Origin of the sequence: Nesterenkonia ebinurensis (assembly GCF_008711175.1) — a bacterium.
GTDB classification, from domain to species: Bacteria; Actinomycetota; Actinomycetes; order Actinomycetales; family Micrococcaceae; genus Nesterenkonia; species Nesterenkonia ebinurensis.
Genome location: NZ_VWNF01000048.1, coordinates 57,311 through 114,981 on the forward strand (window position 1 = coordinate 57,311; position 57,671 = coordinate 114,981).

At 63.7% G+C, this 57,671-nt stretch carries 54 protein-coding genes and 1 pseudogene (2 of these 55 running past the window's edge); 12 read left to right on the forward strand and 43 right to left on the reverse strand.

From position 1 onward, the window contains the following. The 4 genes from qcrB to ctaE all read right to left on the reverse strand — a co-directional run. On the reverse strand, nucleotides 1-1,059 hold the 5' portion of the coding sequence (gene qcrB, locus F0311_RS15675; protein ID WP_150462891.1) for a cytochrome bc1 complex cytochrome b subunit. It extends 663 nt beyond the left edge of the window; the window shows 1,059 of its 1,722 coding nt (coding positions 1-1,059); its start codon is at nucleotides 1,057-1,059; its stop codon lies beyond the left edge, outside the window. Next, nucleotides 1,056-2,150: a cytochrome bc1 complex Rieske iron-sulfur subunit gene (gene qcrA / locus F0311_RS15680; RefSeq protein ID WP_150462892.1), complete on the reverse strand. Its 1,095-nt coding sequence runs from the start codon at nucleotides 2,148-2,150 to the stop codon at nucleotides 1,056-1,058. Before qcrA ends, qcrB begins: the two co-directional genes overlap by 4 nt. A gap of 59 nt (nucleotides 2,151-2,209) precedes the next feature. Next, entirely contained in the window at nucleotides 2,210-3,007 is a 798-nt protein-coding gene (gene qcrC, locus F0311_RS15685) for a cytochrome bc1 complex diheme cytochrome c subunit (protein ID WP_150462893.1), read from the reverse strand. A gap of 64 nt (nucleotides 3,008-3,071) precedes the next feature. After that, nucleotides 3,072-3,719, reverse strand: a complete 648-nt coding sequence (gene ctaE / locus F0311_RS15690) for an aa3-type cytochrome oxidase subunit III (protein WP_223881420.1) — start codon at nucleotides 3,717-3,719, stop codon at nucleotides 3,072-3,074. A 204-nt stretch (nucleotides 3,720-3,923) separates the two neighbouring features. On the opposite strand from ctaE, the gene trpD reads away from it, so the two are divergent. Further along, a complete protein-coding gene (gene trpD, locus F0311_RS15695; RefSeq protein WP_150462894.1) occupies nucleotides 3,924-4,970 on the forward strand; it encodes an anthranilate phosphoribosyltransferase in 1,047 nt (348 codons plus the stop codon). Nucleotides 4,971-5,030: 60 nt separating this feature from the next. Here the strand turns inward: trpD and def are convergent, their stop codons facing one another. From def to F0311_RS15720, 5 genes are all read right to left on the reverse strand, one after another. Beyond that, complete coding sequence (def, locus tag F0311_RS15700; RefSeq protein ID WP_150462895.1) at nucleotides 5,031-5,609, reverse strand: peptide deformylase; 579 nt, start codon at nucleotides 5,607-5,609, stop codon at nucleotides 5,031-5,033. 69 nt (nucleotides 5,610-5,678) lie between these two features. Beyond that, nucleotides 5,679-6,080 (reverse strand): aa3-type cytochrome oxidase subunit IV, encoded by a 402-nt coding sequence (ctaF, locus tag F0311_RS15705; protein WP_191089976.1) that lies wholly within the window; start codon nucleotides 6,078-6,080, stop codon nucleotides 5,679-5,681. A gap of 2 nt (nucleotides 6,081-6,082) precedes the next feature. Beyond that, nucleotides 6,083-7,807, reverse strand: coding sequence for an aa3-type cytochrome oxidase subunit I (ctaD, locus tag F0311_RS15710; protein WP_150462897.1), 1,725 nt, complete (start codon nucleotides 7,805-7,807; stop codon nucleotides 6,083-6,085). Nucleotides 7,808-7,809: 2 nt separating this feature from the next. Further along, a complete protein-coding gene (gene ctaC, locus F0311_RS15715) occupies nucleotides 7,810-8,724 on the reverse strand; it encodes an aa3-type cytochrome oxidase subunit II (RefSeq protein ID WP_223881421.1) in 915 nt (304 codons plus the stop codon). 348 nt (nucleotides 8,725-9,072) lie between these two features. After that, the gene (locus tag F0311_RS15720) at nucleotides 9,073-9,468 is read right to left on the reverse strand and encodes a HesB/IscA family protein (RefSeq protein ID WP_150462898.1); all 396 of its coding nucleotides are present in this window, start codon (nucleotides 9,466-9,468) and stop codon (nucleotides 9,073-9,075) included. 115 nt (nucleotides 9,469-9,583) lie between these two features. On the opposite strand from F0311_RS15720, the gene F0311_RS15725 reads away from it, so the two are divergent. Next, nucleotides 9,584-10,207, forward strand: coding sequence for a DUF3043 domain-containing protein (locus F0311_RS15725; RefSeq protein ID WP_150462899.1), 624 nt, complete (start codon nucleotides 9,584-9,586; stop codon nucleotides 10,205-10,207). A 33-nt stretch (nucleotides 10,208-10,240) separates the two neighbouring features. On the opposite strand, the gene F0311_RS15730 is transcribed toward F0311_RS15725, so the two are convergent. Then, nucleotides 10,241-11,341, reverse strand: a complete 1,101-nt coding sequence (locus tag F0311_RS15730) for a quinone-dependent dihydroorotate dehydrogenase (RefSeq protein WP_150462900.1) — start codon at nucleotides 11,339-11,341, stop codon at nucleotides 10,241-10,243. Nucleotides 11,342-11,386: 45 nt separating this feature from the next. Between F0311_RS15730 and F0311_RS15735 the strand changes: the two genes are divergently transcribed. Further along, nucleotides 11,387-12,421 (forward strand): alpha/beta hydrolase, encoded by a 1,035-nt coding sequence (locus F0311_RS15735; protein ID WP_150462901.1) that lies wholly within the window; start codon nucleotides 11,387-11,389, stop codon nucleotides 12,419-12,421. Between the two features lie 73 nt (nucleotides 12,422-12,494). Here the strand turns inward: F0311_RS15735 and F0311_RS15740 are convergent, their stop codons facing one another. The 10 genes from F0311_RS15740 to hrcA all read right to left on the reverse strand — a co-directional run bounded on the left by F0311_RS15740 (nucleotide 12,495) and on the right by hrcA (nucleotide 23,398). Beyond that, nucleotides 12,495-13,325, reverse strand: a complete 831-nt coding sequence (locus tag F0311_RS15740; RefSeq protein ID WP_150462902.1) for an isoprenyl transferase — start codon at nucleotides 13,323-13,325, stop codon at nucleotides 12,495-12,497. Then, nucleotides 13,322-14,161, reverse strand: a complete 840-nt coding sequence (recO, locus tag F0311_RS15745) for a DNA repair protein RecO (RefSeq protein ID WP_150462903.1) — start codon at nucleotides 14,159-14,161, stop codon at nucleotides 13,322-13,324. Before recO ends, F0311_RS15740 begins: the two co-directional genes overlap by 4 nt. Before the next feature lie 26 nt (nucleotides 14,162-14,187). Continuing rightward, nucleotides 14,188-15,933, reverse strand: coding sequence for a 2-isopropylmalate synthase (leuA, locus tag F0311_RS15750; RefSeq protein WP_150462904.1), 1,746 nt, complete (start codon nucleotides 15,931-15,933; stop codon nucleotides 14,188-14,190). Between the two features lie 346 nt (nucleotides 15,934-16,279). Beyond that, a complete protein-coding gene (era, locus tag F0311_RS15755) occupies nucleotides 16,280-17,239 on the reverse strand; it encodes a GTPase Era (protein WP_150462905.1) in 960 nt (319 codons plus the stop codon). Continuing rightward, nucleotides 17,223-18,668 carry a hemolysin family protein gene (locus tag F0311_RS15760; RefSeq protein WP_150462906.1) on the reverse strand — a complete coding sequence of 482 codons (1,446 nt, stop codon included), beginning with the start codon at nucleotides 18,666-18,668 and terminating at the stop codon, nucleotides 17,223-17,225. Before F0311_RS15760 ends, era begins: the two co-directional genes overlap by 17 nt. Then, nucleotides 18,665-19,192: an rRNA maturation RNase YbeY gene (ybeY, locus tag F0311_RS15765; RefSeq protein ID WP_150462907.1), complete on the reverse strand. Its 528-nt coding sequence runs from the start codon at nucleotides 19,190-19,192 to the stop codon at nucleotides 18,665-18,667. The genes F0311_RS15760 and ybeY overlap by 4 nt, the downstream gene beginning before the upstream one ends. Further along, nucleotides 19,189-20,223: a PhoH family protein gene (locus F0311_RS15770; RefSeq protein ID WP_449580831.1), complete on the reverse strand. Its 1,035-nt coding sequence runs from the start codon at nucleotides 20,221-20,223 to the stop codon at nucleotides 19,189-19,191. The genes ybeY and F0311_RS15770 overlap by 4 nt, the downstream gene beginning before the upstream one ends. Before the next feature lie 146 nt (nucleotides 20,224-20,369). Continuing rightward, nucleotides 20,370-21,215: a 16S rRNA (uracil(1498)-N(3))-methyltransferase gene (locus F0311_RS15775; protein WP_150462908.1), complete on the reverse strand. Its 846-nt coding sequence runs from the start codon at nucleotides 21,213-21,215 to the stop codon at nucleotides 20,370-20,372. Between the two features lie 13 nt (nucleotides 21,216-21,228). Next, entirely contained in the window at nucleotides 21,229-22,353 is a 1,125-nt protein-coding gene (gene dnaJ / locus F0311_RS15780) for a molecular chaperone DnaJ (RefSeq protein WP_150462909.1), read from the reverse strand. Nucleotides 22,354-22,366: 13 nt separating this feature from the next. Next, a complete protein-coding gene (gene hrcA, locus F0311_RS15785) occupies nucleotides 22,367-23,398 on the reverse strand; it encodes a heat-inducible transcriptional repressor HrcA (RefSeq protein WP_223881422.1) in 1,032 nt (343 codons plus the stop codon). A 119-nt stretch (nucleotides 23,399-23,517) separates the two neighbouring features. On the opposite strand from hrcA, the gene F0311_RS15790 reads away from it, so the two are divergent. Together F0311_RS15790 and F0311_RS15795 are read left to right on the forward strand one after the other, a co-directional pair. Then, the gene (locus F0311_RS15790) at nucleotides 23,518-24,393 is read left to right on the forward strand and encodes a DUF3097 family protein (protein ID WP_150462910.1); all 876 of its coding nucleotides are present in this window, start codon (nucleotides 23,518-23,520) and stop codon (nucleotides 24,391-24,393) included. Nucleotides 24,394-24,484: 91 nt separating this feature from the next. Further along, nucleotides 24,485-24,898 (forward strand): DUF4870 domain-containing protein, encoded by a 414-nt coding sequence (locus F0311_RS15795; RefSeq protein WP_150462911.1) that lies wholly within the window; start codon nucleotides 24,485-24,487, stop codon nucleotides 24,896-24,898. A gap of 266 nt (nucleotides 24,899-25,164) precedes the next feature. On the opposite strand, the gene hemW is transcribed toward F0311_RS15795, so the two are convergent. The 8 genes from hemW to F0311_RS15835 form a co-directional block, all read right to left on the reverse strand. After that, complete coding sequence (gene hemW / locus F0311_RS15800) at nucleotides 25,165-26,448, reverse strand: radical SAM family heme chaperone HemW (RefSeq protein WP_150462912.1); 1,284 nt, start codon at nucleotides 26,446-26,448, stop codon at nucleotides 25,165-25,167. A 91-nt stretch (nucleotides 26,449-26,539) separates the two neighbouring features. Continuing rightward, a complete protein-coding gene (lepA, locus tag F0311_RS15805) occupies nucleotides 26,540-28,399 on the reverse strand; it encodes a translation elongation factor 4 (RefSeq protein ID WP_150463012.1) in 1,860 nt (619 codons plus the stop codon). 123 nt (nucleotides 28,400-28,522) lie between these two features. After that, on the reverse strand, nucleotides 28,523-28,783 hold the full coding sequence (gene rpsT / locus F0311_RS15810) for a 30S ribosomal protein S20 (RefSeq protein ID WP_150462913.1): 261 nt from the start codon (nucleotides 28,781-28,783) through the stop codon (nucleotides 28,523-28,525). Between the two features lie 216 nt (nucleotides 28,784-28,999). Further along, on the reverse strand, nucleotides 29,000-29,998 hold the full coding sequence (gene holA, locus F0311_RS15815; RefSeq protein WP_150462914.1) for a DNA polymerase III subunit delta: 999 nt from the start codon (nucleotides 29,996-29,998) through the stop codon (nucleotides 29,000-29,002). 10 nt (nucleotides 29,999-30,008) lie between these two features. After that, the gene (locus F0311_RS15820; protein WP_150462915.1) at nucleotides 30,009-30,476 is read right to left on the reverse strand and encodes a hypothetical protein; all 468 of its coding nucleotides are present in this window, start codon (nucleotides 30,474-30,476) and stop codon (nucleotides 30,009-30,011) included. Nucleotides 30,477-31,662: 1,186 nt separating this feature from the next. Beyond that, nucleotides 31,663-31,902, reverse strand: coding sequence for a transcriptional regulator (locus F0311_RS15825; protein WP_191089977.1), 240 nt, complete (start codon nucleotides 31,900-31,902; stop codon nucleotides 31,663-31,665). Between the two features lie 62 nt (nucleotides 31,903-31,964). Further along, entirely contained in the window at nucleotides 31,965-32,465 is a 501-nt protein-coding gene (locus F0311_RS15830) for a redoxin domain-containing protein (protein WP_223881423.1), read from the reverse strand. Between the two features lie 5 nt (nucleotides 32,466-32,470). After that, complete coding sequence (locus F0311_RS15835; RefSeq protein ID WP_223881424.1) at nucleotides 32,471-32,908, reverse strand: DUF3052 family protein; 438 nt, start codon at nucleotides 32,906-32,908, stop codon at nucleotides 32,471-32,473. Nucleotides 32,909-33,044: 136 nt separating this feature from the next. Here F0311_RS15835 and aceE point away from each other — a divergent pair, with 136 nt between their 5' ends. Continuing rightward, the gene (gene aceE, locus F0311_RS15840; protein WP_150462919.1) at nucleotides 33,045-35,771 is read left to right on the forward strand and encodes a pyruvate dehydrogenase (acetyl-transferring), homodimeric type; all 2,727 of its coding nucleotides are present in this window, start codon (nucleotides 33,045-33,047) and stop codon (nucleotides 35,769-35,771) included. 579 nt (nucleotides 35,772-36,350) lie between these two features. On the opposite strand, the gene F0311_RS15845 is transcribed toward aceE, so the two are convergent. The 12 genes and pseudogenes from F0311_RS15845 to F0311_RS18195 all read right to left on the reverse strand — a co-directional run bounded on the left by F0311_RS15845 (nucleotide 36,351) and on the right by F0311_RS18195 (nucleotide 49,197). Next, nucleotides 36,351-36,746, reverse strand: coding sequence for a VOC family protein (locus F0311_RS15845; RefSeq protein WP_150462920.1), 396 nt, complete (start codon nucleotides 36,744-36,746; stop codon nucleotides 36,351-36,353). Nucleotides 36,747-37,001: 255 nt separating this feature from the next. After that, nucleotides 37,002-37,325 (reverse strand): annotated as a pseudogene (locus F0311_RS15850) (ISL3 family transposase); the annotation flags it as partial. A 361-nt stretch (nucleotides 37,326-37,686) separates the two neighbouring features. Then, nucleotides 37,687-38,931, reverse strand: coding sequence for a beta-ketoacyl-ACP synthase II (fabF, locus tag F0311_RS15855; protein WP_150462921.1), 1,245 nt, complete (start codon nucleotides 38,929-38,931; stop codon nucleotides 37,687-37,689). 49 nt (nucleotides 38,932-38,980) lie between these two features. After that, a complete protein-coding gene (locus F0311_RS15860) occupies nucleotides 38,981-39,226 on the reverse strand; it encodes an acyl carrier protein (protein WP_150462922.1) in 246 nt (81 codons plus the stop codon). Nucleotides 39,227-39,283: 57 nt separating this feature from the next. Then, a complete protein-coding gene (locus F0311_RS15865) occupies nucleotides 39,284-40,336 on the reverse strand; it encodes a beta-ketoacyl-ACP synthase III (RefSeq protein ID WP_150462923.1) in 1,053 nt (350 codons plus the stop codon). A 16-nt stretch (nucleotides 40,337-40,352) separates the two neighbouring features. Further along, nucleotides 40,353-41,288: an ACP S-malonyltransferase gene (locus F0311_RS15870; protein ID WP_150462924.1), complete on the reverse strand. Its 936-nt coding sequence runs from the start codon at nucleotides 41,286-41,288 to the stop codon at nucleotides 40,353-40,355. Between the two features lie 147 nt (nucleotides 41,289-41,435). Then, nucleotides 41,436-42,611 carry a PucR family transcriptional regulator gene (locus tag F0311_RS15875; RefSeq protein ID WP_150462925.1) on the reverse strand — a complete coding sequence of 392 codons (1,176 nt, stop codon included), beginning with the start codon at nucleotides 42,609-42,611 and terminating at the stop codon, nucleotides 41,436-41,438. Between the two features lie 58 nt (nucleotides 42,612-42,669). Beyond that, on the reverse strand, nucleotides 42,670-43,173 hold the full coding sequence (locus tag F0311_RS15880) for a DUF3145 domain-containing protein (RefSeq protein WP_150462926.1): 504 nt from the start codon (nucleotides 43,171-43,173) through the stop codon (nucleotides 42,670-42,672). 186 nt (nucleotides 43,174-43,359) lie between these two features. Continuing rightward, the gene (locus tag F0311_RS15885; RefSeq protein ID WP_150462927.1) at nucleotides 43,360-44,286 is read right to left on the reverse strand and encodes a tyrosine-type recombinase/integrase; all 927 of its coding nucleotides are present in this window, start codon (nucleotides 44,284-44,286) and stop codon (nucleotides 43,360-43,362) included. A 57-nt stretch (nucleotides 44,287-44,343) separates the two neighbouring features. Next, a complete protein-coding gene (locus tag F0311_RS15890) occupies nucleotides 44,344-45,657 on the reverse strand; it encodes a DNA-processing protein DprA (RefSeq protein ID WP_223881425.1) in 1,314 nt (437 codons plus the stop codon). 5 nt (nucleotides 45,658-45,662) lie between these two features. Beyond that, nucleotides 45,663-46,295: an ATP-binding protein gene (locus tag F0311_RS18190; RefSeq protein ID WP_191089978.1), complete on the reverse strand. Its 633-nt coding sequence runs from the start codon at nucleotides 46,293-46,295 to the stop codon at nucleotides 45,663-45,665. 226 nt (nucleotides 46,296-46,521) lie between these two features. Next, on the reverse strand, nucleotides 46,522-49,197 hold the full coding sequence (locus F0311_RS18195) for an NACHT domain-containing protein (protein WP_191089979.1): 2,676 nt from the start codon (nucleotides 49,195-49,197) through the stop codon (nucleotides 46,522-46,524). A 1,278-nt stretch (nucleotides 49,198-50,475) separates the two neighbouring features. Between F0311_RS18195 and F0311_RS15905 the strand changes: the two genes are divergently transcribed. Then, entirely contained in the window at nucleotides 50,476-50,886 is a 411-nt protein-coding gene (locus F0311_RS15905) for a hypothetical protein (protein WP_150462930.1), read from the forward strand. A gap of 389 nt (nucleotides 50,887-51,275) precedes the next feature. On the opposite strand, the gene F0311_RS15910 is transcribed toward F0311_RS15905, so the two are convergent. Continuing rightward, the gene (locus F0311_RS15910) at nucleotides 51,276-52,016 is read right to left on the reverse strand and encodes a hypothetical protein (protein WP_150462931.1); all 741 of its coding nucleotides are present in this window, start codon (nucleotides 52,014-52,016) and stop codon (nucleotides 51,276-51,278) included. A 670-nt stretch (nucleotides 52,017-52,686) separates the two neighbouring features. Here F0311_RS15910 and F0311_RS15915 point away from each other — a divergent pair. Both F0311_RS15915 and F0311_RS15920 read left to right on the forward strand, forming a co-directional pair. Next, nucleotides 52,687-53,004, forward strand: coding sequence for a hypothetical protein (locus F0311_RS15915; protein ID WP_150462932.1), 318 nt, complete (start codon nucleotides 52,687-52,689; stop codon nucleotides 53,002-53,004). Between the two features lie 50 nt (nucleotides 53,005-53,054). Then, nucleotides 53,055-54,107: an ImmA/IrrE family metallo-endopeptidase gene (locus F0311_RS15920; RefSeq protein WP_191089980.1), complete on the forward strand. Its 1,053-nt coding sequence runs from the start codon at nucleotides 53,055-53,057 to the stop codon at nucleotides 54,105-54,107. Here the strand turns inward: F0311_RS15920 and F0311_RS15925 are convergent. Together F0311_RS15925 and F0311_RS15930 are read right to left on the reverse strand one after the other, a co-directional pair. Continuing rightward, nucleotides 54,079-55,005, reverse strand: coding sequence for an alpha-glutamyl/putrescinyl thymine pyrophosphorylase clade 3 protein (locus F0311_RS15925; RefSeq protein ID WP_150462934.1), 927 nt, complete (start codon nucleotides 55,003-55,005; stop codon nucleotides 54,079-54,081). The genes F0311_RS15920 and F0311_RS15925 overlap by 29 nt on opposite strands. Then, nucleotides 55,002-55,964 (reverse strand): thymidylate synthase, encoded by a 963-nt coding sequence (locus tag F0311_RS15930; protein ID WP_191089981.1) that lies wholly within the window; start codon nucleotides 55,962-55,964, stop codon nucleotides 55,002-55,004. Before F0311_RS15930 ends, F0311_RS15925 begins: the two co-directional genes overlap by 4 nt. 454 nt (nucleotides 55,965-56,418) lie before the next feature. Here F0311_RS15930 and F0311_RS15935 point away from each other — a divergent pair, with 454 nt between their 5' ends. The 3 genes from F0311_RS15935 to F0311_RS15945 all read left to right on the forward strand — a co-directional run. Next, nucleotides 56,419-56,928, forward strand: a complete 510-nt coding sequence (locus F0311_RS15935) for a DUF6998 domain-containing protein (RefSeq protein ID WP_150462936.1) — start codon at nucleotides 56,419-56,421, stop codon at nucleotides 56,926-56,928. A 179-nt stretch (nucleotides 56,929-57,107) separates the two neighbouring features. Then, nucleotides 57,108-57,473 carry an SOS response-associated peptidase gene (locus F0311_RS15940; protein ID WP_150462937.1) on the forward strand — a complete coding sequence of 122 codons (366 nt, stop codon included), beginning with the start codon at nucleotides 57,108-57,110 and terminating at the stop codon, nucleotides 57,471-57,473. Between the two features lie 90 nt (nucleotides 57,474-57,563). Beyond that, nucleotides 57,564-57,671 carry the 5' end (the start) of a DUF6504 family protein gene (locus F0311_RS15945; protein WP_150462938.1) on the forward strand. It continues 195 nt past the right edge of the window, so 108 of the gene's 303 nt are visible here — the first part of the coding sequence; it begins with the start codon at nucleotides 57,564-57,566; the stop codon falls past the right edge of the window.

Genomic DNA, 57,671 nt, shown 5'->3' on the forward strand with positions numbered 1-57,671 from the left:
GGCTACGGAGTTACCACCCCACGGGGTGGGGATGTTGAACTCCAGTGGGATCGGGCCCAGGTAACCGGGCATCAGGCGCAGCACACCTTCGAAGGGGCCAATGTACCAGTCGGGCTGGGCACCGGCCTGCACTGGTGAGGGATCGTAGGGCCCGTAATTCCACAGTGCGTTGATCTGGAAAGTCCCGGCGATCAGGCACAGAATGCCCAGCACGATGAAGAAGAACCCGCCGGCCTTGGCCGCATACACCGGACCGATCGGGTAGCCGACCACGTTGCGCTCCGTGCGACCCGGCCCCGGGTACTGGGTGTGCTTATGGGTGACCACCATGAACAGGTGGACCGCGATCAGGATCAGGATCAGCGCCGGGATGATGAAGATGTGCAGGGTGTACAGCCTGGGAATGACCTCATTGCCGGGGAACTCACCGCCGAAGAGGAAGAAGCTGATGTAGGTGCCCACCACCGGGATGGCTTTGAGCATACCGTCGATAATGCGCAGCCCGTTTCCGGAGAGCACCTCATCAGGCAGCGAGTAGCCGGTGAAGCCGGCGCCGAGGCCCAGGATCAGCAAGGCAGAGCCGACCACCCAGTTCAACTCGCGCGGTTTGCGGAAGGCGCCGGTAAAGAACACACGCAGCATGTGCACGCTCATCGCCAGCACGAACAGCAGAGCAGCCCAGTGGTGCAGCTGGCGCATGAAGAGTCCGCCACGCACGTCAAAGCTGAGCTCCAGGGCAGTGGCATAGGCCATGGACATCTCCAGGCCCTGCAGCGGGGCATAGGAGCCGGAGTAGCGGGTGGTGGACATGGAGGGATCGAACCAGAAGGTCAAAAACGCCCCGGAGAGCACGGTGATGATGAAGCTGTAGAGCGCCACCTCACCGAACATGAAGGTCCAGTGGTCCGGGAAGACTTTGCGCCCGAACTCACGAACCATGCCGGTGCCCCCTACGCGGGTGTCCACATAGTTGGTGATCCGGCCGGTGCGGGTCTTCGGCTGGTACTGGTCAACCTCGAGGTACTGGACCTCGGTGTACTTCTCTTTGGAGGCACTCATGCTGGGTAGTCACCTTCCGGATCGGTATGGCCGCGCTCCCAGTAGGTGGGGCCCACAGGTTCGGTGAAGTCGCTGGTAGCGATCAGGAAGCCTTCCTCATCCACTGAGATCGGCAACTGCGGCAGCGGCCGCCCGGCCGGGCCGAACACCACTTTGAAATTCTCCGCAGCATCGAAGGTGGACTGGTGGCAGGGGCAGAGCAGGTGGTGGGTGTGCCGCTCGTAGAGCGCCACTGGGCAGCCCACGTGAGTGCAGACCTTAGAGCAGGCGATGATGCCTTGGTGGGTCCAGTCCTCGCGGCCCGAGATCTGTTCGCCGAAGTCATCGGGGTGCATGCGCATCAGCAGCACCACAGACTTGGCCTTCTCAGCCAGCCGGGTACCGTGACCGGGAATCTCGCGGAGAGTCTCTGGGATCACGTGCATCGCGGAGCCGATGGTGAGGTCGGAGGCCCGGATGGGGGTGCCCACCGGGTCGCGGACCAGGCGGACACCCTCGCCCCACAGGGAATGGCGCATCCGCTCCACGCCGAAGTCCTCGCTGCGGTCCAGGTCGCGGAAGAGCACCAAGGCCGGCAGGGGTGCCAGCAGGGCCGCAGCGATCAGAGTGTTGCGCAGCAGGGGGCGGCGCTTGATCTGAGTCTCGTCGATGACCTCAGTGACGATCTTCTCCGCCTCGGCCCGGTGCGCCTCAGTGCGCAGCGGCTTGCGGTCCTCGACCACCTCGTGGTCAGGCATCAAGGTCCTGGCCCAGTGGACCACGCCCAGGCCGATGCCGAGCATGGCCAGGGCGGAGCCGACTCCGAGCAGGGTGTTCTGTACGCGCAGTGCGGTCATACCCTCGAAGTAGTCGTCGAAGGCGTCCATCCGTGCCACGGCGAAGTAGCCGACAAAGAAGAGCACCGTGCCGATGATGGAGATGAGGAAGAGCACAGCCACTTGGCGCTCACTGCGCTTGGCATACTTCTCATCAACATCGGCCAGCCTAGGGCGGTGCGGCGGCAGGCCGGGGTTGTCGATGGCATAGCTGCTCGACGCCCCCTCGCCAGTGGTGACGACGGCGCCGGTATCGCCGTTACCGTGCTCGGCCATATGGTTCGTGTCCTTTGCTGTGTCTCAAGTGCTTCTGGGGTGCGGGTGGGAGCCTGGGGTCATGAGGATCTGGAGGTCAGCCAGACCATTGAGCCGATCAGCAATGCTAGGCCCAGAGTCCAGATGAGCAGCCCCTCAGAGACTGGTCCGAGGAAGCCTAAGGAGAATCCGCCTGGGGATCCCTGCTGCTCGTAGGTCTTGAGGAAGGCGATGATGTCACGCTTGTCCTCCGGCGGAATATTGGCATCGTTGAACACCGGCATGTTCTGCGGACCGGTGGTCATTGCCGTATAGATGTGGACCGCTTCCACACCGTGCAGGCTGGGAGCGTATTTGCCCTCGGTGAGCGCACCGCCGGCACCGGCTGCGTTGTGGCACATGGCGCAGTTGATGCGGAAGAGCTCACCGCCGCGGGCTGGGTCGCCCTGGTCCACGTCCAGCCATTCGTCGTCGGGGACTGCGGGGCCGGCACCCAGGGATGCCACATAGGCGGCCAGCTGGGTGGTCTGCTCATTGTTGAACTGCGGGGGCTTCTGCTGGGCCTGGGGGCCCTGCATCTGCATGGGCATCCGGCCGGTGCCGACCTGGAACTCCACTGAGGCCGCACCGACCCCGACCAGGGAGGGTCCGGCGTCAGTGCCCTCAGCGTTCATGCCGTGGCAGGTGGCGCAGTTGGCCACAAAGAGTCGTTCGCCCTCTTCGACCTGGTCAGCGCTGTAGCCGTCGGGAACGTTGGAGGCCTGGGCCTGGTTCACCGTGGTCGCGGCGGCGTAGAGTCCGCCGGTGAGCAGCAGCCCCAAAAGGAGCAGCGCCACGAACGCGAACGGGTGGCGGCGCTTCTGCGAGAGTGCCTTCACTGTCAGCCGGTTCCTTTTCTTCTCGGTGCGGTGTACAAGCTTGGGTGGGTGGGGCGTCGTCGTGCTAAACCAGCAGCGGCAGGATGTAGACCAGGCCGAACAGGGCAATCCAGACCACGTCCACAAAGTGCCAGTAGTAGGAGATCACTACCGCGGCATGCGCTTCCCGGGATGTGAACTTCACGCTGAAGTAGGCGCGGATAATCACATAGAGGAAGGCGAACAGACCGCCGAGGACGTGCAGCCCGTGGAAGCCGGTGGTGATGTAGAAGGCTGAGCCGAAAGCATTGGTCTGGATGGCCACCCCGTGAGAGACCAGCACGGCGAACTCGTAGGACTGGCCGGCGATGAAGATCGAACCCAGGATGAACGAGAGTATGTACCACTCGACCATTCCCCAGGACTTCACGCTCCACAGCCCGCCGGTGCGGCGCGGCTGGTGGCGCTCAGCGGCGAAGACGCCGAACTGCGCAGTGAAGGAGCTGGTCACCAGAATCACGGTGATGATGCCGGCCAGCAGGATGTCCAACTCCTGGCTGTATACGGCCCACATCTCACCCTGGGTGGAGCGCAGGGTGAAGAACATGGCGAAGAGTCCGGCGAAGAACATCAGCTCGCTGGTCAGCCACACCATGGTTCCCACAGAAACCATGTCCGGCCGGTTGGGCAGCGTGCGTGCCGGTGCTGCGGGGGCTTGGGTTGCAGACGTCACAGAGACATTATGTCCTGAAAACTGGTCGCTTTGCATACGCAGATGGTGGCGTGGCGCGTTGCCGGCATCGGCACCTTTCCGCTGTTCCCGCGTGTTTCCTGGGATCGGCGGATGGCGAGGGTGACGAAAGTTGCACAAATATTTCTACACGTCGTAGTAAAAGTCGCCCGGCGTGAGCTCCACAGGGTGGCTATTGTGGTGACCATGAGTGCTGAATCGATGACTTGGGCGGAACTGCTGGAGACTCTGCTGGCTGGGCAGGATCTTACTGCGGAGACCTCAGCCTGGGCGATGGACCGGCTGATGAGCGGTGAGCTGACTGAGGGGCAGGTGGCCGGGTTCCTGGTAGCGCTGCGCGCCAAGGGCGAGACTGGTCAGGAGCTGCTGGGGCTCTCTGAGTCGATGATGGCCAAGGCGGTGCCGGTGAGTATCGCTGGCCCTGCGGTGGACATTGTGGGCACCGGCGGGGACCGGCTGGGCACGGTGAATATCTCCACGATGAGTTCACTGGTGGCCGTGGGTGCTGGAGCCCGGGTGATCAAGCACGGCAACCGCGGGGCATCGACCACCGCCGGCGCGGCCGATGTGATCGAGGCCTTGGGCGTGGACCTGACCCTTCCCGCTGAACGTGTGGCGGCCGCTGCGCAGCAGGTGGGGATCACTTTTCTGTTCGCCCAGCAGTTCCATCCTGCGATGAAGCATGTGATGGGCGCCCGCAAGGCGCTGGGGGTCCGCACGGTGTTCAACTTCCTGGGTCCGGTCTCCAACCCCGCCCGGCCGGCGGCGCAGGCCCTGGGCTGCGCGAGTCTGGAGCTTGCCCCGCAGATCGCCCAGGCACTGGCGGTGCGCGGTACCCGGGCGCTGGTCTTCCGGGGGCAGGACGGCCGGGATAAGATCACTACTTCTGCGACCACTGATATCTGGGAGGTCCGCAACGGAGCTGTCACCCACACCGAGCTGCGGCCTGCTGATGTGGGGCTGGATCAGGTGGCGGTGGAGGACCTGCGCGGCGGAACTGCTCAGCAGAACGCTGAGACGGTCCGAGGCGTGCTCTCGGGCGAGCCGGGGCCGGTACGTGAGGCTGTGCTGCTCAATGCTGCTGCCGGGTTGGTCGCCCTGGATGAGACAGCGTGCGACGAGGCCCTGGTCACCCGGCTGCGGAAAAAGATGGAGTTGACAGCCGAGTCCATTGACTCAGGAGCCGCTGCCCAGGTGCTCCACCATTGGGTAGAGTTCAGCAACCACGGCTGAGGCGCGAGCAAAGCGGTGCGCCGACTTCAAGGCCCCCAGGCCGGCGCTGTGCCGCCGGGACTAGTCCTGCCCAAACGGGTCCGGATCTACTCCGGGAAGCCATGAGTTGCCGGCTTCTTTCCAGCCCTCGCGCTTGACCACTTTCTTCCACTGTTTGGCATAGCGGTCGTTGAGCCGGTTGACGTAGAGATAACCGTCCAGGTGGTCGTATTCATGCTGCAGGATGCGGGCGAACCAGCCGGTGGCCGCAAAGTTCAGCGGTTGCCCTTCAGCGTCCAGGCCGATGATCTCCACATGATCGCTGCGTTTGAGTGGGAAGCTGTACCCGGGTGCGGAGAGGCATCCCTCGACTTCGTTCTCAGGGTCTGGGGCTTCCTGGGAGACTCTGCCGATCAGTCGCAGCCTGGGGTTGATGATCACTCCCCGGTTCGGCGCTTCGCCTGTCTCGGGGTATTTCCAGTTGAAGATCCGCAAACCGACCCCGATCTGGGGTGCGGCCAGTCCTACACCGTGAGAGGCGTCCAAGGTCTGGTCCATATCGGCGATGAGCACCTGGATCTGCTCATCGATTTTCTGAACCTCATCAGCCCTGCGGTGCAGGACTGGCTCTCCGTGGATGAGAATCGGGCGTACGGCCATAGCGGCTTATCCTATCGGGCACAGTGAAGCCCGTCGCAGATGTCTGCGACGGGCTTCACAAGCAGTGTCTCAGTGGGCGTAGGTCTTGCGGTTGCCTTCCATCACCCAACCAGTGATGAAGAACAGGGTGGGGATCAGGCCGATGAGCAGAACCCACCAGTCGATGGCGATGCCGAAGAACAGGAAGGCCAGGGAGAAGCCCAGGCCCAGCGGCCACCAGCTCCAGGGGTAGAACTGGCCATAGTTTCCGGCCATATCTGAAATCTCACCCTCAGGGTTGTCGCCGTCGAGCACCTCATGGTGCTTATCCGTGGAGCGTAGGTACCACCAGAGCATGAAGCCCAGGCCTGCGGTGAGCAGCAGCAGCGGGAAGCCGGCAAGCTCGCCGAAGCCGGTAAGGAAACCATAGACGAAGGCGACCACCAGAACGAAGACGCCGATGCCGCCGAAGAGGACAATATTGGTGCGCACGCTCAGATACCTGCCTTGTCTTTCTGGTCAGCGGGGCCGAAGACCTTGCCTGCCGGGGTATGCAGGCTGTGCCGTTCGGAGAGCTCAGGATGGTGCAGATCCAGTGCCGGGCGCTCCGAGCGGATCCGCGGCAATGAGTGGAAGTTGTGCCGCGGCGGCGGGCAGCTGGTGGCCCATTCCAGGGAACCGCCGAAGCCCCAGGGGTCGTCCACGAGGACCCTCTTGCCCTTGCGGTGGGTGATCCATACATTCCAGAAGAACGGGATGAGGCTGGCGCCCAGCAGCATGGAGAACACGGTGGAGAACTGGTTCATGGCGGTGAAGCCATCCTCGACCAGGTAGTCGGCGTAGCGCCGCGGCATGCCCATCACGCCGAGCCAGTGCTGGATCATGAAGGTGCCGTGGAAGCCGATGAACAGCATCCAGAAGCTGATCTTGCCCAGCCGCTCGTTGAGCATCTTCCCGGTCCACTTGGGCCACCAGAAGTAGAAGCCTGCGAACATCGCGAAGACCACGGTGCCGAAGACCACGTAATGGAAGTGGGCCACCACGAAGTAGGTGTCCGAGAGGTGGAAGTCCAGCGGTGGGGAGGCAAGGATGATTCCGGTCAGACCGCCGAAGAGGAAGGTGACCAGGAAGCCCAGGCTCCACAGCATCGGTGTTTCGAAGGTGATGGAACCTCGCCACATGGTGCCGATCCAGTTGAAGAACTTCACCCCGGTGGGCACCGCGATCAGCATGGTCATCAGAGCGAAGAACGGCAGCATCACCGCACCGGTGACGTACATGTGGTGCGCCCAGACGGTCACCGAGAGGGCGGCGATCGCAATGGTGGCGTAGACCAGGCCCTTGTAGCCGAAGATCGGTTTTCGGCTGAACACCGGCAGGATCTCGGAGATAATGCCGAAGAACGGCAGGGCGATGATGTAGACCTCAGGGTGCCCGAAGAACCAGAACAGGTGCTGCCAGAGGATTGCACCGCCGGATTCCGGATCGAAGATGTGGCCGCCGAAGCGCCGGTCCAGGCCGAGTCCGAACAGAGCTGCTGCCAACGGCGGGAAGGCCATCAGCACCAGGATCGAGGTGATCAGGGTGTTCCAGGTGAAGATGGGCATCCGCCACATGGTCATGCCCGGAGCGCGCATACAGATGATGGTGGTGATGAAGTTGACACCGCCGGCGATGGTGCCGAAACCGGTCAGGGCCAGGCCGAAGACCCATAGGTCTCCACCGACTCCCGGTGAATAGGTGGTGTCAGACAGCGGGGCGTAGGCGAACCAGCCGAAGGATGCTGCTCCCTGCGGGGTGAGGAAACCGGCCACGGCCACCAGGGACCCGAACAGGAACAGCCAGAAGGCCAGAGCATTCAGGCGCGGGAAGGCCACATCGGGTGCGCCGATCTGCAGCGGCATTATCACGTTGGCGAACCCTGCGAACAGCGGGGTCGCGAACATCAGCAACATCACCGTGCCGTGCATGGTGAACAGCTGGTTGTACTGCTCCTTGGTCTGCAGGAACTGCATACCCGGTTCAAACAGCTCAGCCCGGATGATCAACGCCATCACGCCGCCGAGGCAGAAGAACAGGAAGGAGGTGATCAGGTACATGTACCCAATGGTCTTGTGATCAGTGGTGGTCAGCCAGTTGACCACAATCCTTCCCTTGGAGACCGGCACGGACCGGGAGACCTCACGGGAATCGTCGGCGGAGTACTCCATCGTCGTCATCGTCAGTTATTCCCTCCGGGAAAGTCCTCAGCCTCATGCAGGTCTTCGGAGTCGTGCAGATTGGGGTTGCGGTTGTACTCATCACCCAGGTGGCCCTCATCCAGGGTCTCGAGGTAGTCGATGAACTCGTCCTCCTCGACAACAGCCACGTTGAAGAGCATCTCGGAGTGGTACTCGCCGCAGAGCTCGGCGCATTTGCCGTCGAAGACCCCGGTCTCCTGCGGATTCAGGTAGATATAGGTGGTACGGCCAGGAACCATATCGCGCTTCTGCAGGAAGGCGGGCACCCAGAAGGAGTGGATGACGTCGCGGGACTTCAGCGCGAAGGTGACGTCGTGGTCCACCGGCAGGTAGATGGTCGGCAGGGTCTCCCGAACGCCCTCCTCACCAGTCAGGTGCGCCTGGACTCCGGTGTCATGGACCTCGTACTCGGTACCGTCTGCCGCAGTGTAGGTGTAGTTCCAGTCCCAGGCCCACTGCTTCCCGTAGACCTCGATGGTCATATCCGGGTTTTCATAGGGCTCGTCAACTGAGCGCTGAACCTGATCGGTGTAGAAGAAGAACACTGCCACCATGACCAGCGGGACAATGGTGTACATGATCTCCAGCGGCACGTTATAGGCCAGCTGGCGAGGGTAGCCGGTCTCGCCCTTGCGGCGGCGGTAGGCCACCATGCACCAGAGCATCAGGCCCCAGGTCACCACACCCACGACCAGGGCCGCGATCCAGGAGTTGACCCAGAGGCTGGTCAGCTCCGCGGTGTTGGAGGTGATGTTCTCATGCTCGCCGGGCAGCCAGCCGCGGCGTGCGGGGTGATCCTCTGCGCAGGCGGTGAGCACCAGCAGTGCTGCACCGACCAGGGCCAGCGACTTGGCCGTTCGGCCGAAGCTGCCGGTCTGCTTCTGCGATGAACTCACAGACGGCCCTTCCTCTTTCACTTGTGTGCGAGTGACTCGCGCACCATCACTTGGGTCTGGACACAGGCCTCACCGGCCGATGTCAGCGACATCTTTACGCTGAGCACAAGACTACTACGAGTTGTAGAGCACATGGGGGACCGCGACACCGCCGCAGACCACCCGGATACGCAGAAACCCGCGTCCCTCTGCGGAACGCGGGTCTCAATATGACTTCTACATTACGTAGTAGAAGTTAGTGGAAGCTGTCACCACAGGCGCAGGAACCCGTTCGGCCGCTGCCCACGCCACGTATTGCGCGCCGCGGGTCCCCTGCGGCCTCTCTTACACGGTGGCTGTCAAGAATGCTCAGTGGAAGCTGTCACCACAGGCGCAGGAGCCACCAGCATTGGGGTTGTCGATGGTGAAGCCCTGCTTGGAGATGGAGTCCTCAAAGTCGATCTTGGCCCCTTCAAGGTAGGGGACGCTCATCTTGTCCACCACGACCTCCACTCCGTCGAACTCGCGCAGTGCATCTCCGTCGAGGATCCGCTCGTCGAAGTACAGCTGATAGATCAGCCCGCTGCAGCCGCCTGGCTGGACAGCTACCCGCAGCCGCAGGTCGGTGCGTCCCTCCTGCTCCAGCAGAGAGGTGACCTTCTGGGCCGCGTCCGCCGAAAGCTCCACCTGGTGGGTCTTGAAGCCTTCGACCCCGCTTCCGCGGATCTCAGTGGTCTCAGCAGTTTCCTCAGTAGCAGTGCTCATGGTCTCCCCTTATATGGTCGGCGACACAATGCTCGGTATGCACACTACCAACACTGGCCAGGCAGCGCTCATTCCCGTGTGACGCACTGCACCGGATGACCAGTACACTGGTTCGGTGCTTGGTTTCAAGAAGAAGAGTCAGAACGAGACCGCTGAGGCGGCTACCACCCCTGCCCGCGAGGTCGCTGAGCCCGAAGCGGACCGGCCCAAGAAGAACCTCCCTGCCAAGAAGGGGGTGCCGACTCCGCGGCGTAAGGACCAGGAGGCCGCTCGTCGCCGCCCGCTGGTGCACAACGACCGCAAAGCAGCCCGCCAGGCGCAGAAGAAGGCCGTCGCTGAGCAGCGGGCCAAGATGCGTCAGGCCATGGAGACCGGCGAGGAGAAGTACCTGCCCGTCCGCGACCGTGGTCCGCAGAAGCGCTGGGTGCGTGACTATGTAGATGCCCGCTACGGAGTCGGCGAATGGCTTCTGGTCCTCATGCTGGTCTTCCTCTTCGCTTCCTTTATGCTCACCATGGAGACCCGCGCCATGGTCACCTATCTGATGTTCATGCTCATGCTGGCTGTCTTTGTGGAGCTCTTCTGGGTGGGCCGCAAGGTTCGCAAGGGCCTGGGTGCCAAGTTCGGACCGGAGAACCTGGAGAAGGGCGTACGGTTCTACGGAGCGATGCGAGCCCTGCAGATGCGCCGGCTGCGCCTGCCCAAGCCCATGGTCAAGCGCGGCGAGTTCCCGAGTTAGTCCCGATCGCGCTATCGCGACCATCACAACACCTTAGAGCCGGCTGCTCGCTGTGGCTTGCAGCCGCACGATGCCTCGGTTGATGCGGCGGGCCCAGAAGGGGCCCTGGTAGATGAACGCGGTGTAGCCCTGCACCAGGTCCGCGCCCAGTTCGAGCCGCTCCGCAACGTCTTCAGCACTCACCACACCTCCTACGGAGATGATGACGACGCCCGCCGACAGTTTTCCACGCAGCCTCACCAGCACCTGCTTGGAACGTTCCGCCAGCACCGGGCCGCTGAGCCCTCCCGCTCCGGCTGCCTCCACCTCAGCAGCTGAGGTCTGTAGCCCCTCCCGGGTAGTGGTGGTGTTGGTGGCAATGATCCCGTCCAGCCCAAGTTCGGTGACCAGATCAGCCACGGCGTCGATGTCCTCATCAGCTAAGTCCGGGGCGATCTTCACCAGCAGGGGCACATGGCGACCCGCAGCGGCGTCGGCCTCCTCCTTGACTGCACGCAGCAGCGGTCGCAGCGAGTCGATCTCCTGCAGTTGTCGCAGCCCGGGAGTATTCGGGCTGGAGACGTTGACCACCAGGTAGTCGGCCAGCGGGGCAAGGGTGCGGGTGGAGGTCAGGTAGTCCTCCACAGCGCCTTCCAGAGGCACCACCTTGGTCTTGCCGATGTTGACTCCGATCACCGGTGTATGACGGCCGGCAGCACGCAGACGTTCGAGACGGCCTCGGGTCTGCTCCAGGCGCTGCCGCACCGCTGCAGCGCCGTCATTGTTGAACCCCATCCGGTTGATCAGGGCCCGGTCGGTCACCAACCGGAAGAGCCGGGGGCTGTCGTCATTGCCTGACTGTGCCTGGGCAGTCACCGTGCCGATCTCGATATGGCCGAAGCCCAGGCAGCTCAGCGGCAGCACCGCGGAGGCACCTTTGTCGAAGCCTGCGGCCAGGCCGAAGGGTGAGGGGAAACGCTGGCCCAGCACCTCTACCGCCAGCTGATCTCCCGGCCGGGTCAGCACCTCCAGCACTCGTCCCACACCGACCCGGCAGGCGACGCGCAGCCCGGAGACCACCAGGTGATGGGCCTGCTCCGGGTCAATCCGGGAGAACACGGCACGGAAAGCCAGACTGTAGAGCGGAGCAGACATGATCCTGATCCTATCGCCGAAGCAGCTGCTCCGTAGACTGGGACTATGGATGTGCTGACGGATCTCACCACAGACCTGCTTCAGGACTCAGCACCGGGCGAATTGGTGCCCGACTATCTGCCGGGCTGCTCCCGGATGACTCTGCCATTGGGCGAGGACTTCGAAGGACCGCTCTGCGCCACCCTGGTGCGCTTTGAACAAGAGCCAGCGCAGCCGCAGCTGGCCCCGGTGCTGCAGATTCACGGCTGGAGCGATTACTTCTACAATCTGGTTCTCGCCCGGGCCTGGGCGCAGCGCGGCCACCGGTTCTACGCCCTGGACCTGCGCAAGTACGGGCGCAGCCTGCGACCCCACCAGACCCCAGGCCATATTGAGGATCTGGCCGAGTACGACGTCGAGATCAATGCCGCCTGTGCCCAGATAGCTCAGGAGAATCCCGACTCCCCTCCCCCGGTGGTGGCCGGCCACTCCACCGGAGGACTGGTGGCCGCCCTGTGGGCTGAACGGCACCAGGAGAAGACTTCCGGCCTGGTGCTCAACTCCCCCTGGCTGGAGCTGCCGGGCCACTCTCCCGCACGTGCAGCCGCTGAGGGGATCGTCACCCCGCTGACCCGGGTCAATCCCACTGCCACTCTGAAGCTGCCGCGGCTGGAGAACTACTGGGAGTCGCTGTCCTCGGAGGCTCACGGGGAGTGGGCGCTGCATCCGCTGTGGCGGCCCCGGAAGTCCTTCCCCATGACCATAGGCTGGCTCAAAGCGGTCTTCGCCGGGCACCGGCAGGTGCGGCAGGGTCTGGACATGGATCTGCCGGTACTGGTGCTGCTTTCAGCCAAGACGGTCTACCGGGCGCAGTGGACCCCGGAGTACCAGGAGAATGACGGAGTGCTGGATGTGGAGCTGCTGGCCCGGCGGGCCCCCAAGCTCAGCCGCAGCGTGACCATTGCGCGGATCCCCAAGGGGATGCATGACGTCTTCGCCTCTGCCGAACCGGTGCGGAAGGTCGCGTTCGAACAGACCGACCGCTGGTTGCGCGGGTATGTGGATTTCACGGTCAGCCCGAAGAGCGCCCTTGAGGAGTGAAGGCCACCGCCGGCGCTGAGGCGGCCCCCCGGGGTTGTGAACCCTGCAACGCGCAGCGGTTGTGCCGACCACCTCAGGGAGCGAGAGGGGTTTCTCCTCCGTCGGGGCTGATTCTGTCCACCGCGGCGCCGTAACGGCGGTCCCGCCGGGCGTAGATCTCGATGGCCTCCCACAGGGTGGTGCGGTCCACATCGGGCCAGAGCGTGTCCAGGAAGACAAACTCGGCGTAGGCAGACTGCCAGAGCAGGAAGTTGCTGATCCGCTGCTCCCCGGAGCTGCGCAGGAACAGATCCACATCCGGCACATCGGGCTGCTGAAGATGAGCGGCGATGGTGGACTCGCGGATGCGCTTGGGATCGAGCTTGCCTGCTGCGGCTTTCTCCGCAATGCTTCGGACAGCATCGGTGATCTCAGCCCGTCCTCCGTAGTTGACGCACATGGTCAGTGTGGTCCGGGTGTTGTGCTTGGTCAGCTCCTCGGCGGCCTGCAGCTCTCTGATCACTGAGCGCCACAGTTTTGGCCTCCGGCCGTTCCAGCGGATGCGCACACCCCAGGAGTTGAGCACATCGCGCTGTCGGCGCAGCACATTTCGGGAGTAGCTCATGATGAACCGGACCTCATCCGGGGAGCGCTTCCAGTTCTCGGTGGAGAATCCATAGACCGAAACATGCTCGACGCCGGCTTCGATGGCCCCTGCCATCACTTCCATCAGGCTGTGCTCGCCAGCCCGGTGACCCTCGGTGCGCGGCAGTCCGCGCTGGTTGGCCCAGCGACCGTTGCCGTCCATCACCACTGCCACATGCTTGGGGATCAGCTCAGCGGGCAGCTCCGGCGGGGTGGCACCCTCCGGGTGCGGCCAGGGGTCCTGATAGGCGGCGTCGTCGTTCTCTGCGGCACGGGTCACCTGCTCATTGTGCCAGTCACCGCCCGAGTGGTCGTACTATGACCATCGGCTGCCCTGTGCTGCTGGCCCTTCCGCTGGTCGTCTTCGTGGTGGGCGTAGGCGCGCAGCGAGGTGAGCCGGCGCTCCAGGTGGTGCTGGGCGTAGTCGGTGATCACCGCCACCGCCTCATGGCGGATGTCGGCGGCGGCCCCGTCGGTGGCCTCCCAGTTCCCGTGCTGCAGGGCGTGCAGGAACTCAGGGGTTCCGGCTGGCAGGCTCCGGCTGCCCGGCGGCCGGCAGGCGGCACAGACCGGGCCGCCTGCCGCAGTGTGGAAGCCCGGGTGCGGCCCCGGTTCCCCGCAGCTGACGCATGCCGACCAGGTCACCGCCCAGCCGGCGGAGCTCAGCGCCCGCAGCAGGTAGGAGCCCAGCACCAGGTCGGGGGCGTGGACCCCGCGGGCCAGGGCTGAGTAGGCTCCGTGCAGCAGATCGAACTGCGAACGGTCGGCGGTGTCCGCGGCATCGGTGAGCCGCTCGGCCGCCTCGGCCATCGCCGAGGCCACCGTGTACTTCTCATAGTCGGAGGCGATCATAGTGCCGTAGGCAGACCGGCCCTGGGCCTGGGTGATGATGTCCAGGCTGCGCCCGTGCACCAGCTGCAGGTCGGCCACCATGAAGGGCTCCAGGGTGGCGCCGAACTTTGAGCTGGTCCGGCGCACCCCCTTGGCCACGCCGCGCACCAGCCCGTGGAAAGCGGTGAGCACGGTGATGATCCGGTCGGCCTCGCCCAGCTTCTGGGTGCGCAGCACGACCCCGATGTCCCGGTAGCTGCGCGAGGCGAAGGTGGATCCAGCCATAGGCCTAAGGCTACTGCTGACCGGGGTCAGGCATCGCGCAACGCGCGGTTCACCGCGGAGACCACCGCCTGCAGGGAGGCCAGGGTGGTGTTGTAGTCGATGCCCACACCCCAGAGCACCCGCTCGCCGATGGCCAGCTCCACGAAGCTGGCGGCCTGGGCGTCACCGCCGGAGCTCATGGCATGCTCGGTGTAATCCAGCAGCCGCACGTCCACGCCCTCTGCGGCCAGGATCCTCAGCAGAGCGTCGATGGGCCCGTTGCCGGCCCCGGTGATCCTGCGCAGGGTGCCGTCCACCTGAAGCTCCAGGTCCATGGAGAATCCGCCGTCAGCGGTGGAGGAGGTCTCCACGGTGCCCAGCCGATAGAAGCCCCACTGCTTGGTGCCCTCCTCGGCGGGCAGGTACTCGTCGGCGAACATCTGCCAAATCTCCTCAGGGGTGACCTCCCCGCCCTGGGTGTCGGCCCGGCGTTGGATGACCCCGGAGAACTCGATCTGGGCCCGGCGGGGCAGTTCGATGCCGCGTTCGGCCTTGAGCACATAGGAGACTCCGCCCTTGCCGGACTGGGAGTTGACCCGGATCACCGCCTCGTAGCTGCGGCCGATGTCCTTGGGGTCGATCGGCAGGTAGGGAACCGCCCAGGTGATCTCATCGCGGGGTCTGCCCTCTGCCTCGGCCCGGGCGTCCATATGGGCGAAGCCTTTGTTGATGGCGTCCTGGTGGGATCCGGAGAAGGCGGTGAACACCAGGTCTCCGCCGTAGGGCGAGCGCTCGGGCACCGGCATCTGGTTGCAGTGCTCCACGGTGCGGCGGATCGCATCCATATTCCGGAAGTCGATCTGTGGATCCACCCCCTGACTGAACAGGTTCATGCCCAGGGTCACCAGGTCCACATTGCCGGTGCGCTCTCCGTTGCCGAACAGGCAGCCCTCGATCCGGTCTGCCCCGGCCTTGTACCCCAGCTCCGCGGCGGCCACCCCGGTTCCCCGGTCGTTGTGCGGGTGCAGGCTGAGAATGATCGAGTCCCGCGGGGTCAGGTGCCGGTGCATCCATTCGATGGAGTCGGCGTAGACATCGGGGGTGGCCATCTCCACGGTGGCCGGCAGGTTCACGATCACCGGCTTCTCCGGGGTGGCCCCGAAGATCTCCACCACCTCGTTGGAGATATGGGCGGCGAAGTCCAGCTCGGTGCCGGTGAAGGACTCCGGGCTGTACTGGTAGACGATCTCGGTGCCCGGGTGATCGGCGTGCAGCTGCTCCTCGAACTTCTTGCACAGCCGGGCGCCGGTGGTGGCGATGTCCACGATCCCGGCCTTGTCCTGTTTGAACACCACTTCACGCTGCAGCACCGAAGTGGAGTTGTACAGGTGCACAATGGCCCTCGATGCCCCGGCGACCGCCTCGAAGGTCCGCTCGATCAGGTGTTCCCGAGACTGGGTGAGCACCTGGATGTAGACGTCGTCGGGAATCTTGTCCTGCTCGATGAGCTGGCGCACAAAGTCGAAGTCGGTCTGGGAGGCAGAGGGGAAGCCCACCTCGATCTCCTTGTAGCCCATGGCCACCAGCAGGTCGAACATGCGGTGCTTGCGCTCCGGGCTCATCGGATCGATCAGCGCCTGGTTGCCGTCGCGCAGGTCCACCGCGCACCAGCGCGGTGCGGTGGTGATGTGCTGATCCGGCCAGGTTCGGTCGGGCAGGTGCACGGTGATCTGGTCTTGGAAGGGGACGTACCGCTGATAGGGCATTCCGGAGGGCTTCTGCAGTGTGCGCATGGTGAACTTCTTTCCGTCTCGGGTGAGGGTCTCTGGGGCGGGCCGAGGAATCCGGGTCAGATACCGGTGATACTCCGCAGCAGGGATTCGGCCTCGAGAAGTTCTTGCGCTGGTTCCTTCAGAGGCGCGCAAGCTCTTCCCCGCTGCGGCGGAGAAGTAGTAGCTCTAGTAGCGCGCGCTGAAAGTTCTGCACATCCATGAACCTAACACAGATCACGACGACGCCGGGACCTGTGCAGCGAAGCTTCCTATGAGCGGAGTGCTCGCGCTCCGCGACTTCAGGCGTGAAGTCCGGCGCAAGCCGGACGAGAGGCGAGCGCGACATGTGCGCGCCGCCGGAACTAACTCAGAAGCCCAGGCGGTTGAGCTTCTTGGGGTCGCGCTGCCACTCCTTGGTGACTTTGACATGCAGGTCCAGGTAGACCGGGGTGCCCAGCAGCTTGCTGATCCCCTGCCGGGCCGCCGCTCCGATCTGCTTAAGCCGAGATCCGCTCCGGCCGATGATGATGCCCTTCTGCGAGTCCCGCTCCACGTGGATGGTGGCATGGACGTCCAGCAGCGGCTTCTCTGCGGGGCGCCCCTCGCGCGGATTCATCTCCTCCACAGTCACCGCGATGGAGTGCGGCAGCTCATCACGCACATCCTCCAATGCAGCTTCCCGGATCAGCTCGGCGACCATCACCTGCTCGGGCTCATCGGTGAGCTCCCCGGAGGGGTACAGCGGCGGGGAGAGCGGCATCATGGCGGTCAGCTCATCGATCACGACGCCGACCTGCTCGCCACGGACTGCTGAGACCGGGATGATTGCCGCAAACCCCTCTGCCTGCTCGCCTTCCCCTGCCAGGTGGTCTCTGCCCAACTGATCGACTGCCATGAGCTGGGCGGCGACCCGGTCCCTGGGCACCTTATCGGTCTTGGTGACCAGGGCGACCACCGGCTTATGCGGAAGCTTGGTCAGCTGCCCGGCGATGCACTTGTCCCCCGGTCCGATCTTCTCATCAGCTGGGAGGCAGAATCCCACCACATCGACCTCGCTGAGTGTGTCGATCACCAGGTCGTTGAGCCGTGAGCCCAGTAGGGTCCGGGGCCGGTGCAGCCCGGGGGTGTCCACCAGCACCAGCTGAGAGTCCGGGCGGTGCACAATGCCGCGGATGGTGTGCCGGGTAGTCTGCGGCTTGGAGCTGGTGATCGCCACCTTCTCCCCCACCAGCGCGTTGGTCAGGGTGGACTTGCCGGCGTTGGGCCTGCCCACGAAGCTGGCGAACCCAGCCTGGTAGGTGTCGCTGTACTCAGGAAATTCGCTCATCGACACGCTCCTGCATCTCCGGGGTCTCATCTCTGGTGGCCCCATCCGCCCTGAGGTGGCCCGCCCCGCGGCTCCCACTGCGTCGCGGGTCCCGGAGATCTGGGGCGGCGTCTTCGGTGCCATGGCCCCCGCGGGCTCCGCGCCTGTCCTGGTGCTCCCAGGCCAGCACATGGCTGACCCGGTTGCGGCGGCCGGTCAGCCGGTCGGCATGCAGCACCACGCCGTCGATCTCCACCTCGGATCCGGCGATCGGCACCCGGCCCAGCATCTTGGCCAGCAGGCCGCCCACGGTGTCCACATCCTCCTCATCGTCGAGGTTCAGGTCGAAGAGCTCGGCGAAGTCTGCCACACCCATCCGGGCAGAGACCCGGTATTTGGCGTCGTCGAGCATTTCGACCTCGGCGTCCTCACGATCGTATTCGTCCACGATCTCGCCGACCAGCTCCTCGATGAGGTCCTCCATAGTCACCAGTCCGGCAGTGCCGCCGTACTCGTCGATGACGATGGCCACATGGGTGGATTCGCGCTGCAGTTCGGAGAGGAACTCGCCCACCGGCTTGGACTCGGGCACATAGCGCACATCGCGCTGCAGTTCTTCCACGGTGATGCTGGAGGAGGTCCGGCCGGCGAAGCGTTCAGCGGCCCGCCCGGTGCGCAGCTGGTGTTCCAGGTAGGCGACATCCTTGAGGTAGATCATGCCGGTGATGTCATCGGCGGAGCCGCGGATCACCGGCATTCGGGAGGACCCGGAGCGCAGGAACAGGGTCATCGCGGCATCGAGGTCGGCATCGGTTTCGATGGTGACCATATCGGTGCGTGGCACCATCACTGAGCGCACCCGGGTATGGGACATGTCCAGCACTGATTCGATCAGCTCAGCCTCGGAGTCCTCGATCACATCAGACTCGTTGGCCCGGGCGATGTACTCCAGCAGCTCATCGTCGTCGAAGAAGCCCTGGTCCCCTGCAGTGCCGGGAAGAATCCGGCTGCCTGCGGCGGAGAGCCAGGCCGGCAGCGGGCCCAGGGAGAGCCGCAGCCCGCGCACCATGCGGGCAGTGGCTGAGGCTAGGGCTAGGTGATGGGCCCGGCCGATCTTCCGCGGGGAGATCGCCGCGGAGAGCACACCGAGTACAGCCAGCACGGCCCCAGCGGTCAGTGCACCGAGCTCCACATCACCCATGACCCGGATGAGCGTGATGGTGATCAGCACGATGGCTGCGGTGGTGAGGATCCAGCGCCAGATCTGCAGGGCCAGGGTGTGCGGGACTGGTTGGCTGAGGATCTGTTCCACGGCGCGGGAGCCGTGCCGTACAGCGATCTCCTCGGCCTCCTTGCGGGTGAGCCGGATGAAGGCGGCCTCGGCAGTGGAGAGTAAAAAGCCCAGCACCGCGGCGGCCGCGGCGGCAGTGATCAGCAGAGCTACGGTCACCCCTGGCTCACCTGCGCTGCCGGCTTCGCTGCGGCGTCCTCGGTCTCAGTGGGCACCGGGGCAGGGCGGCCCAGAAAATTCTCCAGCAGCTGGGACTGCAGCGAGAACATCTCTGCCCGCCCGGCGTCGTCGTCATGGTCGTAGCCGAGCAGGTGCAGCACCCCGTGGGTGGTGAGCAGGCAGAGCTCATCGGTCAGGGAATGTCCGGCTGTCTCCGCCTGGGCTGCAGCCACGGCGGGGCAGAGCACAAGATCGCCCAATATCCCTTCAGCCACCGGGGCATCGGCGGCCCCTGGGGTCAGTTGGTCCATGGGGAAGCTCATCACATCGGTGGGGCCAGGAAGGTCCATCCAGTCCAGGTGCAGACGCTCCATCTCGGTCTCATCCACCAGGGTCAGCGCCAGCTCCACCGACGCGGCCAGGTGCAGTTGCGCGTAGAGAAAGGCCGCCAGGTCGGTGAGTTCGGCACAGTGCTCGGCAGTGATCAGCGCAGAGCCCGAGGCATCGTCGAGGGTCAGGGTCATCGCCGCGGGCCACCCCCGCGGCGTCGGCGCTCCTGTGATGACTGGGCGTTCTGGTGCTTCTCGTAGGCGTCGACGATCCGGCCTACCAACTCGTGGCGGACCACGTCCTGGGAGCCGAACCGGGAGATCGCGATGTCCGCTACACCCTCCAGGATGTCCAGCACAGTGCGCAGCCCGGAGTCGGTGCCACGGGGCAGGTCCACTTGGGTGATGTCTCCGGTGACCACGATCTTGGAGTTGAAGCCCAGACGGGTCAGGAACATCTTCATCTGCTCGGCGGTGGTGTTCTGCGCCTCATCCAGAATGATGAAGGAGTCGTTGAGCGTGCGGCCGCGCATATAGGCCAGTGGGGCCACCTCAATGGTTCCGGCGGCCATCAGCTGGGGGATGGATTCCGGTTCGATCATGTCGTAGAGCGCATCGTAGAGCGGGCGCAGATAGGGGTCGATCTTCTCGTTGAGCCCGCCGGGCAAAAAGCCTAGCTTCTCCCCTGCCTCCACGGCAGGGCGGGTGAGGATGATCCGATTGATCTCCTTGGCCTGCAGGGCTTGGACCGCCTTGGCCATCGCCAGGTAGGTCTTGCCGGTGCCGGCCGGGCCGATGCCGAAGATCACCGTGGACTCATCGATGGTGTCCACATAGGCCTGCTGGTTGACGGTCTTGGGGCGGATGGTCCGGCCACGGTGGGAGAGGATGTTGGTGGTCATCATCCGGGCGCTGGTGGGTGCCTCCTGGGCGCGGACCATAGTGGCGATCTGCTCGACCACATCCTCGGTGGCGGTGGTGCCGGAAGCCGCCAGAGTCTTCAGCTGGGTGAGGATCTCGACCATCTGGTTGGTGTCCTCGGCTGCCCCGGAGACGGTGATCAGCTGGTCGCGCAGCCCGATCGAGACTTCGGGATAGAGTCCGGCGAGGATTCGCAGGGCCATATCCTGCACGCCGAGGGTGCGGAACATGGTCTCGGGGTCGGCGAAGTGCACTTCGCGCTCAACAACGGTCGCGGAGATCGTCTCGGTAATCAGATGCCTCACTTGCTTAGGATTCAGGTCTCTCTAGGATACGCCGCCGTCTCTGCAGAGGCACACCTAGTATCCCCAACGCTTTTTCAGGCGCTTATTGGATTGTCAGGCAGCTATGAGCTGCAGATTTTCCAATAACCCCCTGACACTCGGGGAGATCAGGGTTGAGCAAGCGTCCCCCAGTCGCCGCGGAGCAGCTGGATTGCTGAGATACCGGCCGGTCCGGCGGTGGAGGCGCGCAACACATTCTTACCGAGCAGAGCAGTCCGTGCCCCGGCCTGGGTCAGCTGTTCAATTTCCTCATCACTGATCCCACCCTCAGGGCCAACCAGGATGTGCAGTTCCTCAATCTCTTCATCGGCTGCCCATGAGAGATCATCGTAGAGAAGTCCGAAGTCCCAGCAGAGCACACTCAACAAGCTGCGACTCTCACGCTCATGCAGCACCAGCGCTGCAATCTTCGGCGGTTCCTGGTCGAATCCGGTCACTGCCTCGTTCATGCTCTGCAACCACTGGCAGTACTGGGTGGTGGTGTGCAGGGGGCGCACCTCGGGGATCGCAGTGCGCCGGGTCTGCTTGGCCGCAGACCGGACGGTGTTCTCCCATTCGGCGTGCTTCTTGGCCTCACGCCCGGCCTTCCACCGGGCCACCGAGCGCTGCGCATCCCAGGGGATGACGGCGTCTACGCCGAGCTCAGTGGCGGACTCCACCGCCTGCAGGTCGCGCTTGTCCTTGGCCAGGGCCTGGACCAGCACCAACGCCGGCCGCAGCACCGGCTCATCAATGAGCTCACGCACCTCCACATGCAGTTCCCCTGCCCTGGTACTGAGTACGACGCCGTCTGCCCGCCGGGCTCGGGTATCGGAGAGCTGGATCGGCTCCCCGGTCCCCAGCCGCATCACAGTGGCCGCGTGGTACCCCTCAGCTCCACTCAGGGTGACCACGGAGCCTGCTGCAGCGCCGTCGAGCGCCCCAGGGCTGAGGTGGAACAGCGGTGCGGTCACAGCCAGCAGGTCCTCATACGGACTCCCAGGCCTCGCGGAGTTTGGCGAAGACCCCTTTGTGCTGGGTGTGCGACTCGTTGGCCTCCTCGCCGCGTTCTTCGGCCAGCAGGCGCAGCAGCTCCTTCTGCTTGTCAGAGAGCTTGGTGGGGGTCTCCACCTTCAGGTGGACCTTGAGATCCCCGCGTCCCATCCCGCGCAGATGGGCCACGCCCTTGCCGCGCAAGGTGATCACCTCGCCGGACTGGGTGCCCGGCTTGACCTCGATCTGCTCGGTACCGTCGAAGGATGCCAAGCTCACTGTGGTGCCCAATGCGGCGGCGGTCATCGGCACGGTGACGGTGGCATGCAGGTCGTTGCCGCGGCGGGTGAAGACGTCATGGGCACGGATGTCCACCTCGATGAACAGGTCCCCGGGCGGTCCGCCGGCGATCCCTGCCTCGCCCTCCCCGGCCAGGTGAATCCGGTTGCCGCGGTCCACTCCGGCGGGGATCTTGATTTTCAGGGTCTTGCGCTCGCGTACCCGGCCCTGGCCGTCGCACTCTTGGCAGGGATCCTCGATGATGTTGCCGAATCCGGCACAGCGGGCACAGGTCTGGGTCTGGATGACGGTGCCCAGGATGGAGCGCATGGGCCGCTGGGTCTGGCCCGCGCCGTGACAGTCGGGGCAGGTGGTGGGGGATGTGCCTGGTCGCATGCAGGAGCCGCTGCACTCTGGGCAGGTCACCGCAGTCTCCACCTGCACCTCTTTGGTGGTGCCGAACACGGCGTCGCCCAGGTCGATCCGCACCCGGATCAGGGAGTCCTGGCCGCGCCGAGTGCGGGAGGCTGGCCCGCCGGAACCGCCACCGCCGAAGAAGGTCTCGAAGATGTCGCCGAAGCCGCCGAAACCGCCCTGGCTGCCTCCGCCGAAGCCGGCGGGCTTGCCGTCAGGATCGCCGGTGGCGTCGTAGATCTGCCGCTTCTGCGGATCGGAGAGCACCTCATAGGCTCGGCCGAGCTGCTTGAACTGGTCCTCGGCGTCCTCCGCGGTGTTCACATCCGGGTGCAGCCGACGGGCCTTCTTGCGGTAAGCCTTCTTGATCTCTTCGGTGGGGGCGTTGCGCTCCACGCCCAGCAGCTGGTAGTAGTCAGTTGCCATCAGGTGTCAGTTCTCATCCTTCGGAAAGTATGCGGGACAGGTAGCGGGCCATGGCGCGCACCGCGGACATGGTGGTCCCGTAGTCCATGCGGGTGGGGCCCACCACACCGAGCTTGGCGCCCGCCCCAGTTTCTCCTGAGGCGTATTCGGCGGCCACCACGGCGGTTTCTTGCAGCGATTTGTGGGAAGTCTCCTGGCCGATCCGCACCGAGAGGCCCCGCTGGTCCTGCTGCATCTCGTGCAGCAGTCGCAGCATCACCACCTGCTCCTCGAGTGCTTCCAGGATCGGTCCGATAGCTGGTCCCAGGTCACCGCCAGACTTAGCGAGGTTAGCAGTCCCGGCCATGATGATGCGATCCACCCGTCCGGATTCCAGCATGCTGGTCACCGCATTGCCCACCACCGCCATAGTGGTCTGCAGGGCGGGCTCCACCGAGGAGATCAGTGAGTCCACCGGGATCGGCAGGGCGGAGGCTGACCGGCTGTGCAGCTGCTCAGAGAGCTTCTGACCGATCCGGTGCAGGTCATCCTCGGCTGCCGGCTGGGCCAGGGTGACCATGCGCTGCTCCACCTTGCCGGTGGAAAGAATCAGGATCACCAGAGCCTTCTGCGGGCTCAGCGAGACCACATCAATATGCCGGATCTTCGCTGAGCTGTACTGCGGGTGCTGGATGACCGCCACCTGGTTGGTCAGCATGGCCAGCAGCCGCACGGTCTGCTCCAGCACGGCCTCGGGGTCGTCGGCGGTCTCAGCCAGGATCTCCATGGCTCGGCGTTCGGCACGGGTCAGCGGACGCACCTCGGAGATCCGGTCCACGAACAGCCGATATCCCAGGTCGGTGGGGATCCGCCCGGCTGAGGTGTGCGGGGCGGCGATCAGCCCGTCCTCCTCCAGCTGGGCCATATCGTTGCGGATGGTGGCCGGGGAGACCTCCAGGTTGTGCCGTTCGACCAGCGCCTTGGAGCCCACCGGCTCCCGGGTGTGCACATAGTCCTCCACGATGGCACGCAGCACCTGCAGTCTGCGGGTGTTGTTGTCTGGCACGGCACCTCCTCCAACCGGTTAGCACTCACCAATATCGACTGCTAATTCTACTCAAAGCCGGCGCGGTTTCCATGTCGCAGCACGGCAGCCCGGTGCTGCATTGTTAGGCTCACACCGCTATGAGCGTATCCTTCCCCACTGACTGGAGCGCCTGGGGTGCCCAGGACGTCGCAGAACGACGACGCCGCCAGCATCGCACCCTGCCCCGGGTTCCTGCCGCTGTGGGCACCGAGGTTCAGGAGCGTGAGTCCGGCTGGGTGGGCCTCGTCGTCGGCGTGGAAGCGTCCGGAGGCATCAAACTGGTCCGGCTGCGGGACTACGACGGCCAGGAGCGGGCCTTCCCGCTGGGCTTCGGCTTCCTGGTGGAGGGCCAGCCAGTGGAGCTGGTGGCACCGGTCTCAGCAGCTAAACCAACCGGGCCCCGACGGACTGCTTCTGGCTCCTTCGCCTCATCTGGGCCGCAGCAGGCCCGGACCGCGCGTGCTTCTCGGATCTGGGTGGAGGGCACCCATGACGCGGAGCTGGTGGAGAAAGTCTGGGGTGAGGACTTGCGCGAGGTGGGCATTGTGGTGGAGCCGCTGCACGGCGCTGATGATCTCGCTGCCGCGGTGAAGGAGTTCCAGCCAGGGCCCAGGCGCAGGCTCGGGGTGCTGTTGGATCACCTGGTGTCCGGTTCCAAGGAGTCACGGATCGCTGAGCAGACCATGGCACTGCCCGGGGCGTCCGGGAATGTGCTGGTGCTGGGGCACCCTTATGTGGATGTCTGGCAGGCAGTGAAGCCGGAGCGGGTGGGCCTGAAGTCCTGGCCGGTGATACCGCGTGGCACCGATGTCAAAGTCGGCACTCTGCGGGCACTGGGCCTGCCTGCGGCCGGCCAGCGGGATATTGCCCACGGCTGGAAGCAGATCCTCTCCCGAGTGCGAAGCTACACTGACCTTGAACCATCCCTGCTCGGCCGGGTCGAGGAGCTGATTGACTTTGTAAGTGTCGAGTAGACACACCGGCTCCGTCCGCCCGGGGCTTCCAGGTTGGGGCACTAAAATCGGCGGCAGCATACGCCTATCCTTCCCCTCACAGAAAGGCACGATGACTGCAGTGACCACGCAGAACGGCAAGCAGAGCACGGCCAAAGGCGGGACTCGACCCGCTACGGCGGCAGCACCGATGCTGACCCGTGATGAGGATGTGCGCTGGGCGATGATTTCGCACTTCGGTGCCGTGGCCGGCTGTTTCCCGGCGCTGATTATCTACCTGGTCTTCCGTGAACGCGGTCCGTTCACTGAGCAGGAGGCCAAGGAGGCGTTGAACTTCACCCTACCCCTGACTGTGCTGATGGCCCTGCTGTTCGGCCTGGCTTTCGTGCCCACTGTGGACACCTGGGCCGGGCTCGGCCTGGTGGTGGTATGGATCACCATGGCGATCAGCGGACTGATCGGCGGCTCTGAGTGCAATAAAGGCCGCCCCTACCGCTACCCCGTCATCCTTCGCCTGATCCGCTGATTGCTGACTTTGACGACGCCGCGCTTCATTCTCGTGGGGTCCAAGCGCTCAATACAGGTCAGCTTCTGCACCGTGTGACCCGCAAACATCCTCAGCATTGCACATCGCACATCAACGCACCCTGGAGGCTCAAGGCCTCCCAGAGAACGAACTCCTGCACAAGCTAGAGACCAGTACCGGCAGCAACCCGACGGCCGCTGTACAACGAGCAGTTCGATCGATTGATCGTGACACTCCTCCCGTGCACAGACCGTGACTTACACCGCTCAGCCTGCCAGCCGGCGGGTGACCGCGTCAGCGAGGAGCCTGCCCTTCAGGGTGAGGACTGCTCTGCCTTGGCGGTAGGAGGCCGTGGGCTCTGCTGGGCCAGGCTCCAGAAGACCATCGTCGACCAGCTGGCCTAACTGATCCTGGGTGATAGGTACGCCCCCGCTGGCGGCCAGCTCCGGCAAGGCGTTGTACTCGGCGAGATCTAGGCCCTCGCGGATGCGCAGACGCAGCATCAGGTGCTCCAGCACCTTGGCCTGGGCATCAAGAATCTCGCGGCCATGACCCGGGGACACCCCCTGGTGCACCCGCTGGGCATAGGCCGCCGGATGCTTGACATTCCACCAGCGCATCCCAGCCAGATGCGAGTGTGCCCCTGGCCCGGCGCCCCACCAGTCCGAGTCCAGCCAGTAGTTGAGATTGTGCCGTGAGCGGGTCTGCCGGTTCCGGGAAAAATTGGAGACCTCGTACCACTGATAGCCGGCCGCAGAAAGCAGCTCATCGGTCAGCAGGTACTTATCCGCCTGGTCGTCAGGGTCGATATCCGGCAGCACCCCGCGCCGGATTTGTACCGCCATGGCGGTGCCCTCCTCGATGATCAGCGAATAGGCGCTGATATGGTCCGGCTCCAGGGCGATGGCCGCCTCCAGCGACTGCTGCCAGTCCTCAAGGCTCTCCCCCGGGGTGCCGTAGATCAGGTCCAAGGAGGTCTCCAGACCGGCTGCGCGGGCCGCGGCATGGGCAGCCGGCACATTCTCCGGATTATGCGTACGGTCCAGGGTGGCCAGCACATGCGGCACCGCTGACTGCATCCCCAAGCTCAGGCGTGTGAACCCGGCCTGAGCCAGCAGCTGCGCCGACTCGGGGGTGACGGTGTCCGGATTGGCCTCGGTGGTGATCTCCGCACCAGGGGCAAAGCCGAACAGATCTCGGGCTGTTCCAAGAATGCGAGCCAGTTCCTCGGCCGGCAGCAGGGTGGGGGTGCCGCCGCCGAAGAACACTGTGCTGAGGGCACGCGGGGGCGCGGCGTCGTCGTAGGCTCTTGAAGCGAACCAAAGCTCAGCGATCAGCGTATCCGGATAGGACTGGTGCGAGGCGCCGGGACCCAGATCCTCAGCGGTGTAGGTGTTGAAGTCGCAGTAGCCGCAGCGCACCGAGCAGAACGGGATATGCACATAGAGGCCCAGCGGCTTATCCGCCCGGGAGGGCAGAGCGGTCCGCACCTCGGGCGGGAAGGACCCGTCGGCCGGAACCGGATCACCCAGCGGCAGCGTGGTGGGCATAATCCCCCAACCGCCTAGAGCTGTTCGCGGTGCCGCGTGTGACAGCTTGCGGCAACGTGAGCAGCTTGCGGCGCAACGGATTGCGGGGCGTTCACTTCTTAGCCTTCTCCTTGGCGTTGCCCTCATCGGAGCTCAGCGCGGCGATGAAGGCCTCCTGGGGAACCTCCACGGTGCCGACCATCTTCATCCGCTTCTTGCCCTCCTTCTGCTTCTCCAACAGCTTGCGCTTACGGCTGATGTCACCGCCGTAGCACTTGGAGAGCACATCCTTGCGGATGGCGCGGATGTTCTCACGGGCAATGATCCGCGAGCCGATGGCGGCTTGGATGGGCACCTCGAACTGCTGGCGTGGGATGAGCTCCTTGAGCTTGGAGGCCATCTTGACCCCGTAGGAGTAGGCATGATCGCGGTGAGTGATCGCGGAGAAGGCGTCCACCTTATCGCCCTGCAGCAGGATGTCCACCTTGACCAGGTCGGCGGCCTGCTCCCCGGAAGCCTGCCAGTTCAGCGAGGCGTACCCCTTGGTGCGGGATTTCAGCTGGTCGAAGAAGTCGAAGACGATCTCGGCCAGGGGCATCTTGTAGCGAATCTCCACCCGCTCCTCGGAGAGGTAGTCCATACCCTCCATTCGGCCCCGGCGGGACTGGCAGAGCTCCATCACCGCACCGATGTACTCGGCGGGCACGATGATGGTGGCATCCACCACCGGTTCGCGTATCTCGAGAATCTTGCCCTCGGGGAACTCGCTGGGGTTGGTCACCGTAGAGACCTCACCGTCCTCGCCGGTGACCTGGTACACCACGTTGGGGGCGGTGGAGATCAGCTCCAGGTTGTACTCCTGCTCCAGGCGTTCCCGGGTGATCTCCAGGTGCAGCAGACCCAGGAAGCCCACCCGGAAGCCGAAGCCCAGGGCGGTGGAGGTCTCTGGCTCAAAGTTCAGGGCGGCATCGTTGAGCTGGAGCTTCTCCAGGGCCTCACGCAGCACTGGAAAGTCGGAGCCGTCGATGGGGAAGAGGCCGGAGAAGACCATAGGCTTGGGATCCTCGTAGCCGCCGATGATCTCAACTGCGGGGTTCTTGGCTGAGGTGACGGTGTCACCGACCTTGGACTGGCGGACATCCTTCACCCCGGTGATGAGGTAGCCCACCTCGCCGACGCCGAGCCCCTTGGTCGCCTCCGGTTCAGGTGAAGAGACGCCGATCTCCAGCAGCTCATGGGTGACCCCGGTGGACATCATCTGGATCTTCTCGCGGTGGCTGAGCTGGCCGTCCACCACCCGCACAAAGGTGACCACACCGCGGTAGGTGTCGTAGACGGAGTCGAAGATCATGGCCCGGGCCGGAGCGTCGGCCTGCCCCTCTGGGGCAGGAACCTCCTCCACGATCCTGTCCAGCAGAGCCTCCACACCCTCCCCGGTCTTGCCGGAGACCCGCAGCACGTCGTCGGGTTCGCAGCCGATCAGGTGAGCCAGTTCCTCGGCGTACTTGTCCGGCATGGCAGCCGGCAGGTCGATCTTGTTCAGCACCGGGATGATGGCCAGATCATGTTCCATGGCCAGATAGAGGTTGGCCAGGGTCTGCGCCTCGATGCCCTGGGCGGCATCGACCAGCAGCAGAGCTCCCTCGCAGGCGGCCAGGGATCGGGAGACCTCGTAGCTGAAGTCCACGTGCCCGGGGGTGTCGATCATGTGGAAGGCGAAGGTCTCCCCCGCGTACTCCCAGGGCATCCGCACCGCCTGGGACTTGATGGTGATACCGCGTTCACGCTCGATGTCCATTCGGTCCAGGTACTGAGCCTTCATATCACGCGGCTGGACCACGCCGGTCAGCTGCAGCATTCGGTCGGCCAGGGTGGACTTGCCGTGGTCGATATGCGCGATGATGCAGAAGTTGCGGGTCGCCGCAGGGTCGGTCTGAGCAGGCACGAGGGGCTTGCTGGCCTTGGGTGACACGAGCTTGGCTTGGTCCTTCAGTCGGCGGGTGGGAATCAATGGTCCATCATACGGCGAGGGCCCCGCACGCAGTCACGTGCGAGGCCCCGTCCGGGGTTAACCAGGGCGAGTGGCCGCTCAGACTTACAAGGACTGCACCAACTGTGCAATGCCTGATTTGCGGTTGGCTGCCTGGTTCTTGTGGATAACGCCCTTGGACACGGCCTTATCCAGCTTGCGGGCGGCCTCGCGCTGTGCGGTGGCAGCGGCGTCCTTATCACCGGACTCCACGGCCTTGCGGACCTTCTTCACCGCGGTCTTCAGCTCAGACTTCACAGCCTGGTTGCGCTGACGGCGCTTCTCGTTGGTGAGGATGCGCTTCTTCTGGGACTTGATGTTTGCCACAGGTGTTTTCCTTAGCTTGTTGTGCTTGTCATGATCAGCACTGCCCGGACAGCGCGACCCTTGTGGGGCACGCTTTGCGACGGCGGAAGTTTTCAGTGGTGTGGGGCACCTTGGCGATTCACGCTCCGGCTCTTCAGGTAGAGGGGCCCATGAGCTGGTGCGTGCTGATGCCGTCGTCAGGCAGTGCGCGGCCCGTTCGGACCGCAGACACTAGCTTCAAATCTTAGCAGAAATCGCCGCGATTGCCTTCTCCACCGCGTATTCCGGTGTCCTGGAGACTCCTTTGACTTCGGCATCGGCCTGGGCCACCGACTCCACCGCTGCCGCAGCGGCACGCGGGGTCCACCGGCGGGCCAGCTGGGAGGCCTGCTGAAGCTGCCAGGGCGCCATCTTCAATGTCTTGGCCAATTCCGCCTGCGCGCCGCGGTGGTCCACCAGGGCGGCGATCTGGCGGGCCTTCAGCGCCAACGCCGCGGTGACCGCCACTGGCGAGACCCCGGTGGCTATGGCGTGCCGGTAGAGCCGCAGGGCGGCCTCGGACCTGCCTTCGAAGGCGGCGTCGGCTACTTTGAAGGCGGTGGCCTCCACCCGACCGCCGAAGTACTTATCCACATGCTCAGCGGTGATATCCCCAGGCACATCGCGCATCAGCTGGCTGGCTGCGCTGCCGAGGTCGGAGAGGCTGGAGCCGGCGGCGGAGACCAGGGCGCGGGCGGCGTCGGGATGGATGGTGCGCCCGGCGGCCCGGTATTCGTGGCGCACGAAGTCAAGCTTGTCATTGTCCGACTTCACCGGGGAACAGTCCACGACGACGCCACTGGCGCTCACCGCGTCCAGAAGCTTCTTGCCCCGGTTGCCGCCTGAGTGCCGCAGGATCAGGGTCACTTCGGGGTCGGGGGGCTCCTGCAGGAAGCGCAGGGCGTCTTCCAAGAAGGTGTCGTTCATCTGGGCGAGGTCCTCGCCCAGGATCAGCCGCGGTTCGCCGAACAGGGACGGCGAGGCCAGGGTGGCCAGTTCGCCGGGGGCGGCTGCGGCGACGTCGAACCGGGTGTACTCCAGCTGGGCGTGCTGAGCCTTCAGCGCGGCTTTGATCCGGTCCAGGGCGCGGGTGGCCACATAGTCCTCGGAGCCCTTGAGCAGGATCAGCGGGGCAGGCTCCACCGTGCGGAAGTCGGGGCCGGAGGGTTTGGCCCGGCTGGCTGATCTCGGCGGCATAGGCAGTAGCCTACTCGCGGCCCTTCGCCATCACCCCTGCAGCGCGCCGTTGAGCGAGTAACAGCCAAAGGCCGACAGCAAACAACGGCAGCGCGGAAGCACCTGCGTAGACCAGTGAAGGACCAAGAGAGCCCTCAGCCCACCACCAGAAGCTCGCGAGCGCACCCCAGTCACTGAAAAGTGGTTCTGGAATAAAAAGTGCGTACCACAAACCGGTCAAGAGCATTGCCAGAAAATAGTGGCGGGGTCGCAGGCCCCGGCTTCTCCGTAGCAAAAGCAAAAGCCCCACCACCACCGGAAGAATCGCCGCAGTGAAAATCACTGTCGGTGCAACGTCCCACTCATGGACTTTGAAATAGGACTCCACAAATATGAGAGCAAACAGATACCCGCAAACAACGAGCTCGACACGCCCTTCCCCCAATCGCATAGCAGAGATCCATGCCCCACCACCGGCGTCAATATTCTCGCGCTGCATCTCAGCAATTCGGGGTCGCATAGTAACAGCTCCATGACTGGCAACAGGCTTGAGCTGCGGAGGCACATCGAACCACCACGCAAGCCACGCAACGGACTGGGTTGACACACTGGAGGGCACATCGCAAGCATCGGCTGGCCATACACCCGTATGCATTCTGAGAACAGAGGCACGCCCAACAGGGCTGATTACACCGGGAATCACCAGCGCATTCACTATTAGCCCCAATCGGACCACCCATATTGTGGTAGGCCACCCCATTTTCCGCAGCACCCAGAAGGTGAACCTCCGGCTCATCTCCTGTTCCCTTGACCGACCAAAACACCGCTCGCGACTCAGACTTGGCGATGCCCTCATTCGGACTTGTACGGTAGACCGCCAATACCCCGGACGGGAGAGCCAGGGCCGTCACATGGGTCACCGCCCCATCATCACGGTATCGACCACCGAAGATATCCTCCGACCACGCACTGGGCTCCGAACTGATGCTTCGCAGCCCCTCCTCGATTTGCGATCGAGTCTGTTTCGGCACTACTTCCAGCATCGCATTCAACGTCGGTTGAACCTGATCGTGCACAAGTTCTGAGAGCCCTTGAGACGGCGATACAGCTCCGTCATCAATGAGCTCACCAATCCCATCGCCATGAGCTTGTCCCGCTGCCGCGGCAGCGGGCAGCTTCGCGCCGCCTAAGATTGATACTCCAGCAACAACTCCTAACCCTGCACGGACAAAAGAGGCCCTTGACAATTGACCGGAATCTTGTCCCGGCACCCTCTGGTGTACTAAATCTCCGAGAATCCGAAGAATCTTGAATGATCGCCTGAACCCGATCAAGCGAGGCAGCACAAACGCTACTTTCCTACCACTCCACGCTCTCACTTGCCCACGATCATCCACCTGCACCAAAGTCGGCCGCCACGGCGGACTCTCGCCGTAGACCTCATCTCGCCACTGCCGCATATCCGGCGCCATCAGCGGCATCACCTCGAGGGCTTCGCCAACTTCCTCCGCAATTTCGACGGCCATCCGGGAACACGTGCCGCAAGACCCGTCGTAGCCCAATACCAAACGTTTCATCCTCTGCCCCTTCACATGCAGTGCGCTAAGTCACTCGACGATGACAACACCAGGCAACACCAGACTAATCAGTGATTAACGAATCGGCAAGTAATTTCTGTCAGTTAACTAAATGATGCCCGCGCGCACAACGTCTAAGGCTTTGCAGTACAGCCTATGAGCACGTCTCCCCTGAGGGGTCACCGCAATGATGGTCTGAGGCCGCTTGCCGAGGAACTGCTTGCGGACCTCGATCAACCCTTCCTTCTCCAGGACTGAGACGTGTTTAGACAGCAAAGGGTCACTGCAGTCGAGTGCCTGCACCAATACCCGGAAAGTCACTGACTCCACACCCACAAGGATTGACATGACCGCCAGTCGCATCGGCGAGTGAATCGCACTGTCGAGATGCTGCCGCGCTTGGGCAATATTCATAGTCCTTGCAACGATTCCACAAGATCTTCAATATTCCGAGCATCGGACTGAGGAGCCGAGACCACTGCTCGTACGGTCAGCTCCGCGTCCAGCACAAAAGTGTCCCGGGTGGGGCAGCCCAGCTCGGCGTTGAACGCGTCGTAGGACTTGGCGATCTGCCCATGCGGCCAGTGGTCGCTGAGCAGGTCAAACTCCACTGCCCCTGACTCGCTACCGCCCAGCTCCTCGGCGTAAGCTCGGAGGGTGTGCACCGAGTCGCAGCTGATGGCCAGCAGCCGGACGCCCAGGGCGGCAAACTCGGACCAGCGGTCATGGATCTCGGCCAGCTCTGAGCCGCAGATCCGGCTGAACGCATAGGGGTAGAACATCACGACGACGCCGCGGGCTCCCCTGAGTGCAGAGAGCTCCACTGTCTCGCCGAACTGGTTGCGGGCAGTGAACTCCGGTGCGGGCTCACCAAGGGCGGGCCGACGGCGTCGTACTGGTTGTGCCGGCACAGCCGCTAAGACCAGGACTTGCGGTGCACAAGCCGGGTGGCGGACCATTCCGCACTAACCCCGGCGGAGGAGGTGACATGCAGCCCGGCATCGGTGGCCGCATCCTGAATCTCCACCGCAGGCACATAGCCTTCGCGGCCAGAACGCGGGGTCAGCAGCCAGACCATGCCGTGCTCTTCCAGGGTGGTCAGCGCGTCCAGCAAGGCGTCGGTCAGGTCATCGTCGCCGGCACGGAACCAGAGCAGCACAGCATCGACCACCTCCTGCTCGTCCTCATCGATGAGCGACTCGTCGAGAAGTTCGTCCAGGGCGTCACGGAGCGCAGCATCGACGTCGCTATCGGCCCCGATCTCCTGGACCAGGGAGTCAGCGCTCAGGCTGAGCTCCTCCAGCAGGCTGGTCTTGTCTACAACATTCGTGGCGGCATGGCTGTTCTGTCCCACACAGCTAACGTTACGCGGATTTCGCGGTGAGCGGGAAGTGCGACACAACATGAAACCGGTAGAGTGAGGCCAAAGACCTCGAAAAGGGTCCTGCTGACGCGGGGCCGGTAAGACAACGCGTGAAAGGTGCCCAACTGTGAGCGCTGGCGAAGAGACATCACATATCCGCAGCGGACTGATCGATCAGCTTCCGGATCTGGATCCGGAGGAGACCAGCGAGTGGATCGAGTCACTTGATCAGCTGGTGGAGGTGCACGGCACCGAACGCGCAGAGTACATCATCCGCGCCCTGCTGCAGCGGGCCGGGGCCAAGTCCATCGGGGTGCCGATGGTCACCACCACCGACTACGTGAACACCATCCCGGTGGACCAGGAGCCTCAGTTCCCCGGGGATGAGGAGCTGGAGCGCCAGTACCGCCGAATCCTGCGCTGGAATGCGGCGATGATGGTGCACCGCGCCCAGCGCGAGGACATCGGTGTGGGCGGGCACATCTCCAGCTACGCCGGCGTGGCCACGCTCTACGAAGTGGGCTACAACCACTTCTTCCGCGGAGCCGACCACCCCGGCGGCGGCGACCAGATCTTCTTCCAGGGGCACTCCTCCCCCGGCAACTACGCCCGGGCCTTCCTGGAGGGCCGGCTGAGCGAGAAGCACCTGGACGGCTTCCGTCAGGAGGTCTCCAAAGCCCCTTACGGACTGAGCTCCTACCCGCATCCGCGGCTGATGCCGGACTTCTGGCAGTTCCCCACCGTATCCATGGGCCTGGGTCCGATGAACGCGATCTACCAGGCACAGTTCAACCGGTACCTGCACCACCGGGGCGTCAAGGACACCTCCGAGCAGAGCGTCTGGGCGTTCCTGGGCGACGGCGAGATGGATGAGCCGGAGTCCCGCGGCCTGCTGCAGCTGGCCGCCAACGAAAAGCTGGACAACCTGCACTTTGTGATCAACTGCAACCTGCAGCGGCTGGACGGCCCGGTGCGCGGCAACGGCAAGATCGTCCAGGAGCTGGAGGCCTTCTTCCGGGGTGCCGGCTGGAATGTGATCAAGGTGCTCTGGGGCCGCGAGTGGGACCACCTGCTGGAGAAGGACGACACCGGCGAGCTGGTCCGGATCATGAACGAGACCCTCGACGGCGACTACCAGACCTATAAGGCGGAGTCCGGTGAGTTTGTCCGGGAGCATTTCTTCGGCCGTTCGGCCAAGACCAAAGAGCTGGTCGCCGATATGTCTGACGACGAGATCTGGGGGCTGAAGCGCGGCGGCCACGACTACCAGAAGGTCTACGCCGCCTATAAGGCTGCGGTGGAGACCAAGGAGAAACCCACCGTGATCCTGGCCCAGACCGTCAAAGGCTATGGACTGGGGCCGAGCTTCGAGGGCCGTAATGCCACCCACCAGATGAAGAAGCTCACGGTGGATGACCTCAAGCGCTTCCGCGACACCCTGCGCATCCCGGTCAGCGATGAGCAGATCGAGGCCGACCCGTACACCGTGCCCTACTACCACCCCGGTGAGGATGCCCCGGAGATCGAGTACATGCGGGCTCGCCGCAAAGAGCTGGGCGGACCGCTGCCGGAGCGCCGGGTGCCCGCCAACACTCTGAACCTACCGGGCCAGAAAGCCTATGCCGGGGCCAAGAAGGGCTCTGGGAAGAACATGGCCGCCACCACCATGGCCTTTGTGCGCCTGCTGAGGGACCTGATGCGGGAGAAGGACTTCGGCTCCCGGATTGTGCCGATCGTGCCGGATGAGGCCCGCACCTTCGGCATGGACAGCTTCTTCCCCACCGCCAAGATCTACAACCCCAAGGGGCAGAACTACCTCTCGGTGGACCGGGAGCTGATGCTGGCCTATAAGGAGTCCCCGCAGGGCCAGCTGCTGCACCCTGGCATCAACGAGGCCGGGGCCACCGCGGCGTTCACCGCGGTGGGCACCTCGTACGCCACCCATGGTGAGCCGATGATTCCGTTCTACATCTTCTACTCGATGTTCGGGTTCCAGCGCACCGGTGACTCCTTCTGGGCTGCCGCTGATCAGATGACCCGTGGGTTCATCATCGGCGCCACTGCCGGGCGCACCACACTGACCGGCGAGGGACTGCAGCACGCCGACGGGCACTCCCCGCTGCTGGCTGCCACCAATCCGGCAGTCAAACACTTCGACCCTGCCTTCGGCTACGAGATCGCCCACATCATTGAGAACGGTCTCTACGAGATGTACGGAGACCACAGCGGCGACCACAACGTCATGTACTACCTCACCGTGTACAACGAGCCGGTGCAGCACCTGCCGGAGCCTGAGAACCTGGATGTGGAGGGTCTCAAGCGCGGCATCTACAAGCTGAAGGCAGCTGAGGCAGAAGGCCCCAAGGTGCAGCTGCTGGCATCAGGCGTCTCTGTTCCCTGGGCCCTGGAGGCGCAGCAGCTGCTGGCTGAAGACTGGGGAGTAAGTGCTGACGTATGGAGCGTGACCAGCTGGAATGAGCTGCGCCGCCAGGCCCTGCAGGTGGAACAGTCCGCCATGCTGGACCCTGAGCGGGAGCCGGAGGTCCCGTTCGTCACCAAGCAGCTGGAAGACGCTGAGGGCCCGATCGTGGCCTCCACCGACTACAACGCTGCAGTGCCTGACCAGATCCGCCAGTTCGTGCCCAATGACTTCGCCACTCTGGGCGCGGACAGCTACGGGTTCTCCGACACCCGTGCCGCTGCCCGACGGCACTTCAAGATCGACAGCCACTCCATGGTGGTCCGGGCTCTGCAGATGCTGGGCAAGAACAAGAAGGCAGCTCAGGCCATCGAGAAGTACAACCTCACCGATGTGAATGCCGGCACCTCCGGCACAACCGGCGGCGATGCTTAGACAGGTTCAGGCGTGCCGCGGCTGGAGGCAACACTGATCTAGCGTGTCTGACAGACCTCTCACCACTGCGTGGTAGCTGGACTGCGCCTGGCTCAGTCACACATGCCTGCGCCATTTCCTCCCTCGCCCAGCTTGCCAGCCACACCACGCAGCACGCCCTGACGTGACCCGCACAAATACTGGCGTGTTTGCACCGATCCCTGACCTCACGGCTCTCACTCGCTACGGAGTCGGATGCTTTTCTCCCGACCGAACACGCAACTCAATAGATCCTCAGTCGGATGCGTGTTCGATGGGGTCGTTTGACGACCCAGTTAAGTGTTCGGTTGGGTTGTTTGGTGACCAAGTTGGGTGTCCGGTGGATGGTTTGACCGACACAGGTGGGTGTTCGGTCGGTCAGCTGGGGTGGGGTAGGAGGGGGAGCGGTCTCCGGGGTGTGGTCGGTGCTCAGAATCCAACGACTCTCGCCAAGGAACTACGTTCCGCGTCGCTGTGGGTGGCAGCGCCCAGCGTCGACCCCGCCAAACACCGAAATGCCACAGCCTCATGTCAGATGGACGGTAACTAGCCTTGGTGAGGTCACTTTCGCTCATGGATCTCGATGACGTTCCCCTCCGGATCAGAGAATGTAGCAGCCCTCCCGTACGGAACATCTTCCAGCGCGCCGACCGATACGCCACGGTCTCGCAACGCCGTCGCGGCGGCGACGACATCGGGCACATCAATCACGTAGAACCAGTGCGGCTCGACGCTGCTCGTGTCCGCTCGCCCGGAATAGAGTGCCAATTCTACGCGTGGGCTCCCTGGAAACGCCAGGAAAGTGGCGTCATCAGTTTCGTCGTACGTCACCTCAAATCCCAAAATATCTCGATAGAACCGGACCATTTCCGCCAAGTTTCTGACGTAGACAAAAACGGTTGAGAGGCGTCCCTCAGCCACTGGGCCGCTGGGCCCAGCGGATATTGATTCTGTCATCCCGACCACATCCTTTGAGTCATGTCGTTGGCGTTTCACCTTTGCGACGATAGGAGGAACTATGCTAGCTCAGCCTGCGGGGCCGAAGACGATCTCGGTGCGCAAGCCAACAGGGAAGGGTGATTCCAGTCCTCGAGTTCCCCTCGATCCCGTCACCCCCTGACGACCCGACCGAACACGCAACTGGATCACCTTTTCTGGCTTTTTCCAGATGAGGGTGTAGTACGGTCGGGTTGGTCTGTCGGCGCGTCGGTGACGGGAGGTCTTCGCCCGCGGCGGGGCCGCCCTGGTGGTGTCCTGACGCCACATGTGAGAGCACTCCGCGCACCGGTACCGGCGGACGGTGATCAGCAGGGTCGTGCGGCGCCACCCGAACGGAGCATGCGCCAGTTTCCGGATGACGGTGCCTCTCGGGATGCCCTGGCAGCCGCACCGGCGGCACCAATCGTCCGGCTCCACGACCCGGCAGGCCAGCACCGCCCGGTCGGGTTCGAGTCGCTGGCCGGTGACCTCCAGACCGAGGTCGTTCAAGTGGGTGAAGGTCGTCAGGTCAGGGCTCGTGAAGGTAGCATCGGACACGTCGAGGTCTTTCGGATGGCTGGCGTAGGAACCTCCATCATCGAAAAACCTCGAGCCTCACCCCGGCACCGACGCGCCCACACCACAGCCAGCCCGCCGCTACACCCTCATCTGCGAAGAATCGGATGATCAGTACCCGGCTTAGCCCAGTGAGTCGTTCAGGGAGCATCTTTGGCCAACCTGTCGAGCATTGCTCCCCGAACGTCTCATGCGCCTCAGGATGAGAGCTGAAAATGAGACATTGAGGGAGCAAGTTCCACCGCATAACATCATTGGCTCCCCGAACGTCTCAGTCCCGCCGTACTCAGCAGAATCAGTGACAGCGCGCTATCGCTTCCTTCTAGGCCCCAGCTGTTGGGACTCAGTAGGTGCTAAAAGCCGCTACTGCGTTGTGTCCGCCGAAGCCGAAGCTGGAGCAGATCGCCACCTGATCACCCTGGCCGAGGTCTCGAGGGGTGCCGGAGACCACGTCCAGGGGGATCTCTGGGTCCTGGTTCTCCAAGTTGATGGTCACCGGGGCCTTACGATCGGCCAGCGCTTTGACGGTGAACACGGACTCCACCGCGCCTGCGGCTCCCAGCAGGTGACCGGTCTGGGATTTGGTGGCCGAGACGCACACACTGTCCAGGTGGCTGCCGAAAACTGACTTCATGGCCACATATTCCGGAACATCGCCCAGCGGTGTGGAAGTCGCGTGTGCGTTGACGTGGGTGACGTCGGTGATCTCCACATCGGCAGAGGCCAGCGCCTTGCGCACCGCACGGGAAGCTCCCATTCCCTCCGGGTCCGGGGCAGTGATGTGATGGGCGTCTGAGGTGACTGCCCCGCCGGCCAGTTCTGCGTAGACGGTAGCGCCGCGGGCCTTGGCGTGCTCCTCAGTCTCGATGACCAGTGCGCCGGCGCCTTCTCCCATGACGAAGCCGTCGCGATCCACATCGTAGGGGCGGGAGGCTGCGGCCGGGTCGTCATTGCGCCGGGAGAGCGCCTGCATGTTCGCGAAGGCGGCCAGCGGCAGCGGGTGGATGGCGGCCTCGGTGCCGCCGGCCAGGACCACGTCTGCTTCACCGGAGTTCAGCAGGTCCAGAGCCATGATGAGCGCCTCCACTCCGGAGGCGCAGGCGGAAACTGCGGTGCGGGCACCCGCTTGCGCGCCGAATTCCAGACTGATGGCACCGGCTGCCCCGTTGGGCATCAGCATCGGCACGGTCATCGGCAGCACGCGGCGCGGCCCCTTCTCGCGGAGGGTGTCCCAGGAGTTCAGCAGGGTCCAGACTCCGCCGATGCCGGTGGCGAAGCTGATTCCGACCCGCTCTCCGTCCAGTTCCGCATCGCTGAGCCCAGCATCCGCCCAAGCCTCCCGGGCGGCCACCATGCCCAGCTGGGTGGAGCGGTCCATTCGCCGGGTCTCCGGGCGGGAGAGCACCTCGGCCGGCTCCACTGCCACCTCAGCGGCGAAGGTGACCGGAAGCTCGTACTGCTGGACCCAGTCCTGCTGCAGAGTCTTTGCACCTGGGGTGCCGGCCAGGGCTGCCCGCCAGGTGCTGGGCACATCCCCGCCCAGCGGCGTGGTGGCACCGAGCCCAGTGATGACAAGACGGCGTGACATGGAATTACCTCAATAACTGTACGGAGGGCGGGTCAGTCAGGAGCGGGCGTCAGCCGGCTGCGTTCGCAATATAGTCGACAGCGTCACCCACGGTGGTCAGATTCTTGACCTCCTCGTCGGGAATCTTCACGTCGAACTTCTCCTCAGCGTTGACCACGATGGTCATCATGGAGATGGAATCGATGTCCAGGTCCTCGGTGAAGGATTTGTCCAGCTGGATCTCCTCAGTCTCCAGGCCGGTCTCCTCCTCAACGATCTCAGCGAGTCCGGCCAGGATTTCGTTCTTGTCAGCCACTGCGGGCTCCTCTCATATGTTTTCGGTGTGGATGGTGAAAAATCGTGCGCCTCTAACTTACGGGATTCGGATGATTTGAGCACCGTAGACAAGCCCTGCGCCGAATCCTATTTGCAGGGCTAGCCCGCCGGATATCTCTGGGTTCTCCGCGCGCAGCCGGTGCAGGGCCAGCGGAATGGAGGCCGCGGAGGTGTTGCCGGCATCGACGATGTCGCGGCCGATGAGCACATGCTCGGGCAGCTTCAGCTGCTTGGCCAGCTCCTCGATGATCCGGATATTGGCCTGATGCGGGACGAAGGCCGCCAGGTCAGTGGTGCTGATTCCTGCTTTCTCCAGGGCCTGCTTGGCTACTTTGGCCATCTCCCAGACCGCCCAGCGGAACACGGTCTGTCCATCCTGGCGCAGGGTGGGCCAGAGCCGTTCCTCGGGGTCCAGCAGACGTGAGGCGTCCCCCGTGGTCTGGGCTTCGGAGAGCGCATCGCGCAGCCGCAGCAGGGAGCTGTCCATGGAGACCGCACCCCATTTCTCACCATTGGAGCCCAAGATCGACGCCGAGATGCCGGGTTCCTCAGAAGGGCCGACGACGACGGCCCCGGCCCCGTCACCGAGCAGGAAACTGATACTTCGCTCGTGGTTGTCGATGACATCGGAGAGCTTCTCCACGCCCACCACCAGCACCTTCTTGGCGTGGCCGGCCCGGACCAGCGCATCGGCTTGGCCGATGCCGTAGCAGTAGCCGGCGCAGGCTGCGGAGATGTCGTAGGCGGCAGCCGGGGTCGCCCCGATCCGATGTGCCAGGTCAGCGGCCGCCGAGGGTGTCTGGTAGGGGTGGGTGACCGTGGAGATCAGTACCGCTTCGATCTCTTCAGCAGAGGTGTCAGCATCGCGCAGAGCGTCCAGGGCTGCGCCCTCGGCCATATCCACTACGGAGACATCGGCAGGGGCGCGGCGCCGGGTGACGATGCCGGTGCGCTGTCGGATCCATTCGTCGGAGGAGTCGATCCACTGACAGATCTGTTCGTTGTCCACCACGGTGGAGGGGCGGTAGACGCCCAGGCCCAGCACGGAGGTGGCCTGGACTGTGGTGGTGGGTTTCAGGGGTGCAGTCACGGTGGTCCCTCAGCTCTCAGGCGGTGTGATCGGCAATGAAGTCGCGGGCGGCGTCGAGGTCGGCCGGGGTCTTCACGGCCAGGGTTTTGGTGCCTTTCAGGCCGCGTTTGGCGAGTCCGGCCAGAGTACCGCCGGGCAGCAGCTCCAGGATGCCGGTGACACCAGCCTCGCGCATGGTCTCCATGCAGGCGTCCCAGCGCACCGGGCAGGTGACCTGGTCCACGATCTGCTCCAGCGCCTGGGCTCCGGTGCTCACCGGGGCGCCGTCGCGGTTGGAGAGCAGCGTCACGGCAGGATCGGCCGGAGTCACAGTCTCAGCGGCGGTGGCGAGCTTCTGCCGGGCTTCGGCCATGTAGTGGGTGTGGAAGGCGCCGGCCACCTTCAGCGGGATCACACGTGCTTTGGCCGGCGGGTTCTGCGCCAGTTTGCCCAAGTCCTCCTGGTCTCCCGCTGCCACGATCTGGCCTGCGCCGTTGATATTGGCCGCAGAGAGCCCAGCCTGCTGGATGGCGGTGAGAACCTCGTCCTCTGCTCCGCCGAGCACTGCGGCCATTCCGGTGAGTTTGGCTGCGGCAGCCTCGGCCATGGCCCGGCCGCGGATCCCGATCAGCTGCATCGCAGTCTCATCGGTGAGAGCACCGGCCAGTGCCGCAGCGGGGATCTCGCCCACTGAGTGCCCGGCGATCAGCACCGAGTCCCCGTAGCCGGGCAGCTTATCCGGGGTCAGTCCCAGAGCACCGGCAGAGATCAGAGCTGCCGCGGCCAGCAGCGGCTGGGCGATGGCAGTGTCCCGGATAGTCTCCTCATCGGATTCAGCGCCGTGGGCGATGAGGTCGGTCCCGGCGAACCCGGAGTAGCGGGTCAGATGGTCGGCGGTCTGCTCGAACTCCAGCCACGGCTGGAGCATTCCTGGGGTCTGGGAACCTTGTCCTGGGCATACGATCGCTAGCACAGTCTCAACCTTTCCATCTGGGCCCGGTCGGCACCCTCATGCGGGCAGACCACATCATCGAGGTGAACTTGTAGATACCCTACAATCGGTGACCTGGCCCGCCCAGCCGCGGTGCACCTGCACGGGGCCCTGCTGTCAGGGGGCCGCTCACAGTCTGCCCAGTGCAAGGGCGGTCTGGAGCACATAGGCGTCGCGGGGCTCCATGGGGTCCCAGCCGGTGACCTCTGTGATCCGCTTCAGCCGGTAGCGCACGGTATTGGTATGCACGTAGAGCTCGCGGGCGGTGGCTTCCAGGGAATGACCAGCGTTGACGTAGCAGTCCACAGTCTCCAGCAGCCCGTGCCCGGCCTCTTCCAGTGGGGTGTAGATCCCGCTGGTGAGGGCTTCCTTAGCGTGCGGGTCCCCGGCCAGTGCGCGTTCGGGCAGCAGCTCCTGGGCGGCAGTGGGCTGCGGCGCCCTGGACCAGGCAGGCGCTGCGGAGTAGCCGACGAAAGCTGACTGGGCGCAGCGTGAGGCCTGGGCGAGCGGGCCTTCGGTCTCGGCGTAGACCACTGGACCCTCACCGAAGTGCGGGAGGATGCGCTGGAGTCCGTTCTGCAGGGTGGTGACCCCGCCCAGCAGCAGGATCAGCCGGTCGCCCTGAACGCCTACTACCGCATCGGCGGCGAAGCGGATGCACTGCCGGCGCAGATGGCTCAGGTAGACGGCGTCGACCTGCTCCGGGGCAGCGCCGACTATCACCACTACTCCGGTACTGGACTGCCAGCCCACTGCGGCAGCCCGGGAGGCGATCTGCTCTCCGGGCTCACCGCGCAGTACGGCGTCCACCAAGAGTGCTTCGAGCCGGGAGTCCCAGGCGCCGCGGGACTCAGCGGCTCTGGCGTAGACATCAGCGATGGCGAAGGCGACTTCGCGGGAGTAGCGAAGCACTGCCTCGAGCATCAGCGACCGGTCGGCCTCGGGCATCAGTCCGGGCAGCCGGGCCTCCACGGCCTCCACGATGGTGCGGATCAGCTGCAGGGCGCGCTGCAGGCTGATGGTGCGCATCAGGTCGGTGGGAGCAGGGCCCAGCAGCTCATTGACCAGTGGCAGCGAGCGGGCGGCGGGGTCCTGCAGCCAGTTGGCCAACCCTACGATGCCGCGCTGGGCGATCAGCCGCAGGGAGGCCCGTTCCTCAGTGCTGAGCTGCTTGTACCAGGGCAGCTGCTGCTCCAGGTGCTGGCCGACCTCAGTGGTGAGCTGCCCGGTATTGCCGCGCAGCACCTCCAGTGCTTCTTCGGAGACAGTCACCGCAGCGGGCAGACGACCTGTGTCGACACTCATAAGGACCGAGCTTACGTTGTGGAGTGTCTACAAACCAAAGGGTCATGGAGCAGACCCCTCACACTGCTTGACTGAGCCAGCGGACAGGCGCACCTTCGGCAGCATGCCGGAAGGGTTCGAGCTCCTCGTCCCAGGCCTCACCGAGGGCCAGGGAGAGCTCCTGGTACATCACTGAGGGGTCACCGGCGCCGAGTTCGTAGGCGTAGCGGATACGGTCTTCGGAGACCATGATGTTGCCGGCGGTATCAATGGTGGCGTGGAAGATGCCGAGCTCGGGGGTGTGAGACCAGCGGGAGCCTTCTGCCCCGGGGCTGGGGTCCTCGGTGACCTCGAAGCGCAGATGGCCCAGCTGGCGCAGTGCGGAGGCGAGCTTGGCGCCGAGTCCCTGTGCTCCGGTCCAGGTCAGCTCGGCGCGGTGAGTACCGGGGGCGGCAGGCTGTTCGGTCCAGGTGAAGCTGACCCTGGCGTCTACAACTGACGCCACTGCCCATTCGACGTGCGGGCAGAGCGCGCTGGGAGCCGAGTGGATGTGCAGGACACCCCTGGCTGCGTAATTCGACATTTCATCCTCCACAGTTCAGTTGCGTCTCGGTACGTCTTCCCCTACGACCGGGCGCAATCCTTCTGCGGTGGATATGAGTACAGCTTAACAGGTGTCTGCTGATTTCGCCCTTTAGGCGCGAAGGCAGCTGCCATGCTGCCGTGTCGGGGAGCCAGCAGGCCGCGTGGACCTGCCGCCGGGACAAGCTCAGGCTCTAGGGTGGGCTTGGGCATAAGCCTTAGCCAGGCGGTCTGCAGAGACATGGGTGTAGATCTGGGTGGTGGCCAGGGATGAGTGGCCCAGCAGCTCCTGGACGGCACGCAGGTCCGCCCCACCGTCGAGCAGGTGGGTGGCTGCGGTGTGCCGCAGCGCGTGCGGCCCGCGGGCGGATGTGGTGCCCAGCGCCTCCAGAGCGGTGTCCACCACTTTGCGGACCACCCGGACGTCAATGCGAGCACCGCGCTGCCCCAGAAAGAGCGCGACACCGCCCGACTCGCCCGAGAGCAACCCCCTGGCCTCATCGGTCCAGCGCTGCAATGCCTGCTGGGCCGGAATCCCGAAGGGCACCATGCGTTCTTTTCGGCCTTTGCCGAGAACCCGCAACAGCCGTCGCTCAGCGTCCGCTGAGTCCAGGTTGAGCCCGGCCAGTTCAGAGACTCGAATCCCGGTGGCGTAGAGCAGCTCGATGATCGCCTCGTCGCGCACGGCCACAGCCCAGCCGATCGGGTCTTCATCGCGGATCCGCTCATAGGCCTCGCGCATCTGTCGAGCAGCCTCGGTGAGTTCCCCCACATGACTAGCCTGCAGCACATCAGGCAAGTGGGAACCGCGTGAGGCTGACTTGAGCCTGACAGCGGGGTCCTCTTTGAGGTGACCGCGCTTATGCGCCCAGGCGGTCAACGCCCTGGCGGAGGCGGTCTTGCGGTTCAATGTGCTGCGGGACAGTCCGGAGGAATGCAGTTCGGCGAGCCAAGTGCGCAGATGCGCTAGCCGCAGATTCTTCAGCCCACGCGCATGCTCGCTCAGCTGAGCCAGGTCACTGGTGTATCCGCGCACGGTGTGCTCAGACAGCCGCCGCTCATCGCGCAGATGCGCAGCGAACTCCTCCACCAGCGGGTCGTTCAGCTCCTCCATAGCCCGAAGTCTAGGTCAGCATGACCGCACAATGGTGGAGCTTCGAACACCGGGGCGTTACAGGGACCTGCCCCATTGACCTTTATTGGACCTGACAAGGGCCTTTCTCTGGAGCTTGGTCAAGGTAGAGAGCACCTGCGAGATGGGCAGCCCGGCGACCTCAGCCAGCTTGCCTGGGGTGGTGAGCCGGCGCACTGGCAGGGCATCGTAGACCCGAAGCTCCAGATCGTTCAGCCTGTCTTCGGGATGCTGATCTCGAGTTTCGGGCTCCTGGTCAGCCAGCGGCAGGCTCAGCTGCTCTGCCAGTTCCGGTTTGGGCCCGTGGTGATGACTGAACTCGATAGCCTCACCCGTTTTTCCCGGAGCCGGCTCCACCATGAGCTGGACAGCGTCTGCTGCGTCGGTGACCAGCTGTGCCGGAGTCTCACGCAGCAGCCGGTGACAGCCTGCGGAACTGGCCGAGTACACGCTGCCGGGAACTGCGCCCACCGGCCTGCCGATGCCCAGCGCGTGATGGGCGGTGGACAGTGCCCCGGAGCGCCAACGGGCCTCCACCACCACAGTGGCCGCGGCCAGGGCCGCGATCAGCCGGTTGCGCTGAAGGAACCGCGACTTCATGGGCGCCGAGCCCGGTGCCGTCTCACTGAGCACCACGCCATGGGTGAGGACACTTCGCAGCAGGGACTCATTGCCGGCGGGGTAGAGCCGATCCACTCCCCCTGCGAGCACAGCAACGGTAGGGGCATCCCCTGGATCCTTCGCCGCAAGTGCTCCCCTATGAGCGGCAGCGTCGATCCCGTATGCCCCGCCTGAGATCACAGTGATGCCGTGTTCGGCGAGCTGACGGGCATTCTCCCAGGCGAAGCGTCCGCCGTAGTCGGTCATCTCCCTGGAGCCGACTATCGCTACGCTGCGCGGGATACCTGGCAGTCGCTGCGTCAGGTCAGCATAGGGATCTTCAGAGCCGGGTGCCATACGGAACCAGAGGCACAGCGGAGCCGCCGCACCGAGATCGTTCAACTGGGCAGGCCACATCGGATCCTCTGGGACGAGCACCCCGCCGCCGAGTCTGTGCAGCGAGCTGATCATCCGTCCCTGGTCGATCTGGCCCAGTCGGGTGCGCCAGCGCTGCAGCCCCTCGGCCAGCTGCCGCTGGGGTTTGGTCAGTCCGGCAGCCTCAGCCGCCGCACTCACCGCCTGCTGATCGGCGTCAGGAGGCGCAGCCTCGGAGGTGATGAGCCGATGCGCGGCAAGCGGTCCCAGCACCTGGACAGTCAGTGCTCCCAGCAGGTCGCCGGGTTCGATGAGCCTGCTGAGCTCGGCCCGCATCCGCCGCACTTCTGAGCAGGCCAAGTCAATACTGGCACCCACCGAAATCACCTCCTTGTCCCAGTGGACTGACGCAGCGCCATGGCGGCATCAATGTCCTCTGCCTCAGGGTGATCCTTGAGGCAGAGGTCGGAGATGGTCCAGGCGATCCGCAGCACTCGCACATATCCGCGCAGGGAAAGCTGGGCCCGGTCCAGGGCGGCATTCAGGGCGCGCAGGTCACCGGACGGAAGTCTCAGCTCCTTGCTGAGTACGCTCATAGGCGCTTCCGCATTCAGGCTCAGCCCGAAAGGTGCCAGCCGGTCAGCCTGGACGGCACGAGCCTGCGCCACCCGCTGGGCCACCTCTGCCGAGCTCTCACCGGGTTCGCCCAGAGCCAGGGCCGCTGATTGCGGCCGTTCGACCTGGACTTGGAGATCGATACGGTCCAACAGCGGTCCGGAGAGCCGCGCCAGATAGTTCCGCCGCTGTGCCACCGTGCAGGTGCAGTACGCCCCGGAGCCGGTGTTGAGGCCGCAAAGACAAGGGTTCGATGCCATCACCAGCTGGAACTTTGCCGGATAGGTCACCTGGCCCGCGGATCGGTGCAGGGTGATCCGGCCGGTCTCCAGGGGCTGGCGCAGCGAGTCAAGCACACTGCGCGGGAATTCTGGTGCCTCGTCGCCCAGTGGAAAGTACACCCCAAGTGGTTGCGACAATCCTAACCTGTCCACTTCGCTATGACCTTGGCGGTCCAAGCCGTCAGTACCCAGCATCCTGCCGTCATACCGGATACAAACCAGAACCCTTGCGGCGGAATGACGCGCAGACGAGCAGCTCGGCACCAACCGTGTGGACAGGCATGCCTGCGCCATTGTCCGTGCCTGTGTCACCTGTCGGCGTCCTCGCGATTCGAGGTACTCGCGATCAACGAAGCTGTGGGAATGTACCGGTGCCGAGGCCGACGCTCTCCAGATCATCCCAGAGCCAGTGTGCAGCCACGCTGGACGCCGGTCGAACGTTGGACATGTCATCAGCGCCTGTGCTGCTCCACCCGAGGCCGCCGATAGGCTCGCGGTTCTGATCGGCGAGCCAGGAACGAATTGTCTCGACAGTTGCAGAGTGGCGCTCCCACTCGTCTCCCCGCTCCCTCTTGGTTTGTGTGGCCACCGCCCGCCTCGATCTCGACCAGAGCGTGTCATTCCCAGACGGCGCAATTTGCGGCATCAATGCCATCGGTACCCGGATCACGGTCAAGCCCGGGATATTGCCGAGCCGGGAGTCGCTGTCGAACTGCATTTCCAGGATGACCCCGAATGGGGCAAGTGCTGAATTCGGCATGGACCATCCGAGCCTGGTGAACGTGCGGGTCATTGCCTCGTCGTAGGCTTCACACGCGCCCCCGTAGACTTCAAGCTCGAACTCGGTGAGCCGCTGAGGCGAGTACAAGTCCCAGACCCAGCCACCTGTGGGCTGCGGCATATCCCTCTCTGGAAGGCGCGACCCCAGCTTGTCGAGTCCGGTCGCGCCGATCCACGCAACCAGATCTTCCAGCTCCGCGCCTGAGTACGTACTAGCGCTACCGAAGGAGACTTGAGCGTCGCGGTTACTTTCGATCGCGTCGAAGGCTTCCCCCGCGCGCGTCGAAACCTCGTCCGCCGGAAGGTGGCCGTGGAATAGGGGTCCGCGGCCAAGGAGGCGCCGAGCGAGGTCGAAACGTCGCTCTTGAGACCAGACTCCGCCCGGTGCGCCGAGGAACGGGTCGTTAGACAGCTTCTTCAGCGTCGCCTTCGCGATCATCCTCTGCACCATGGTCCACGGCCACGCGTCACCCTCTGGTGCACCGCCGCTGATCCACGGCGCCCAGTCCGGCACTGCGGCCGGAAGCAACGGGTGTACACCTGGCGGAACCTCGGTCACGTAGTCGGTGGCGGGGCGAGACGTCGAAAATGCTACATCGATGCGATGGCCGGATACAGTGACACCTAAGCCGACCGGCCCCTGGACCACTGGAAAGGGTAGGACGCCGTCACCCATCTGGCCCAGAGCATCAGTCCAGGTGCGCAGGGCTCGGAGTAGGCGGGCTCCGCTCGTCTTGGCGTCGAGATCCTCGTGGCCCTCGGTGCGCCAGTCTCGGTGCCCGCTGAACGCCTGCTTGAGAATCCAAGAAGCCGCTCCTGGATTCCCCGCTACCCACGTCCCCACCAGGTCATCCAACGACTCTGTGCTTGGTGCGCTAAGAACCGCCACAGCCGCCGCCCACCGCCACCGGTTGAAACTGAAAGCGTCGGCGACGATCTCTTCTGGCGGGATGTCTCCGTCGAGAATCGACTGCGCTGCGAACCAGTGCTGGAAGATAGGCAGGGAGAACAGGACTGAACCATCGGGACCGTCGGCAATGAGCCGGCTTGAACGGGCGACCTGGCGGTGGTTGAACGACAGGCCATCCTTTCCCGCCCTGGTGAGTGCAATGGCGAGGTTGGCGAGGACAGACCGAGTCTCTCGTGATGTTACTGCCGATCGCTCCGTGCCCTTCTCGAGAGCGTTCTCGACCAACTCTCGAATCAGGTCTGCTTCTCCGCGGGGAGCCTCGTCCCGGCCAAGCATGGTTCCTGCCGCCAGGGCAAAGAAGGGCCTTGTCACCGTGGCTCGCATGTCCGCCGTCCAACTCCATGTGTCCCGTGACTTGCCGCCGGCAAGTTCGATGAGCTCAAGTGCCTCATCCTCAGTCAGGAGCGCCGCCGTTATCTCTTCTGTTGCAGTCGGGGACAAGATGCCTGGACGAGCCGTCAGCAAGATCCGGACATTGGGATACGTTCTGGCCAGCGTGCGGCTCGCCTCCAGCAAAGCCTGCGCCGTGGCCGGGTCGGTCTCGTCGAGGCCGTCGACCGCGATGGATGCGCCTCGTCCGTGGCGCCACACGGGCCCTAACTGCCGTTGGACCGCACCTTCGAGTGTCTGGCTGAGGAGGTCACGGGCGCTCAACCACACCGGGAACGGCTCGTTATCACCTTCGACGAGATTCCTGATTGCGGCCCGGTGCCAAGTCTCTGCGGTTTCAGACTTGCCAGCCCCGAAGTCGCCGAGCAGCGCTACAACGCTGCCGCACGGGACGTCCAGGATCTCAATCTGGTCGAAGTACGACACCAATGCGGCCTCGCCCACCTCAAACACCTGCAGGCGAACCGCCCGGCGAGCCTCAGACCGTTGCTGGAGAACAATTCCAAGGTCATCAGGGCTCAACGCCGCACCGGGTCCAACGATCTGCACGAGGAGGTCCCGCACATTGGCGCTGCGCTGCTGCGCCCAACGCTCACTCAGTTCGGCTCGGTCCCCATCGCCGAGCGCCGCGGCGATCGCCGGGTAAGTCAATTCCACCAGCCGCAAGGCTCGGGACAGATGATCATCGGCGGAAATCCAGTCCTTTGACGCGGCCGACAAGGCTTCGTCGAGCCGTTTCGCCAACGGTCCATGGATCTCTTCTACCGGCCTGGCGAGCTCCTCAGCTGTAACAGTCTTGAGCCAGTTTCGGTAGGTCCGCCATCGGCACGAGAAATCGACCTTTTTGCGGACTCGCAACGACACCGTCCATCGAAAGGTCACCCTGCGAGCCAGTGCACGTGCCGCTGGTGCCGCGAGGCCTCCAAGGAGGCGTCCCCCGCTAGCAGCGATGGCAGGACCTTCCAAGCCAGTCATAGCACCTCCTGGATCGTAGAGATCCAGTATCTCAGCCGGGTGTAATCTGATCCGTTCGGCGTGCCGTCGACACTCGATGTGCAGGGCCCCAGTATCGCCCAGCTTGCTCGCTTGGGAGCGAGGGATGTAGCCGCCGCCCCTGGCGCGGATGTTCTACGCACGGCGGTGTGGTCACTTGTCCCGCTACATCATTCTGGGCGGTTCGATGCCGGCAATGCGGCAGCGCGCTTCGCCTGAATTCAGCCGTGACGCGTAAGTGTAATTGTGATCTCATGCACCTCAGCACCCAAGGGAAAGTACACCCGGGTTGATTGAGTAGCCTCAGTTTCACAGCGCATCTAGCGACAGTGGGCGGAGCTGACTCAGATTAGACAGGCACAGCCCTTTTTCCGTCCTACACGAGCCGGCCCTTAGCCTGACGAGACTTCGACCGCCAGCACCGAGGATCTATGTGCCGAGCTGAGCTGGCGACTTCAACGGCGTATGCCTCCGGGGTGAGTTGAGCCTTCAACACCCCACCAATTCCCGGCAACTCTCGGCAAGTGTGCCAATGGGCAGCGAAGAAGAGCGTCAGCTCCGTGGGTGCCCAACCCAAGCCAGGTGCCTGTTTGCCACAAGTTCTCCTCGCCGTTGGCGCCCACGCAGGACGCCAACACGTGTACGTCCTTCAACAAGCTGAAGACCGTCGGATGCAGGCGTGAGGAGAGCGCGATCTAGGACGATCGGCCAACGCTTCCAAGTACCGTGAGTCTCCCAGGCAAGCCCCACGCCGCGATGCTGGCCTTGGTTGCGCACCGCGACCCAATGATCTGGGTTAGCAGCGAATTCCTCGATAATGTCCCCGTCAGATGGCCCGGTTGGCATGGCCATGAAAGCGTCAACCGGCAACGCTTCGACCTGCCATTCGACCTGTGACAGCTCGACGTTCTCGTAGTCCTGAAGGAAACGAACCTTGTCCGCGTGGTCATAGAGCCACTGCTCAAGCACGTCAGCTGGCCAACCGAGGCTGGCGACCAAGCTCTGTTGCCGGAATTCCTCGAATCCGAACCTGCTCTCGCGGCAGTGTTGAGCAAGGCCAGAGAAATCTCTAAGACGCATGCAGACATTCTCCTCGATTTTCCGGTGTCATCGGGATTCGCGACCCAAACCAGGGGGAGCTCCTGTACTGCTCGCTAGACTCGGTCCATGGCACAGATTGTTCGTCCAGTGCAGGGCAAACTTCAGGTGAGACTGCCCTATCGCCCTTCCGGGAAGAACTACGGCCTCTTGAAGGATATCTGTGGCGAACGGACTCGACCGGCATGGAACCGTGACCGTGGGTGCTTCGAGGTGGCACGCGAGCATCTCGTGAAGTTGATCGACCAACTTCCCGACGCGATCGGCCGGCCGATAGAGGTGGTCCTGCACGGCGCAACGCAGACCAAGTGCGTCTCAGCCTGTTGGGCCGCCAACCCGGAGACACGTTGGGAATGCGTGTGCTCGTGCGCTGGGTCCAAACACGGCACCGGTAACCCGCTACCCACGGAGATCTCAAGCGAATTGTCGGTCGAGACCGAGTACACAGCGGAAAAGTACCAGGTCCATCCGACCGACTAAATGTGATGTAGCGCTTAGATTCCCATCATCGGGGAACGGAAAGTACACACCCGCTGGTAGGCTCGAAACCGCACAAGCATGACGATCTGGACGCAACTACGTCTGCAGTCCCACGGCGTGCTTTATGCCCTACAGCCACCGAATTTATGGCTGTCAGATACGCCATGTGGTATTCCCCACAATTACACCTACATTTTATCTCCCCGATTTGGGCTCTGACCTGAGGCTTCACCAGAAGACGAACTCCACTTACCCCACAGGCTTTCGCACCCAAAACACCCGGCCACCCACCCGATGGCGTCCCACCCAGGCGCTATTTCTGAGTCGCACTGGCTTTCGTTCCGCTAGCAGCGACATAGCATCTCCTCCCGACTGGCAGCGTAGAGAATCTACTGTGAGCTCTTCGGGCTTTCAGAAAGCTCATTACTAGCAGATCCGCCAAAGATTGCACTCATACCGTCTCGAGGATGCGGTGGAGCTGGTATGTCCATGTAGTCCCATATCTCCTCGGGTGTCCGGTGGTCTTCCTTCATGTCTCTCATTCCGACGATGAGATGGTAAGAAAATATTAGCCGATCATATTTATTTTCATACTCAATCATATGAATCTTGTGACCAATAATTATAAGTATGCTCAAAAACAGTCTCTTGATACGCTCGGTAAGCGTGGATCCGTGTCGGTAGCCAACCTTGAAAGCCTCCGAGTCAATATTCTCCGGATTCTCTTCGAAGTGGCGGGCCATCCGCGCATCGATTGAAGAGCTGAAGTCTAAACTCTCGATAATCGACCGAAAATCCTCAGGAATCCTTGAATAGATCCGGTCAACAAACTCGTCTCCTACCGATGCATCTAGCTTGTGAGCGATATCATTTCGTCCTTTATTAATGGATCGAATTGCTGCGACGACCGAGGAGTCCAATAAACCTAGCCCTTCCACAACTTTCAGCTTTACAGAGAACTGCCCAAGCGTGTGAACGACCTGCGGTTTCTCAAGTGCCTCTTCAAGCAGCTTGTTGATGGCTTGCTCAAGAAGCAAGTGGTGGGTCAGCCAAAACGTCTCATGGACGCCTGATCGTCTCACAATGCGCTCATTCACGAACTCTAATGCTCTCTTCGCTTCATCATCCACATGCTAATTACACAGCACAAGACGCGTCTCAGACCAAACTTTGGGAAGTCTTGAGTCAGCGCCTGCCAGGGATCGCCTAGTGTCACCGCCCGAGGTCCGCGCTTCGGTACTTAATTGAGCTACTCAAACTGCCTGACACTCGTCGCATCAGATTGGCCTCCATCGTCGTTTCATGTGCGACCGGCTGTGAAATGTCGTAAATCATGATGAATATGTCCGGAAGCAGCGCCCAGAAAAAGGCCAAATTGCGAGGGACTTCATCTGGGGCTAGGCCTCGCTCCGACTATGCGCCTGCGATTCCACCACGTCGATCGATTCAATGCCGACTAGGAATTTCGGTTACCTTTGGTTTGAGGGCTTGTGTCGTCACATCGTCGCGATTAGGGAAACGCACAGGGTCCGACCGCCGCGGTCAGCGGAAGGAGTCCTCTCATCCCCAAGATTGTGCAGTAGAGCTGCGTGCAGTGTCGCTCGTAGATGGGGGCTCCATTGGTGCCGTGGTATATCCAAACAGCGGCGCGATCGCGCCAAAGTGGCAATGTGCGGAGCACTCTGTCAGCTTCCTCGGTCTGTCGCTCATCCCGTCGCGCAGCAATACACGCTAGGGTCGACTTACGTGGCCGTGTAGGCCTACGTGCGGTAGCGGGTTGGTCAAGGTGAGCGGGGTGGTATGGAGCTGAGCTTCCAGTCTCCTACCCTGCGTGCCTATTGGACCGACCCAATCCCGGGAGACTTGGACGCAGATGAAATCGAGGCAGGCAAGCAGGTCCTTGAGAACCTCGCAGCTGCATCCACTTTCGAGGAACTCTGCTTTCTCTACGAACTCGGTTACAAGGCCGGTGCGGTCACCTTTGATGATGGGGCGCGGGTAACCATTAGCTGCCTCGTCGAGGCCTCCCGTGTCCGCACTGAAAACGGCCGAGTTGATTTGTCGAGAGTCACCCGCGTCCAATTGGTCTCGATCAATAAGTTAGGTGGTGCCGCATGACGGACATTTCTTTCGAGCCGCGTTGGGTTTCCGCGCCTGGAGACACGATCTTGAACGCGCTACAACGGCGCCTGTGGTCGGTAGAGGACCTCGCCGATCAACTCGACATGCCCGACCCCGAGGTGCGCCGCATAGTCATCGGTGAGAGTGAAATCGGTGCCGACCTCGCCGACCAGCTCGCGGCGATCCTCGGCGGCTCCGCTGACTTCTGGCTTACCCGCGAGCAACGGTACCGCGAGGGGCTCCGGGCGCTCGGCCTGGATGAGATCTTCCAGCGTATGCCGATTGATCAGATGGTCACCTTCGGCTGGATCAGATCCCTGGGTCACGAGTGGCGCGACCGCGTAGCGGCCTGCTCAGCGTTTTTCGACGTAATCGATGCCGAAGACTGGAACGCCCGCTACGGCACCGCGGTCGAGCAGAAGACGAAGTATCGGGCCTCCGACGCTTTCAAGCCCGATGAGGCGGCCGTCTCCGCCTGGCTGCGCCAGGCGGAGATCCAAGCTGACGCTCTGCCCGTCGCGGGCTGGGATCCCGCGGCGGTGCACGCCGTGGTCCCGGCCTTGCGCGCCCTCAGCCGCCAGCCCGACCCGGAACAATTCATCCCCGAGCTGCAACGCCTCCTTGGATCCGCCGGCGTGGCAGCGGTCGTCGTGCGAGCTCCGAAAGGCTGCCCGATCAGCGGTGCCGCATTCCGCACCCGGTCTGGCAGGGCTACGGTCGTCCTTAGCGTGCGTCACCTGGCCGATGACCACTTCTGGTTCTCGCTATTCCACGAGCTTGGCCACCTACTCCTTCACGATGTGCAGGAGCCCGTTCTCGACGACCTTGACAGCCCTTCCGAAGACAGTTCCGAACAAGAGGCCAACGACTTCGCCTCCCGCACGCTCGCTAATGGCGTCGTCTCCGCTCTATCGACCACGCGGTCCACCGAACCAACGATGCGTGCCGTCGTGGCCGCCGCCTCCCAAGCCGGAATCGCCCCTGGTATCGTCGTTGGCCAACTCCAGCATGCCGGCATCATCGGACATCACCAATTCAACCGGCTCAAGCGCCGCTACCGCTGGGACGGTGTCACCCTGAGAACCTCTCGTAAACCGTAGGACTCTTCTGCCAATTGCAGACCGCATCCTCAAACACGTCGGGCGTAATTCCAGCCACTGTGCCAATGTCCAGCAGAGTACGCTGCATATCACGCGCGCTGCCAACGTTTGGGTCGCCGTTGATGAGTAGACAGGCCCCGTATAGCGGACCGCCGTTCGGCACCAGGTAGGAGTGCGGGGGACTCAACTCCAGTAGCCCGAGCCGCTGCAGCGTGGTGAGGTAGTCGAAGCGGCCCACCCGTCCAAATCGCCGTACCGTGCGCAGCTGCCGGAACAGAGCATCGAACCGTTCCTCAGGCGATAGCTTCGCTAGGCCAGCGAACCGCACCTCGTGGTCACCTCCGGCACTCAGCACCCACTCGACGTAGGACTGGACGACCGCACCGGTGCCGCCCTCCGACCAAGCGTCAAGGCTCTCATACTTACGGTGGTTACCAAATCTGCCGTTTCCGGCTCGAATCTCACCCTGATGCGCCTCGAGCCATAACCGAAAGGCGATCGGATCGCCGGCGGTCTCCTCCCATGTCCACCGCTGCCCGTCGCCGAGGCGCCCGTAGACTTCGCGAGCATACTGCCAGCCAGCGGTGCGATGGTGACCGAAGTGGACGAACAGGAACACCATCCACACTGCCTCGTCATAGTTTCCTGCGTCACGATGGATGAGCGCAGCCTTCAACGGATCAAAGGCTACATCCATTGGATCGGCGCGGGCTGGATCGAGGTCACGGGACTGGAGGTGCTGAAAGTAGCGCACGCGCTGCTCCGAATCGATGATCTGCTCGACCAGGGTCTCCCGCACCTCATCGGCGACAATCCCCGGCAGCGGACCATTAGCCGCCTCGTAAGCTGCCAGGCCCGCGCCAATCCTGGCAGCCGCGACCGCGTAGTTCGACCTCACAATGCTGCGCCCCCTGCATGAATTCGGTCGGTCACATAGATGCCATAGAACTGATTCGCCAGCGACGCCGCGATCGCAGGCAGCCGCTCAGGGCGCCGACGCAATCGGAACGCGGCGAGCACCTTGGCCAGATCACCCCAATAGCCGTCCGCCAGCCCCTCGGCTTCATACTCCTCCGCCGGAGTCAAACGAATTCTCTGCTCCGCGTCCAGTAGCACCTCTACTGCCGCCCACGGATCGCCGGCCGGCATCGGCGGCATGGCTGCTGTGCTCTGCGCAAACCAACCTTCATCGCGGTAGGCGTCGACTGCCGCTCGGTGCTCGTCGTACAGGTGAAGGCTGCCGACGAAGTGCGAGTAGGCGCCGAGCTTGGCGCCTACGCTGCGGGCCACGAGCTCCTGGAACATCGTGAACGCAAAGAGGTCGTGGGGCAGGCCGAGAAAGGCGTCGTTCGAACGCATGTGAACGATTAGCTCTAGTCGGCCCTCGCGCAGCAAGAACTGCAGCGTGCAAGTGCACGGCACGTCCTTGGCCCGGCTCAGGTCGTCAGCGTCGAACAGCTGTACCACCGCTTGGCGACTGTCCGGCCTCCGCTTCAGGATCTCGATCACGCGATTCAGCTGCCCGCTGCCACCTGAGCCGAACAGCCGGGGGCCGTAGGCGCCAAGCAACTGCCCGTCGATCGCCTCCCGCCGGTACTGCGGGACATAGTAAGCGACGTGAGCTACGTCATCGCTTCCGTGGAGATACCAACACAACTCGCCGAGCGCGCTCACGACAGTGGAGCGTCTGGCACTACGGCTGAGCCGCGCCAGAGGATCGGTCAACCGCAGCAACACAGCAGTCTCCTCCAGCGCCGGACCCCGCGTCGGGACAATTCGCTGACCGTCCGCGATCAGACGGTCAAACACCGAGTGAAGGAGGTCGTCGAACGTGTCGGCCTCGAGCGTCGTTGACACAGCGCCCCGCCTCCCTACTGCCGTTGTAGCTTTTACAGGACAATCTACCGTTCCCAGGGTGGGGTGCTCCTGTCGAAGCGCCGACGACCGTCAGAACAGCGTCGTCGAAGCTGGCCAACCCGATCGCTGCGATCCGTAAGCTCACCCGCTCCACGCGGCATAAGCATCACCGAACGGTGCCTGCGTATTGAACCACCGGGTCTGCTGAAGGTTTGGTTGACCGCGGGGTTTATGCTGCAGCTGATCCCGGGTGGCCCAGGACTGCCGGTTGAACACCTCCGACGTAACGTCAACTTAGTTGACTGTTCGTTGGTCTTTGCATGCCGGGCCTGAGGCCGCCGTAGCCGCGGTTCAACCCGGAGCAAATCTTCATCCGGGCGACGTGGAAGGTCGAGGAAGAAGTCAGCGACTAAGGTGCGCCGCCCCGCCAGCCAATTCCCATAGGCTAAAAAGTATGCTGCCGCAGAATGTCGACCTCACTGAGATGCCCGTACCCGATCTGCTCACCCTGGAACGGCTGATCGTCAGTGAGCTGCACCGTCGGAACCTGGTTCGCACACAGAACAAGCCATTAGGCGATATCGCAGAAGCAGTGGTGCATAAGGCGCGCGGCGGAACGCTGGAACCCAACTCCACGAAGTCGCACGACGTCACTACCCTTCAGAGCCAGCGGATCCAGGTCAAAGCAATGACACAGCGAAGGCGAGGGGCTTCAAGCAGATTCAGCCAGTTCCGGAGCTTGGAGTTCAACACTGCGGTCTTCCTGGTCTTCAGTGCAGACGACTTCAGCATCACGGAGGCCTATGAGACATCGGCCGATGTCGTTGAGCGAGAGGCTCGATACTCCGCGCACACCAACGCACGGCAACCGACACTGCGACAGGTTCGCACGCTGGGAGTGGACATCACCGAGGAGATGCAGACTGCCTACGAGGGCATCAAGGTCGGCGTCATCGAGTCCTGACTGAGCCGTCGTCAGCGACGAAGTAGACCTCTACGCCCAACTGGTCCAGAGGACGGGTGACACCTATGTAATGATCGATTTTTGCATCTCTACATCCTCGATCCCCCACTGGCCGGGGCCCCAGATCTGGCACCCTCAAATGTCGCAATTCGTTCCCGGAGCTGTGCGGGGATCTCGTCATGTTCACTGATGTCGCCGATCGACAGCGGGAACAGAACGCCGTTGCCGATGTCGATGTCGTCTTGACGAGCCTCCTGCACCTGCACGGCCGTAATCTAAGTGCGCCTTTGGGCTTCAGACCTCCACAGGGTGAGATGGTTAACGTCCACAACCGCGAGCCGCTCTACCTCTCCTCACAGCTCTACTCGGACTGGCTGGACCCCCACAGCAAGGGCAGTCAGGAGCTGATCGACGAGGTCATGGACTCCTCGGCATCCGTCGCAGCGGACCTGGCCTTCCGGCCCATCGGCCCGGGATGGCTGTCCTCGCACCCAGCATCGCGGCAGGGCAACGCATCGCTGCTCGATGAGGTCACCCCTAGCTGACCTCGAAGTTCCATCTAGCACTTGGCTATGTCCCCGGGTGGTCCTACACTCAAGTAATCGTAACTATGTTCGAATGCTTGGTGGTGGACGATGACTTCTAGTGCGTCAGTGGAGCACGATACTGCGACGGTGTGGACGACTGCTGCCGGCGCTCCTGAGCGGCTGGTCTGGGGTGGCCGGCGGTTCGTCGTAGTCACC

Excerpts from the sequence above, each read along its gene's own strand:
- trpD (WP_150462894.1), top strand. The coding sequence starts at position 3,924 with ATGAGTGCTGAATCGATGACTTGGGCGGAACTGCTGGAGACTCTGCTG.
- F0311_RS15905 (WP_150462930.1), top strand. The coding sequence starts at position 50,476 with ATGGCACAGATTGTTCGTCCAGTGCAGGGCAAACTTCAGGTGAGACTG.
- def (WP_150462895.1), bottom strand. The coding sequence starts at position 5,609 with ATGGCCGTACGCCCGATTCTCATCCACGGAGAGCCAGTCCTGCACCGC.
- recO (WP_150462903.1), bottom strand. The coding sequence starts at position 14,161 with ATGGCTGGATCCACCTTCGCCTCGCGCAGCTACCGGGACATCGGGGTC.
- leuA (WP_150462904.1), bottom strand. The coding sequence starts at position 15,933 with ATGCGCACACTGCAGAAGCCCTCCGGAATGCCCTATCAGCGGTACGTC.
- ctaD (WP_150462897.1), bottom strand. The coding sequence starts at position 7,807 with ATGACGACGATGGAGTACTCCGCCGACGATTCCCGTGAGGTCTCCCGG.
- F0311_RS15940 (WP_150462937.1), top strand. The coding sequence starts at position 57,108 with ATGTTCACTGATGTCGCCGATCGACAGCGGGAACAGAACGCCGTTGCC.
- F0311_RS15880 (WP_150462926.1), bottom strand. The coding sequence starts at position 43,173 with ATGTCGAATTACGCAGCCAGGGGTGTCCTGCACATCCACTCGGCTCCC.
- F0311_RS15885 (WP_150462927.1), bottom strand. The coding sequence starts at position 44,286 with ATGGAGGAGCTGAACGACCCGCTGGTGGAGGAGTTCGCTGCGCATCTG.
- F0311_RS15795 (WP_150462911.1), top strand. The coding sequence starts at position 24,485 with ATGACTGCAGTGACCACGCAGAACGGCAAGCAGAGCACGGCCAAAGGC.
- F0311_RS15875 (WP_150462925.1), bottom strand. The coding sequence starts at position 42,611 with ATGAGTGTCGACACAGGTCGTCTGCCCGCTGCGGTGACTGTCTCCGAA.
- era (WP_150462905.1), bottom strand. The coding sequence starts at position 17,239 with ATGAGCGAATTTCCTGAGTACAGCGACACCTACCAGGCTGGGTTCGCC.
- F0311_RS15915 (WP_150462932.1), top strand. The coding sequence starts at position 52,687 with ATGGAGCTGAGCTTCCAGTCTCCTACCCTGCGTGCCTATTGGACCGAC.
- F0311_RS15730 (WP_150462900.1), bottom strand. The coding sequence starts at position 11,341 with ATGTCTGCTCCGCTCTACAGTCTGGCTTTCCGTGCCGTGTTCTCCCGG.
- ybeY (WP_150462907.1), bottom strand. The coding sequence starts at position 19,192 with ATGACCCTGACCCTCGACGATGCCTCGGGCTCTGCGCTGATCACTGCC.
- F0311_RS15820 (WP_150462915.1), bottom strand. The coding sequence starts at position 30,476 with ATGCAGCGCGAGAATATTGACGCCGGTGGTGGGGCATGGATCTCTGCT.
- F0311_RS15935 (WP_150462936.1), top strand. The coding sequence starts at position 56,419 with ATGCTGCCGCAGAATGTCGACCTCACTGAGATGCCCGTACCCGATCTG.
- fabF (WP_150462921.1), bottom strand. The coding sequence starts at position 38,931 with ATGTCACGCCGTCTTGTCATCACTGGGCTCGGTGCCACCACGCCGCTG.
- dnaJ (WP_150462909.1), bottom strand. The coding sequence starts at position 22,353 with ATGGCAACTGACTACTACCAGCTGCTGGGCGTGGAGCGCAACGCCCCC.
- qcrA (WP_150462892.1), bottom strand. The coding sequence starts at position 2,150 with ATGGCCGAGCACGGTAACGGCGATACCGGCGCCGTCGTCACCACTGGC.
- F0311_RS15720 (WP_150462898.1), bottom strand. The coding sequence starts at position 9,468 with ATGAGCACTGCTACTGAGGAAACTGCTGAGACCACTGAGATCCGCGGA.
- holA (WP_150462914.1), bottom strand. The coding sequence starts at position 29,998 with ATGCCGCCGAGATCAGCCAGCCGGGCCAAACCCTCCGGCCCCGACTTC.
- F0311_RS15845 (WP_150462920.1), bottom strand. The coding sequence starts at position 36,746 with ATGACAGAATCAATATCCGCTGGGCCCAGCGGCCCAGTGGCTGAGGGA.
- F0311_RS15790 (WP_150462910.1), top strand. The coding sequence starts at position 23,518 with ATGAGCGTATCCTTCCCCACTGACTGGAGCGCCTGGGGTGCCCAGGAC.
- F0311_RS15735 (WP_150462901.1), top strand. The coding sequence starts at position 11,387 with ATGGATGTGCTGACGGATCTCACCACAGACCTGCTTCAGGACTCAGCA.
- F0311_RS15825 (WP_191089977.1), bottom strand. The coding sequence starts at position 31,902 with ATGTCAATCCTTGTGGGTGTGGAGTCAGTGACTTTCCGGGTATTGGTG.
- hemW (WP_150462912.1), bottom strand. The coding sequence starts at position 26,448 with ATGCCCACCACGCTGCCGCTGGGTGATCCGGTTCCGGCCGACGGGTCC.